Genomic DNA, 57,671 nt, shown 5'->3' with positions numbered 1-57,671 from the left:
GAAATGGCTTCTGGTTTCTATTGTGCTTAATGGCATTGAAACTATTTAATCTTAAGGTCGTCTTTATGATATACGACCCAATAAAAAAGCTTCCGGTTTAGAGCCTGGAAGCTTTTTTATTGGCAAGGTATCTATATGTTACTGCATTAATGTTTCTGGGTTCTATGAGCCATTAACCACACGGCGGCTTGCGTAATAACGCTTGCTCCAATAATCGTTAGTCATTTCAGAAACAATAACGCCATTGCTTGTAGAGGCGTGAACAAACTTATTGTCCCCAATATAAATCCCTACATGCTTCATCGTGCGACCTGTTTTAAACAGAACTAAGTCACCCGCTCTTAAATTATTGCGTTTTACACTTTTACCTGAAGACTCTTGTTCAGAGGTAGTACGTGGTAATTGCACGCCAAATTGTTCGAGGAAAGTACGTTGTACGAAGCTAGAACAGTCAACACCACTTTTCGTGGTTCCACCTAAACGGTAGCTTACGCCTTTCCAGCTTGCATATTGATCCATGATTTTGGATTTGGTATCAACACTTCTGACTAAATCTTCGAATTCATCTTGAGATGCCATTGCGAGTGAGTCATTCGATGTTGCATTTAACATACGAGCATCTGAAGATCTTGTGGTTGTCTGACCATTCTTCGACGTTTTCGGTGCCGTACATGCTGAAAGCGTTACGGCAATTGCGACTGCCGGAACAATGCGCCAGATATAGCGCTTAAATTTTTCAGAAGTTAACATTAATAGAATATCCCTTGCCATTTTATTTGTTGCCGTGTGGAAATTACACAACACACTTAAACTGATCCCTGTGAAAAACGCATTAAACGACTGAGTGTATTTTTCGCAGAAAGTGTTTATGTATCGAACAAATTATGCTCTAAATTAGCAGCTATCTTGTGCTCTAACACCTGTTGATTATAAAAAGATAATCAGAAGCTGCTAAAAATCGTACTTATTTTATATATTTGGCTGATGAATATTAGGTTCTTTAACCAAACATAAAGAATATACATAAACAAAGCTGAAATGGCGAGTTAATAGGGGCATAATTTACAAAACATTATATAAAACGAGAGATCCATCATTAACTTGCCTTCAGAATGCGAATAATCCAGTGTTTTTGCGCTCTTAGGAAGACCGTTTTCAAAGAAAACATGATCATAGTCACGTTTATTATCTAATATCTTTATAAAAACAGTGGTAATTTTTTAAATTTCAATCTGATTTGTAAAGAAGTTTAAATTTATATTGTTTGTCACTTAAATGTAAAAACAAATTGTCCGTATTAGATAGGTATATGTTGCGGATATTCTTACTACATTATCGTGTGTTTTTTATGCATTAAGCTTCCAATGAAGAGAGCTAAACAGTTATGTTCATTATTCGATGTTATGAAATTTTACTCTTTTAATAAGTGAAAGGAATTAAATAGATTAAAAATTTACTAAGAAAATGAATTTAATTAGAGAATTGTTGATAGCAGTTCTAATTAATAAACATCTAATGTGATTGATGGATAAGATGACTAATTTTAATAAAATAGAAAGTGATTTGTTGTATAAATGAAATCAATTCCAATGAAATTTATTGTATATAAGTTAAATTTTAAACACTAAAAATCTTACCTCCCTTTGCGGGTTTCTAAAAATAAAAAATGGCGACCATATGTGAAATAACTATTTCCCTACTCAAATTAAGCTTATATCCGAAATTTATTAAACAACGCATCAATTAGATGTAAATAAATTCTAGTAATTGACGATAACTTAATTTTAAGCGGAGAAATTCTTGTGGATCACTCAGTAAAAAAAATAACATTAGCAGTATTTTCTTTAATGGCATTAACATTCGGTATGCACGCTAAAGCCTCTACACATAGCGAAGCAAAACCCGTTGCATCAGGTACTATCCACTTTGTCGGCGCGATTGTCGCATCACCTTGCGTTATCACGAGTATTGAACAGAGTATTGATACAAAATGTTGGAATGATGATGGAGCCGTTAAAACGACGTCAGTAAAGTTTAATAAATTGACTGAAAAAGGAACTGTACTTCCAAATCATAAAGGAACTCAAACATTCAAATGGATTAATAAGGAAAATAAAATAGGGGTTTACACGGTTATTTATGACTAATAACTAAATTGTCATTTTATATTAATTTTTGAATGTTAAATGGAATGCGTTTCTAGGATGAGTGATGTTTATTTATAATGACGCCTATGGGCGGAATGCCCATAGGTAATGTAAGCTTATTTTCATACTGAGAAAATAGAGCAAAATAATTAATCACAACGCCCCATATAACGGCGTTCAGGAATGTGAATACGGATTTTTTCACCGGTAGTTAAATATTCAGGAACTTGAACTGTTAAGCCAGTCGGCATTGTTGCAGGTTTAGTACGAGCACTTGCAGAAGCGCCTTTAATACCTGGTGTTGTTTCAGCAATCACCATATCGACAGTTTGTGGCAATTCAAGTGCTAGCACTTGCCCATCCATTGTTAAAACCTGCATTCCTGGTAAACCTTCTTCAGGAATAAATAGCAGCTCTTCTTCAATATCAGATTTTTTAAAGATATATGGGGTATAGTCTTCATTGTCCATGAACACATACTCATCACCATCAATATACGAGAAGCTTACCGCACGGCGAGTGAGTGAAATTGTGTCTAAAATATCATCGCCTTTGAAGCGCTCTTCAACTTTTTGGCCGGTTTTGATATCGGTAAAGCGCATTTTATACAGTGTACTTGCGCCACGAGCGCTTGGGGATTGGATATCAATGTCTTTAACCAGCAGTAATTTCCCGTTGTAGTTTATTGCAAAACCACGTTTGATTTCGTTGGCCTTAGCCATAAATAACCTTCTTTGTTATTAGTCAAAAAGAGTTCGACAAAATTACTCGCAGATAAGGGATTAGGCAAGATGTTAACATCAAAAAAATCCCTAGTTTTCACGCTAGGGATCTCTTTTTAACCAATGATTGTCTTTGAATAACTTAATAAACAGGCAATAAACCTAACAGAGACAAAATATGGGCTGCTGCGTTAATCAAACCAAATAAAATGACGAACCCAATCACAAAGCTTCCGCCGGGTGTTCGATAGCTATTATTAGGAAAACGCTTACGGCTTGCTCTTGCCATCATGGCAGGGACAATGACCGCCCAAATAGTGGCTGCAAGTCCTGCAAAACCGATGGCATAAATAAAGCCGTCAGGGAACGCTAAACCTAAAACTGTTGGCGGTAAGAAAGTAATAATGACTGATTTAAATCGCCCTTGATGGCTATCGTTAAATTTAAAGAAGTCAGCGATAAAATCAAATAAGCCGAGGGATACGCCTAAAAACGAGCTAGCTAATGCCATGTAAGAGAACAGCGTTAAAAATTGTGAAATAAAGCTACTCTGTGCGGAAATATTCATTTGATTCAGTAACGCACCAATATTGTTACCATTTTCTCTGATCGCAATAAAGGATGAGCGCGGAATATTACCCTGAATAGCATACTGCCATAAGATGTAGATAGTGACAGTAATTCCTGCACCGTACACTAAGCTCAACATGACACTACGGCTATCTTTATTGTAGTACTTCACTAATCCCGGCACGTTTCCGTGATAACCAAAAGAGGTCAGTAAATAAGGCAACGCAGCTAATGCATAAGGTAAATATTCACTTTGACTATTTTCATATTGGTCGAAGAGAACTAAAGGTGAAGCAGTTGTCACCATACCACCAATAGACATGACGAACGTGATCACCATCCCGCCAATTAAAATCGTACTTAACCTATCAACTGCACGGGTAGATAACCAAACAAAAAACGCGATAACGACCGCAAAAATAAACCCTGAAAGTGCTTGTGGAACTTGAACATATTGTGAAATGTTCTCTGTAATGATTGAGCTACCTGCTGAAATATAGGCATAGGTCAAAATATACAATACAAACGTAATGGAGAGGGTATTAATGGTATTCCAGCCAGAACCTAATAAATCTTTTACCATGGTATGAAAACTAGCACCTGCAGGGTAATTCATATTGGCTTCTAAAATCATTAATCCTGATAATAACATACAGATAAATGTGTAGATCAGTAAGACAACTGAACCGGAAAACCAAACACCTGAAGTCACCATCGGAATAGAAAACATACCTGCACCGACTGCGGTACCGGCTATGATCATTGAACCGCCTAAAATAGAGGGGCGCTTTGGTGGTTTTGTTACATCGGCTTCCATGATGACTCCTGAATGATTGCTTCACTGTACTAGCTGAACGATACATTAGGACTGAAATAATGTAAACATCTAAAAGATAATAAAATAAAAAATAATTAATGGTGATTACTATATGCACAAATAGGATAAAATTTGTGCATATGGGGTTTAGTGGTGAGGCTGATAAAAGCGTTTGTTGAGCCATAGCTCAATGGTATTACGGCTAGCTTCAAAATGAGGCTCAGGTAATGGGTCAGTTGGGGAGATCCACAACAGGCTTTCGCATTTATCCGATTCCATGATCTGTGGGGCTTTTTCTCCGTTATATTCCACATGCATGCAGATGGAAACGGTATGTTTTCCTTCTTGTTGGAAGGTTTCGATATTATTGCTGATACCAAATACGGTTGGGGTCTCGATATCAATACCAATCTCTTCTTTTATTTCACGGATTGCACAGGCTTCGAAAGATTCTCCTGGGTCAACATGGCCTCCGAAAATAGACCAGTAAGGCGCATGCTGACTGCTACGTTTACCTAGGAGAATTTGCCCTTGGGCGTTAGTAATCAGTACGCCGACACCAACAACAACATATTGAGGATCCGACATTATTTTTCCTTCTTCTTATTTTTATAAAGGAAAGAATTTTGCCACGTTACTTTCAAATTACAATCAGGAAAAAATACAAATATCACTGAAACTAACAGTTATTAGTGTTATAACTATGCCCTGAAAATCTTGTGATAAGACCGTCTGCACGAAGACAATAATGATAAGGGAGATAAGTGGTTATGACTCGCCGGGTTGCTACAATTACATTAAATCCTGCTTATGACCTTGTGGGGCTATGCCCTTCCATCGAAGTCGGTGAAGTCAATTTAGTTAAGACCGCTAGTCTCAATGCTGGAGGCAAAGGGGTTAATGTAGGAAAAGTCCTGCGTGACCTCGGTATTGATATCACTGTTAGCGGCTTTATGGGTAAGGACAACCAAGAAGAATTCCAACATTTCTTTAGTGAAAATGGCATGGCAAACCGCTTTAGCATGGTGCCAGGTCGTACGCGCATTAATGTTAAGCTCACAGAAAATAACGGTGAGTCGACAGACTTTAATTTCTCTGGTTTTGATGTCAGTAAAGAAGATTGGAACCGTTTTTCCACAGAATCCCTTAATTGGCTTGGTCATTTTGACATGGTGGTGGTAAGCGGAAGTTTACCTAATGGGATTGAACCTGAAGAATTCACACGTTGGATGACTCGTCTGCGTCAATTATGCCCTTGTATTATCTTTGATAGTAGCCGCGAAGCATTAAAAGCGGGTCTGAAAGCATCCCCATGGTTAGTTAAACCTAATCGTCAAGAGTTAGAAACATGGGTAGGGCGCAAATTACCTGATTTAAAAGATGTTATTGCGGCGGCACATGAGCTGCGTGATAAAGGTATTTCTCACGTGGTCATTTCCCTAGGTGAAGAAGGCGCTCTTTGGGTAAATGCTTCAGGATCTTGGCTTGCAAAGCCGCCTCAATGTGAGGTTGTCAGTACGGTAGGTGCTGGGGATTCAATGGTTGCAGGGTTAGCTTACGGGTTATTAAATGGTGAGACTAGCGAGCATACACTCCGTATGGCGACCGCAATTTCTGCGTTATCGGTTTCTCAGCCAGATGTTGGCTTAAAAAATCGTAATAAGCTGGCAGATATGATGGCGAAAATTGAGATGAAATCATTGTAAATATTGTACGATTATTTCATTGAGAAGGCGGCTATAGAAGGCCGCCTTTTTGTTTGCGATGGTTTTTGTCTATTAGCTGTCTTAGCTATTTTGTTGCGATTTTAACCATGCAATCTCTTGTGGCCAAATATCGGGATTGATGGTCTCTAAAATCAGCGGGATACCATCAAAACGTGGGTCTTTCATAATATAGCTAAATGGTGCATAGCCAATATTGCCTTCACCTAAGCTATGATGGCGGTCAACACGGCTGGCAAATTCACTTTTCGCATCATTAAGATGCATACCTTTTAAGAATTCAAAGCCCACAATATCAGAAAATTGTTGGAATGTTTTCTCGCAATCTTCTGCTGTGCGCAAGTCATAACCTGCGGCAAAGGCATGGCAAGTATCAATACAAACACCGACACGGCTTTGATCTTTCACGCGTTCGATGATTTTAGCTAGATGCGTAAAATCAAACCCCAGATTTGTCCCTTGTCCTGCAGTATTTTCAATGACGGCGATAACGCCTTCAGTTTCTTCTAAGGCGATATTGATCGATTCTGCAATACGCGCGAGGCAATCATCAACTTCAATTTGCTTAAGGTGGCTGCCGGGATGGAAGTTCAGCAGGTCAATCCCCAATTGCATGCAACGCTGCATTTCATCAATAAAAGCGACGCGAGATTTCTCTAATGCTTCAAATTCAGGGTGCCCCAAATTAATGAGATAACTGTCGTGGGGTAAAATTTGGTGCTTCCCATAACCGTATTTAGCGCAGTTTTGTTTGAAGCTTTTAATTACTTCGTCGCTAAGGGGGGCTGCTTTCCATTGACGCTGATTCTTGGTAAATAAAGCAAATGCGGTGGCTCCAATTTCATGGGCGCGAATGACTGCTTGGTCTACGCCGCCAGAGGCGCTGACATGTGCTCCAACATATTTCATGATTGACTCCTTTTTTCAGGAGTATGCCATTAATAACTAAAGAAATGAAACCAATAAAAAAGAACCGCTTATAAAAGCGGCTCAAAAAAGGAGACAAACTTAGCGAATAGAAAATGAGGGTTAAAACACCGACTGAATAACAACGTTAATCACGATACCGCCGAAAATTAACCAAGCGAACAAGATAGCAGCCATCAATAAAGGTTTGATCCCCGCTTGTCGAATCGCACTGACATGCGTTGTCAACCCTAATGCCACCATCGCCATCGCTAATAGGATGGTATCTAACGTAATAATTTGTTTAACCAGTTGCTCAGGTAATAAGTTGAATGAGTTAAACGCGGCGACCAAGATAAAAATCACCGCAAACCAAGGGATCGTAATTTTACTTTTTTGGGTGCCTTCTTGCGTGCTGGCCGCATTTTTACGGCTAATAAATGCAGATAAGATAATTAAAAACGGCGCCAGCATCATCACGCGTAACATTTTCGCTATCACAGAAGCATTTTCTGCATCTGGACCAATAGTATGACCTGCGGCAACAACTTGGGCGACTTCATGTACGGTTGAACCGATATAAATCCCGAACGTTTCTTGAGTCGCAGGGATCCAGCCGAAATGCGCATTTAACTGATATAACCATGGGTAGACAAAAATACCAATGGTACCGAAGATCACCACGGTTGAAACGGCAACTGCGACCTTACTTGCGGATGCTTTAACGACCGGCTCGGTTGCCATTACGGCAGCGGCACCACAAATACTGCTACCCGCACCAATTAACATGGTGGTTTCATCATCAAGTTTGAATACTTTTTTACCAAGCCAATAAGCTAAGAAAAAAGTTGAGGTTAATGTGAGCGCATCAATAATCAGTCCTGTGGCTCCCACGTCGGTAATTTGCTGAAAAGTCAGGCGAAAGCCATACAAAATAATACCGGCACGTAAAAAATAGTGCTTAGCGAATTTAATTCCTGCATCGCTACTTGTACTAATCGCAGGGTAAACGGTATTTCCCACACAAATACCAAGAAGAATAGCCAGAGTGAGCGCGCCCAGCCCGATATCCATAAACCATGATTGTTCACCAAGGTATATGGCAATGGCTGTTAAAATTCCCGCTAAAATGATCCCCGGAACAAGTTTTAGAATAGGGAATGAATTATTTTGTGTGATTGCTTTGGTTCCAGTTTTATCCATGACTACACTCTTTATGACGACTTAGATTAAGTTGGAATAAGCATATAACAAAAAATGTAATAATCTAAATTGATTGTTTTTGTATTATTTATCTAAAAAACAGATTAAGAGTTTCTTCTGGTATATTGCTAATAAATGATTAATATTAACAATATTATTACAACTACATAATCATCTTGGAGCTTTCTGTATGCGTATTACACTGAGGCAGCTTGAAGTTTTCACGGAAGTATTAAAAAGTGGCTCCACGACGCAAGCATCGCAATTATTAGCGTTATCGCAGTCCGCAGTGAGCGCTTCACTGACTGACTTGGAAGGGCAATTAGGTGTGCAACTCTTTGACCGTGTAGGTAAACGACTTGTCACTAACGAACATGGGCGCCTACTTTACCCAAAGGCATTAGCGTTATTAGAACAAGCATTTGAAGTCGAGCAACTGTTCAAAAAAGAGATGGGCGCAGTTCGTTTGGCGGCAAGTACCACAATCGGTAACTATATGTTGCCTGAGATTTTAGCCGGGTACCGTCATGATAATCCTGAAATTCCACTGGAATTATTTATCGGAAATACTGAGGAAGTCATTAAAGGCGTGATGGAGTTTCGGGCTGATGTGGGGCTGATTGAAGGGGTTTGCCACAGTCCTGAGCTTATTTCAAAACCGTGGTTAAAAGATGAGTTAGTGGTGTTTTCCGCACCAAGTAACCCATTAGCACAAAAAAAAGTGACTTTAAAAGAGTTAAAAGATGCGCCATGGATCTTGCGTGAAAGAGGTTCTGGTACGCGCGATGTACTAGATCAACTACTCTTTGCTCACCTTCCAGGATTCCATATTTTAATGGAGTTAGGTAATTCTGAAGCGATTAAACATGCGGTACGTTTTGGGATGGGTATCAGCTGTTTATCTCGACGTGTGATTGCGGAGCAATTAGAGAATGGCACGCTGGTGGAGCTTGAAGTGGAAGAGTTACAACTTGAGCGTACGTTATACCTGATTTATCACCGTCAGAAGCATCTTTCTAACGCGATAACGAATCTGCTGGATTATTGTAATTGACGTTTTATTCACTATAACGTGTTTTGCTAATAATTATCGCTGGATTATGAAGGTATCTTATAACAGCAAAGAGTTGCTTAGTTCTGCCGTTTGAGTTTGTTAGAATCCCCCGCGTTATTGACTGAAAATAAAATACAGGGAACAGATGGCAGAACAACATACAACGACATCGATGAGCGGCGGACCAAGATTACGTCGAGAACTAAAAGCTCGCCACCTCGCGATGATCGCAATTGGCGGCTCCATCGGAACCGGTTTATTTGTGGCATCCGGTGCCACAGTAGCACAAGCTGGACCGGGTGGAGCGCTCCTCTCATACGCCATTATTGGTTTAATGGTGTACTTCTTAATGACCAGCTTAGGTGAATTAGCTGCGTACATGCCAGTCTCTGGCTCCTTTGCGACTTATGGCGCAAAATATGTTGATGAAGGCTTTGGCTTCGCATTAGGTTGGAACTACTGGTACAACTGGGCGGTGACTATCGCGGTTGACCTTGTGGCTGCGCAATTAGTGATGACCTACTGGTTCCCAGATACCCCAGGTTGGATCTGGAGTGCTATCTTCTTAGCAATCATTTTCTTACTAAACTACATTTCCGTAAAAGGCTTCGGTGAAGCAGAATATTGGTTCTCGCTAATCAAAGTGACCACGGTGGTTATTTTTATCGTCGTTGGCGTGCTGATGATTTTCGGCATTATGAACGGCGCAGAAAACGCAGGTTGGCATAACTGGGAAATTGGTGATGCACCATTTGCTGGTGGTTTCTCTGCCATGATTGGTGTGGCGATGATCGTAGGGTTTTCATTCCAAGGTACTGAATTAATCGGTATTGCGGCGGGTGAGTCAAAAGATCCTGCGAAAAATATCCCTCGTGCGGTGCGTAAAGTATTCTGGCGTATTTTGCTGTTCTATATCTTCGCAATTTTAATCATCAGCTTAATTATTCCTTACACTGATCCAAGCTTGCTGCGTAATGACGTAAAAGATATTAGCGTGAGTCCATTTACACTAGTATTTGAGAATGCAGGTTTATTATCAGCGGCAGCGGTGATGAACGCCGTTATCTTAACGGCGGTTCTCTCTGCGGGTAACTCCGGGATGTATGCCTCAACGCGTATGCTGTACACCTTAGCTCGTGAAGGTAAAGCACCAAAAATCTTTGCTCGCCTCTCTAAAGGTGGCGTACCACGTTATGCATTGCTGGCAACCACGGTTGTGGCGGGTCTGTGCTTCTTAAGCTCAATGTTTGGTAACCAAACGGTATATCTGTGGTTATTAAACACGTCAGGTATGACTGGGTTTATCGCGTGGTTAGGGATTGCCATCAGCCATTACCGCTTCAGAAGAGGCTATATTGCGCAAGGTAGAGATCTTAATGACTTGCCATACCGCTCTGGTTTCTTCCCAATCGGGCCAATTTTCGCCTTTATCCTGTGCTTAGTGATTACACTGGGTCAAAACTATCAAGCTTTCTTAGAAGATAAGATTGACTGGGTAGGTGTTACCGCAACCTATATCGGTATTCCTCTATTCTTAGCTATCTGGTTCGGATATAAAATCGTGAAGAAAACCTCGATTATCCGTTATAAAGAGATGAGCTTCCCGTCATATAAAGAGAATTTAGAGAAGTAATTTTCTCTTAAAATTAAGATGTTAATGGGTAATGTTGGTCAGTGAGTTTGCTGACAACATTACCCATTTTTGTTTTCTAAGGGGATGACGTTGATTGGGTGTTTTCTGGTATAACTAGCGTTGCACGCAGCACCATCTCTCCCGCATCAATTAGCGCGGACAACTCCTCTTCTGTTTCGCCCGCTCTCGCCCGTAGCGATACTGAATGCAGTAATGCGATAAGCGTTTTTACCAGTAATCGCGCATTTTTAGGTTCACGTAAGGCCGATTTTTCCTTTTCGATACAAGTGATAAGCATCGTCTCCTGTGCAAAGATAACGTCTTTTAGGAAGGCTTGTACCTGTGGGTCATCGGTTTCTGCTACGGCAGTGGAGAGCACCATACAGCCCGTTTTACCGTCTACGCCGTTATACAAGGAGACGGTGGCTCGAAGCCAACGGCTAAGTCGTGCGAACAACGGCTCATTTGGCGATTGCTCAGCCAGCGCAGCTGCGTAATGTGCCTGCGCGATTTCACCAAACCGTGCCATTGCTAATTCATACAGTCGCGCTTTGTTTCCAAAAGCGGCGTAGAGACTCGGCTTTTTCATCGCAGTGACGTCAACCAAATCTTCAAGTGAAGTCGCGGAATACCCCTTGCGCCAGAATAACGCCATGATGTTATTTAGCGCTTCATGGCTATCATAATTTCGTGGTCTACCTTTTTGTGCCATTTTATTACCATTCAGTACAAAAATAGTTTACTTCATTGTATATCATATATTATCTTACCGATCAGTATAATAATGATGATTAAACAACCAAAGGTAATAGAATGAATAAATATGATTATGCCATTAGCACAGCCGCTGGGTTGACGACACCGTCAATTCAGGCGCTGATTGCAGGGGGGAGGGCGCAGCAATCTTCTTTACTTAAAGTGGGTATTTTTGTCTGCCCAGGATTTATGCCAATGGACATTAATGGAGCACAATCCGTTTTTACTATTGTGGGTGCTGAAATTTATTTTATCTGGAAGCGTAAAGAGCTGCTTGAGGGTTACACAGGGTGGCCAACTATGCCAACAATGACATTTGATGAGTGTCCTGATGATTTAGATGTTTTAGTCACGGGTATGGTGCCTCCAGAGGTTATTGAAGATCCTGAAGTGATTCAGTTTTTTGCACGGGTTGGGCATACCGCAAAAACGGTGATTGGTACTTGCTATGGTTCGCTAATGTTAGGAACGGCAGGGTTATTGCGGGGTAAGCGGGCAACCAGTAATAGCAATGTTGTCCCGATGCTACCAGATGTAGGGGCAATTGCTGTAGGGGGCAGTGATGTCGTCATCGATGGGTCGATTTATACCTCTGGGCCGGCAACCGGTTCATTTGACGCCTCACTGTTGGTGCTCAAAGCCTTGCGTGGAGAAGAAGTTGCCTCCCTTGTCGAATTGGCAATTGAGTATGATCCTCGCCCGCCGTTTCGTACCGGTTCCCCTGAACTCGCAGGTCCTGAAATGACGGGAATAGCGCAACAGATGACTGCACCACTAAACCAACAGTATCACGCAGCGGCAAAACGCGGTTACGCACAGTTTAACCAGAATATTAATCAATAACCTTCCGTATCTACTGTCTTCTCGCGCTTGTATTTAGCTTTCTTTTGATAAGCGCTCACCTTTCTTCGTTTTTAATCGGATCTACGACTGATGAATAATCAGCCGCAGATCTTGATTCAAAAGATTTAACCTTTGACTTAAGTCACACAATTCATCACGGAAAGTCATGAATCATTCAATAATGGTATTGATAAGTATTACCATTTACATTATTGTAACCGCCTGCGAATGAGAGTTAATTACTTAATTGATTTAGCTTCGAAAGTGGTAAACCTCAGAAAGTATCATGTCAAAAGAATAATAAACCTTTGGGGCGTTAGACGACCCATGCTGAGCATAGAAAATTCATTGTTAAGATAAAGAAATCTCTTGGAGAATTGGGAATGGTTGTTTTTACTAAAAGAAAAATAGCAGTTAGCATTATTGCGGCTATCACTGCGGTACCTGCTTTTGCGGATGACAGCAGCGATAAAATTTTTGTAACAACTGCATCAGGTTATCAGCAAAAGATTGAAGATGCGCCAGCATCAATTTCCGTTGTGACACGTGAACAGCTAGAAACTAAAGCGTATCGCGATGTGACGGATGCCCTGAAGGATGTCCCTGGTGTTCTTGTTACTGGTGGCGGTAGCAGCTCCGATATTAGTATCCGAGGGATGGATGCAAAATACACTATGATCCTTATCGACGGGAAACGTGTGGATACACGTAGTACTCGCCCAAATAGCGATGGTTCTGGTATTGAGCAAGGCTGGTTACCACCATTACCTGCGATTGAGCGGATTGAAGTAGTACGTGGCCCTATGTCATCGCTATATGGTTCTGATGCTATGGGTGGGGTAATTAATATTATTACTCGCCGTGTACAACAAGAATGGACGACCAGTTTACGTGCAGATACTACCATTACAGAACGCAAAAATTCGGGTAATACAGGACAAGGAAGCTTCTATACATCTGGACCATTAATTGACGGTTTATTGGGAGTTAAAGCCCAAGGACAGTATTCACATCGTAGTGAAGACAAAATCATTGATGGATTTAATCGTCAAATTATGACTAGTGGCGGAGCGACTGTGTCATTAACTCCAGATGATAAAAACACGTTTGATGCGGAATTTAAACGTGATAACCAGCATCGAGATGACCGTGAAGGTTATACAAATAAAAGGGGTGATGGTAGCGGTTTTAGTAAATATGAATTGACCCACATGGCGTTAACTCATACGGGTATTTATGACGTTGCATCGACGGACACTTATGTTCAGTACGATGAAACAAAAAACCCGGGTCGTAAAATGACCGCAGAAGACCTTGTGTTACGAAATCAAAGTGTCTTTTTATTAGGTGACCACAGCGTAAGTATTGGTGGGCAATACCGTAAAGAGAAACTGAAAGATGAAGGAAATAAGTTTAAACAATATAATGAATTAGACAGATACAGCTGGGCATTATTTGCAGAAGATGAATGGTTAATGACAAATGACTTTGCATTAACAGGTGGTCTGCGAATGGATAATGATGAAAACTACGGTGCTCATTGGACTCCTCGTTTATACGGTGTTTGGCATGCAGATGAGCAATGGACGATTAAAGGTGGTGTATCTACAGGCTATAAAGCACCAAGTTTACGTGAGTCGTCGGCAAACTGGGGACAAGCAACTGGTGGCGGTAAAGGAAATGCCGTCATTTACGGTAACCCAGATCTGAAACCAGAAAAAAGTATCACTGAAGAGATTGGTGTTATTTGGAATAATCAAGATAACCTAACCGCTGGGGTTACTATTTATAATACTGATTTCAAAGATAAAATCACGGAAATCAGACGTTGTGACAATAGCATTGACACAATCAGAGATTGTACATTAGCGGATGGTGAAGGTGATACCCCAGGTAAACCGTACCGTTTTGTTAGCGATAAAGCCAACGTTGACAAAGCAAGAATGCAAGGTGTTGAAGTGACTTTCAACTGGGGAATTCTTGATAACCTCGAATTTGCAGCGAACTATACCTATACGCACACAGAGCAAAAAAGTGGTGTAAATAAAGGTAAGCCGTTGAGTAAGCAGCCTAAGCACATGGTAAATACCACCTTAACTTGGGATACAACGGAAGATTTACAAACTTGGGGTCGTATGAATTTCCGTAGTGAAACTTCAGATTATCAAGGTCGTGGTCAGCAAATGAGTAAAGGAACACCTTCTTATGCACTGTTTGACCTAGGTACGAGTTATAAACTCAGTAAAAATGCCAACATTGTTGGTGGTGTTTATAACGTGCTAGACCGCCGTGTAGATCAAGGAACCTATGGCGCTGAATTAGAAGGTCGTCGTTATAATATCGGCATCAACTACAACTTCTAATTAAACCATTAATTTTTATTTATCTAAGCCCTTTGGTTAATCGCCAAAGGGCTTTTTTGTACTATTATTTAAAAAGAAAATAGGTATCCAAAAAGAAAATCAGTAATTCGGAATAAAGATATGGTTATTTACCGCTAACTGCGTCAATCTTCCTCACCGCGATATGGAGCCGAGCAGGAATAGACTATGCCCAAATTTAACCGTTATTTTAGAGCTAGTTGTCTGAGTTTTTTACTATTTATAGGCGGTATTTCCCATGCCCTTGCAGGTGACCCGGGACCTTACCGATTAGTTTTTCTCGATATCTCGCAATCACCGTATCAAGATGGTCAAAAATTATTAATCGAATTGCGCAAAATGGAGAGGCTATCCTCAGTTCAAAGAGACGCTTGCTTTATGTGTAATGGCAGTGATGATGGTGATTCCGATGTGGAAGTGTTGTATGTCTACTCAGTTCCGGTAGGGCTATCCATTGAAGCACTCCGTAAAGCCGTCAATGGTGATGTTGAGGCGAGAAACAGTATGCAATCGGTACTGGGTAATTTTAAAGACCAATATGATTATGGCGTGGATGGGTTATTGATTTATAACCATCAAGAGGGAAAAGTGACGGTCTATACGATGGATAACAAAGTCGGTAGTCCATTGCAGTCAGAAACCAAAGCCATAAAAAGTAAATTACTGCACTCAAGTTTAGATATGTTATTGGAAAAAAGTGCCGCGAAATTAGACCGACCGGTTTAGCATTTTATTAAGGATAATCAATCGGATTTAGTGTCATTTATCGTCTTAAAAGCATGTCATATTAGCTATCAGAACGGAAAGTCCAAAATTATCAGAATTTCTCATCGAAAAGGGGGCGTTTTGTTAACAAATTGGCTTGCTATTTACAGGTATGACGTGCAAAATGCGCGGACTAAAAAATGACTGATGCCTGATAAAAACCGGCATCGGTTTTTTTGCTTTTTAGGGTTCTTTCATTTTAACGGGGCCGGATATCAGGCCGGATAGATAAATAAATATTTACGTGTAGCTAATATTTCATGCTACAGCTTTGAGGAATGCTTTTATGGCTTACTTTTTCGCACTGGCAGCAGGGCCAAGCGGCCGTCGTTGCCGCATTGATGACTACGGAGCAAACACCGGCTTCGCACAGACGCTTTTCCACTTCTCTTCTTTCTTCTCTGCTTATAGGCAGATGCAAAGTCTTCCCAGTAACTGTCGATTGAGTCGAAGTACGCAATCGAAAGTTATGGGAGGGCTTTATCATGCAAAATAATTCCGTACCTTTAGATATCGGCCACAACCAAACTGGTGCCAATAACCGTGTTCAACTTGCGAAGACATTAACGCTTGTACAAGTTGTTATGATTGGTATTGCGTATATCCAGCCAATGACTATCTTTGATACTTTCGGAATGGTATCAGATAAGACGGGTGGTCACGTCCCGACTTCATACATTATTGCACTTGCTGCGATACTGTTTACTGCACTGAGCTACGGTAAGCTGGTTAAACGCTTCCCATCCGCTGGTTCAGCCTATACTTATGCCCAGAAATCAATGAGTCCACATATTGGTTTCCTTGTGGGTTGGACATCTTTGCTGTCCTACATTTTCATGCCAATGATCAACATCTTATTGGCGAAAATTTATTTACAAGATATTTTCCCGAATGTTGAACCTGCGTATTTTGTTATTGGTTTGGTTATTTTAATGACCGCCGCCAACTTACGAGGCATCAACGTGATTGCAAACTTAAGTACCGTGATTGCGATTATCCAAATGGGGGTAATGGCGGTATTTACAGGTTTAGTGATCCACGGGGTTTCAAATGGTGAAGGGACAGGGGAGATCTGGACATTCAATCCATTTGCAAATGAAAAAACTGAGATGATCCCGTTGATAGCTGGAGCAACCATACTCTGTTTCTCATTCTTAGGTTTTGATGGGTTAAGTTCACTGTCAGAAGAGACACCAAATGCAGGTAAAGTTATTCCTCGTGCAATTTTCTTAACAGCACTGATTGGTGGCGTGATTTTTATTACCGTTTCGTTCTTCTTACAGCAATTTTTCCCAGACGTTTCACGCTTTGCGAATATTAACGAAACACAGCCTGACATTATGCGATTTGTGGCGGGGTCCTTCTTCCAAGCCATTATCCTTGTGTTCTCCTGTGTCACGGTATTAGCATCCGGTATGGCGGCTCATGCGGGTAGTGCGCGTTTAATGTATGTAATGGGTCGTGATGGTGTATTCCCAGAAAAAGTGTTCGGCTACGTTAGCCCAACATGGCGTACTCCAGCTTATAACGTCTTATTAGTTGGCTTCTTAGCCCTCGGCGCTATCTGGTTTGAGATGGATTTTGCAACAGCATTAATTAACTTTGGTGCGCTGATTGCATTTACATTCGTCAATATTTCAGTGATTAGCCAGTTCTTTATCCGTGAACGCCGTATTAAAGGCTTCAAAAACATCATGAATTATTTGATATTACCGATCATCGGTACGCTAACAGTCTGTGTGCTGTGGCTGAATATCGAAGAAGATTCAATGGTTTATGGTCTGATTTGGACGGCGGTTGGTCTGGTGTATATGGCGGTGTTGACACGTATGTTCCGTAGGCCTATGCCGCAGATGAGCGACGTATAGATATATTCTTCATACTTCGCGTCGTAGCGTTGTTGGCATCATAAAGTCACCCGAATCACATACTCATGTATGCTCATCGGGATGACTTTATTTGCCGCCTAGCTACAACACGAATTATTTTGAATGTATGCGAGCATCAAAATAATTAAACTGCGAACTGCGAACTGAAATTGAAGATGAATAAAAACAGCGCCTTTGGGTGCTGTTTTTGTTTCTAAAGGGTATTAATAATTTCTTAACATATTAATCTTATGTGATATTGTGGATGGGTTTAATGACAAGACCCTGACAGGAAGGCATGAGATGAATGATGTAAAAAATCCTGAGAACCAACGATTATTACTCACACTCAGGAACATTGTTGGCAAAAAAAATATCCTTACCGAACCCCATAAAACAGAACGTTATCGCAAAGGCTTCCGCTCAGGAGTAGGTGATGCCATTGCTGTTGTATTCCCAACCACATTACTCGAACAGTGGTATGTATTTAAAGCCTGTGTCGAAGCTGACAAAATTGTGATCATGCAAGCGGCAAACACGGGGCTCACCGAAGGCTCAACCCCAAGCGGCTATGATTATGATCGTGATATCGTCATTATCAGCACGTTACGCCTAAACCAAATTCAAGTGCTACCTGAATTCAACCAAGTGGTTGCGATGCCTGGCAGTACGCTCTATGACCTCGAAAAAATCCTCAAACCACTAGGGCGTGAACCGCACTCCTTAATTGGCTCTTCATGTATTGGTGCTTCTGTTGTGGGAGGAATTTGTAATAGTTCTGGTGGCTCCCTTGTGCGTCGTGGTCCGGCTTATACTGAGTTGGCCTTATATGGACGCGTCAATGAAGATGGCAAGGTTGAGCTGGTAAACCATTTAGGTATCGAATTGGGGAAAACTCCAGAAGAGATCTTAACCAACCTACAAAACCGTCGCTATAGCAGTGAAGATATTGAAAATAGCGAAAAGTTGGCATCCGACCATGACTATGCTGAACGCGTGCGAGATGTCGATGCAGACACGCCATCACGCTTTAATGCGGACGAACGTCGGTTATTTGAAGCCTCAGGTTGTGCGGGTAAGTTAGCTGTTTTCGCTGTGCGCTTAGACACTTTCCCTGCGGACAAAGCCACACAAGTTTTCTATATTGGTTCAAACAATCCAGATGTTCTAGAAGACATTCGTCGCCATATCTTGAGTGAGTTTGAAAACTTGCCTGTCGCGGGCGAATATATGCACCGTGGCTGCTTTGATATTGCCGAAATATACGGTAAAGATACGTTCTTAATGATAGATAAATTTGGTACCGACAAAATGCCAACTTTCTTTACCATTAAAGGGCGTATGGATGCGGTACTGAATAAAGTACCACTGCTACCATCAAATTTAATTGACCGTACCATGCAACTGCTAAGCAAACTGTGGCCATCTCATCTACCACCGCGTATGAAACAGTTCCGTGACCAGTACGAGCACCATTTAATGCTCAAAATGGCGGGAGACGGTATTGATGAAGCCAAAGTCTGGTTGAAATCCTTCTTCGCCACAGCCGATGGTGGCTATTTTGAATGCACACCAGAAGAAGGCGCAAAAGCATTCTTACATCGCTTTGCCGCTGCGGGATCTGCCGTTCGCTATCATGCCGTACATAATAATGATGTGGAAGATGTCCTGCCGCTAGATATTGCACTAAGACGTAATGACCGTGATTGGTTTGAAAAATTGCCACCAGAAATTGAAAATCTGATTGTGCATAAATTATATTGCGGACATTTTATGTGCCACGTAATGCATCAAGATTATGTCTTGAAAAAAGGCGTAGATCCGAAAGAGCTGAAGCAAAAAATGTTGGAATTATTGGATGCGCGAGGTGCTCAGTACCCAGCAGAGCACAACGTCGGGCATTTATATAAAGCACCGGAACAATTGAAATCGTTTTATAAAGTGTCTGACCCAACAAATACCATGAACCCAGGTCTTGGAAAGACCACCAAACGGAAACATTGGGAAGGGGATTGTGGTTGTGACCACTAGGGCACTAGAACAATAAAAGATAATAAAAATGGGCAGGTTTTCTGCCCATAGTTGTCTCTGGTGTTCACAATTAACTCGCGAGCTCAGCGGCATAGTTGACCAACGCTTTTAATTGCTGACAGCGTTTTTCATCTTCATGATGAACTTCCATGAGTAATTGAATTTGCTGTAAATAATCCGTTAAACGGCACTCAGTAAAATAATTGCGGCGATGCTGTAACCAACGCTGTTGCTCATCATAAGAGAGTGTCGCAGGGAAATTGCGTGCCTTATAACGGAAAAATAGCTCCTTCATACGCTTATCTTCAAAGCTAAGATCTAATGCAGGTAAATTTTGAGGTGGCGTTTCGCGAATAATGTCCATCGTAGAGCGATCAGACGGGCTGAAAAAGCCATTATAGATTTGGCTATCTACATCGTTATTTTCTTCAAATTGTTGGGCGACGCTAAACAACTCAATCAGTTTATTACGCACATCAGGATTCTTACGTAATAGTTCTAAATTACGCATGCATAGGTCACGGTCAATACCTGTACGCTCCGCATCTACCGTTCGCAAGGTCTTTTCAGGGGCAAGGATTGGGCATTTGTTAATATGTACCAGTTTAACTGGGACGGGTAGCTCGTCACCTAAATCGGCTTTTGGTGTGTATAAGCGCTCACGAAGTTCATCCGCATTTAACGTTAGTAGTGGCGACATATCGGCTGACAGGTCACACATAATCACCGCGTTTTTATTCTCAGGGTGCCAAGCGAGAGGGGCCACTAAGCTGACATAAGAGCGTACCGCGCCAAACATCCCCGATACATGAACTAACGGGGTCATATCCACGATGTCGATCAGCTGGTTAACTTTGTTTTTATTTCGCAGTTGATAGAAATAATCAAACATACGAGGTTGAGCTTGTTTCAGTAACTTAGCCATATTAATGGTGGCTAAAACGTCAGACATCGCATCATGGGCATTTTCATGGGCCACGCCGTTAGCTTTAGTTAAATATTCAAGGCGTAAGCTAGGTAACCCGTCATCATTTTCTGGCCAATTGATCCCTTCAGGGCGCAGCGCAAAGCAAGCACGTAACGCATCCAGTAAATCCCAGCGCGAATTGCCTTGCTGCCAGCTATAGGCGTAAGGGTCATAAAAGTTACGATAAAAAATATTTCGCGTCACTTCATCATCAAAGCGAATATTGTTGTAACCCATAATGCAGGTATTCGGTACGCTGAATGCGTCATGGATGCGCTTCGCAAATTCCGCTTCATTCACGCCGTTAGCCATGGCGATTTGCGGGGTAATGCCGGTTATCATGACCGCTTCTGGCTGAGGAAGATAATCATCCGTAGGTTTGCAGTAAAATACCTCAGGTTCATCGATGATGTTGAAATCTAAGTCTGTCCGCACACCCGCAAACTGAGCAGGGCGATCCAGAGCCGGATGCTTACCAAATGTTTCATAGTCATGGATAAAGAAGGTCGGCTGATTATGCTTATTTTTCAAAATGAGGTCCATCGTCGATTTAGGTGAGTAATGCAAACGCATAAAAGTTTGATGCTATGGTAAACCATCTGGCAAAAAATCTAAACTTATGTGGGGGATAGCGTCGCGAGTGAAGAAAATGGTATTCCAGTTGCATTAATGATGCTGCGTAGCGTTTTTAATGTTGGGTTTCCAGTCGGGGATAATGTTCGATAGAGTGTTTCTCGGGATAAGCCGGACTGTTCGGCTATATCCGCCATCCCTCCTCGAGCTTCAATAATATGGCGTAAAGCTAATAAAAATGCGGCTTGCCCGCCATCTTCATCAATCTGTACAAAGGCTTGCTGTAGGTAAATTGGGATGAGAGTTGGATCTTTACGTAGCATTTCAACTACTGCATCGTCATGTAATCGAGATTTAGCCATATTTGTTCCTACCTTAAATAATCGGTTAGATACTGAATTGCGATATCAATGTCTGCTTGTTGTGTTTTTTTCGTACCCATTAAAAGCAGTAAAATAATCTCGTCTTTAACTAAGCTGTAATAGACTCGATATCCAGATCCTTGGTCAATTTTTAACTCCCATACTCTATTTCGACAATATTTATGTTTCCCTAAATTCCCCTTAGCGAGTTGGTTAATACGCATGACCACTTTAATTCTAGCAATTGGGTCTTTGATTTTATCGATGAAATCTGAGCATGGATCTTTACCATCCGTGGTTAAATAATGCCGAATTATACGCATATGTCCTCATGGTATCTTATAGGCTACAATGTTCAAGTGTTTTGTTTCAATGAAGAAGGTTATTACTAACATTGATTAATAAAACAGGCGGGATTTAATGGAGGAAGTTTGTCTGTATGTAAATGGCTTACGAGCACGCTCGCAAATTAAAGGCTAAAGATGCATTGGCAATGCAAATCATTAAATTCAAATCAATAAAATAGTGAATGCATCTTGTAAGGTGACCCTAGAAGAAGGTATTGTGTTAATAGACAATACATTTTGATTATTGAATAGGGGATTTTAAACATGGACAACGCCAACAAACCAACTTTCCAGAATGTCCTGGAATTTGTGCGTATGTTTCGTCGTAAAAATAAAATTCGTCGCGAAATCACGGATAACGAAAAGAAAATTCGTGATAACCAAAAGCGTGTTCTGCTGTTAGATAACCTGAGTGAGTATATCAAACCAGGTATGTCCATTGATGATATCCATGGCATCATCGCAAATATGCGTAGCGACTATGATGACCGTATCGATGATTACATCATTAAGAATGCTGAGTTATCCAAAGAGCGTCGTGAGATCTCTAAAAAACTTAAAGAGATGGGTGAGCTGGCGCGACCTGAAACTAAGTAATTATCGCCTGACTTAATTTTAAGGAAGCTGAGCTATGTCTCAGCTTTTTTTTTAGTAATAAAATGAGATGGTTTACTTAATGATTAGTTGATTGGATTTAAAATACATATATATTAATAACTTAGTTTTACTATGAGTTTTCATTCGCATATGTGTTTTGTTATCATTAACTCTTTAGTTGGTAAGAAAACACGCAATGAATAAACGATATTATATTAAAAATATGTGCTGGGGATGGTTTATGGGTTCATTATTTTTATACTCTTGTTTAGATAATGAGCTTAAATATAAACCATTAATTATACTGATAAGCATTATTGGTATTGTAATTTTCCCGCTGGCTAAATGGGCTGTGGAAAGCTTTTTTTTAATTTTTACTACTAAAGAATTTTGGAGTAGAGGCTTGTTGATGGACACTCCAGGTAAGGCTGGAGGATTAGCTTTGTATCATGGTGTTGTTTTTTTCTTCGCAATTCCAATAACGTTAATATTTATATTAACTATATTTATAAAAAGATGGCAGTAACCAAATGAACTGCCTTCTGTGGCTTACTATAGACCAACTAGCTTATTTGCTTTTTCTACCAAGCTATCATCAATTAGAGACCCTATTCCGGCAAGTATGAGTCCATAGCCTAATATACCAACTGGCCCACCTAATAAAAAAACTAAAACCTAAGCCAGCAATACCCGTAGCACTAATTCCTATTAATATAGTTTCTACTTTCACAAAAAATGGTCTCCAATTATCAGTTTCTACGGCTTTAACCAATTCAATTCTTAGGTCGTTAGCATCAATTGAATAGCTTACAAAGCCCATGCCTTTACTGAATTTTTTCAAGTTTTTTGCAATCTCATCAACGTTGAGTGATTCTAATGCTGATGCAATAATTTTCCGGTTTTTAGTATCGATCTTTTTATTAATATTAGTTTTATATTTATCATAAGCTCTTAATGCATCTTCAACATTACGAATCCTTTCTCCTCTGACTCTATTTTATTTATTTCATTTAAATCCTGCTCTATTTTCGGTTTCATCATTGGGTACAACCCGCCAAAAGAACGCCAATAAATGGTATACATTAATTCAAGTTGTCCACTTTGATAGGCGCTTAACATTTTTTTATAAGGGGATGTCTTTTCGAAACGGCAATTACTGATCCCACAGACTCCACATAATCCTTTTGCCATCGCATTCAGAATGTGGTCAGGCAGAATTCTGTTGTAACTTACATGAAGGGTTGGGAGTAGTAATACACCATCGCTTGCATAGGCATGGCCATTTTTCCAATGGCGTATTTGTGTATAATCATAATCCATAGAAATATCCTCATTAAGTGTGCTTTCCCACGGTACATATGTCTTTTATGCAAATGTACAATGCAGTTATCTACGATATTTCGTCAAAGGCTTTAAGATGATAAATTTCGTTAGTATTTAATAAATTACAACAGGAACAATTTTTTTTGGGCAAAAAAAAGCCTTGATAGTTTCCCATCAAGGCTTTCGTCAATTACTTACTAATGTTAGAAGCTAGCAGGTTTTGCCATTTCTGATGTCGCAACGTTGGCTGCTACATGTCCACCTGCGCCTTTAGATTCAAAGGTTGATGGCTCACGTTGATACTCTTTAATTTCAAAGTCTGAAGCCACTACAGCAGGCGCTGGGGCTTTCGTCATTGGTGAGTATGCATGGCGTTTGTGTAAGATAACTGTATTTGCTGTTGAAGCCGGTTCAATCACGGTGGTTTCAATAACTGCTGTAGTAACCGCAGTTTCAATCACCACATCTGCAACGACAGGTTCAACAATAGTTTTGACCTCTTCAACGACAGCGGTTTCAACCTGCGTTTCAACGACTGCTGATTTTGTCTCTTCGATAACGTCTGCTGCGACATTCTCAACAACATTTTCAGCAACAACATTTTCAACAACATCGCTTTTCACTGCTGCGGTTTCAACAACAACGCTGGTTTCAGTTTCTACTTTTGGTGCTTCGATAACAGTTTCAGTAACAACTGGGGCTTCAGTGAGCTCGGCTTTTACTTCAGCATGTTCAATCGGAGCAGCTACCACAGGGGCTTGAACGGTATTTTGTTGTTCCAGCATCTCTTCATTGGTCATGATAGCCATGCTTTCTTGTTGAGGCTGAACGACTGGGTAACGAATAAATACTTTACCAGAGGCTAATTCAGGGGAGGCTACAGCCGCCGCTAAAGGCATTGGTGATTTATTCAGATGACGCTCATCACGGTAACGGCGACGACGCTGACCACTCACCCGCAGATGACGTGGTGAACGACGAGAACGGCGTGGAATGATGGTGTCTTGTTTTTCATCATCATCCAATTGTTCTGAGTTAGTCGCTAAGTTGTCATCTTCGTCCAGCGAAACATGAGATTGTTTTTTCTCAACATTCACTGCTGCTGGTAATGCCGCAATCGGCGCAGATTTTTCTGCAACAACGGCGGTATCAGCAACCATTGACGTTTCTACTGTTTGGTCATTGTCAGTCACACGAATTTTTTGTGTTAATTGACGACGTTGACGACGAGGAGCAACAGGGCGTTGTTCTTCTTCATCTTTTTCTACAGCTGCATTATCAACAGCGGTTTGCTGGTTATCTTGCTGTGTTTTTGCAGTTTGTTGTTGACGTTTTTCATCTTGACGACGGCGACGTTCTGCACGTTGATCACGACGTTGCTGCTGATTTTCGCGGTTTGCACTGTCAGTGATTTGCTCTTCAACTTGGTTCGCATTTTTGTTGTTACGTCCCTTGTTGCGGTTTGCAGCATCTTCAGATTGTGCATTGCGATTATTACGGTTATCGCGGTTGTCACGATTGTCGCGGTTATCACGATTTTCGTAATTATCATCGCGGTCGCGACGATTGTTATTACGGCGGTCGTTATTATTGCGACGGCGATCATTATTGCGGCGACGGTCATTGTTATTTTGACGTGGTTTCTGCGCTGGTTTTTCAACCGCTTTTTCTTCTTCAGCAAAGAGACCTTTAAAGAAAGCGGCAATTTTGCTAAATAAACCAACTTTAGGTTGCTCATCCACTTTGGCACGAACTGGTGCTTTAGCCGGAGCTTCTTTTGGTTTCAGTGCAGGAACTTCAACGGGCTCTTGCAGTGCAAATGCTGAAATAGCAGGTTGCTCTGGTGCTTTACGCTCAGTTGTCGCTTCTTCACCGTGGTTTAAAGTTTCAGTTTCATGATACTGGGCTAAGTTGTAGCTCAGGGTTTGAACTTCTTCACCTTTACGGATACGGATGACGTGGAAGTGAGGCGTTTGCATCTGGTCATTCGGTACAATCACAACGCGAACGTTACGCTGACGTTGTTCAATTTCTGTAACTGCTTGGCGTTTCTCGTTTAACAGGTATGACGCGATTTGCACTGGGACAATCGCATGCACTTCATGGGTATTTTCTTTCAGTGCTTCTTCTTCGATTAAACGCAGTACTGACAGTGACAGCGATTCATTATCACGGATAGTCCCCGTACCTGTACAGCGTGGGCAGACGTGATGGCTGGACTCACCCAGTGATGGGCTAAGGCGCTGACGAGACATTTCTAACAGACCAAAGCGTGAAATACGTGCGATTTGAATACGCGCACGGTCTTGGCGAACGGCTTCACGTAAGCGGTTTTCAACTTCACGCTGGTGGCGAACTGGGGTCATATCGATAAAGTCGATAACAATCAGCCCACCTAAGTCACGTAAACGTAATTGACGTGCAATTTCGTCAGCGGCTTCAAGGTTAGTATTGAATGCCGTTTCTTCGATATCACCGCCACGGGTTGAGCGTGAGGAGTTGATATCAATAGCCGTTAATGCTTCGGTTGTATCGATAACTAACGCACCGCCTGAAGGTAAACGCACTTCACGCTGGAACGCCGATTCGATTTGAGATTCGATTTGATAGTGACTAAACAGAGGTACATCGCCACTATAATGTTTAATTTTGCTAGCAAAATCACCACGACCAATCGCTTCGATATGGTTACGTGCCATCTCAACCACTTTCGGGTTATCGATCAGGATTTCGCCGATGTCAGGACGTAAATAATCACGGAAAGCACGGACGATCACATTACTTTCTTGGTGGATTAAGAACGGAGCTGGACGGTTTTCAGCGGCTTTTTGAATTGCTTCCCAGTGGCGTAAACGATACAGTAAATCTTGTTGCAGGGATTCTGCTGATTTACCCACACCCGCAGTACGGACGATGAGTCCCATACCATCTGGAATTTCTAAGCAAGATAACGCTTCTTTTAATTCTGTACGATCTTCACCTTCGATGCGGCGAGAAATACCACCGGCACGTGGGTTGTTTGGCATCAGAACTAAATAACTACCCGCTAAGCTGATGAATGTGGTTAAGGCTGCACCTTTATTACCACGTTCTTCTTTATCAACTTGAACAATAACCTCTTGGCCTTCTTTAAGCACATCTTTGATGTTAGGACGACCTTGGGAGTGGTAATTGCTAGGGAAGTATTCGCGAGCGATTTCTTTGATAGGCAGGAAACCGTGTCTTTCAGCGCCATAATCAACAAAAGCAGCTTCGAGGCTTGGTTCAATACGGGTGATTTTACCTTTATAAATGTTGGCTTTTTTTTGCTCATGACCTGGGCTTTCAATATCCAAATCGTAGAGTCGTTGCCCGTCAACAAGGGCAACACGCAACTCTTCCTGTTGAGTTGCGTTGATTAGCATTCTTTTCATGTTATTACTTACTCATTATTTTTTAAATAATAAAGAGCAGCGAAAGAAGGAGCTACTGTAAACCGATGGCCTCATGATTTTTACAAAGCCGTCTACCTCTCGGCAGTCGTTCGTATAGAGACGCGCAGTATTCGGTGAACCTGATTTTTAGATTAAAAATTCAGCGTTCTTAATCAGGATGCCGTAGATTTCTTAGAAAACGGAGACTCCCAACCCAATAAGCTAAAATTCGTTGCTCGCTAATTTATTTGATTTAGTTAGATGTCTTACGCCATTGCAGCATCGTTACGCCATCAAATAATAAATTCCTACAGTATTACGTCTAACTTGTATTCTACTAGCTAAAAATAATTATAGCCGAAAGTGCAAAAACACCTAAAGCTAACATAGCAAAGCCAATTTTCGTTTTTAAACATCTTGGCGCCGCTTATTATTCCATTGCCAAGTGCATTATAGCAAGTGCAACGTAAGTTATATGGAAATTTTATTAAGAAATTGAGCCAATCATGCAGAAATTGACCAATTTAAAAAAAAACATAAAAAAATTCGTGGAGTCGGTATGATATAACGATGTAAGTGAGACTATTTATTCATCAATCAGAGTTAACGCATTCCCGAATGAAAACAGAAAACCAAGTCCAATTTATTGATATTAGCGATGACGAAGCAGGGCAACGCATTGATAATTTCTTGCTGAGCAAGTTAAAAGGTGTTCCTAAGAGCATGATTTATCGCATCATCCGTAAAGGTGAAGTGCGCGTCAACAAAGGGCGAATTAAGCCTGAATACAAACTACTCGAAGGGGATCAAGTTCGCGTGCCGCCAGTGCGTGTGGCTGAACGTGAAACCGCACCTGTTTCAGCGAAATTGGATAAGGTGGCAGCATTAACAGATTGCATTCTATTTGAAGATGAATCCATTCTAGTCATTAATAAGCCATCAGGTACCGCGGTTCATGGTGGCAGTGGATTAAGCTTTGGCGTGATTGAAGGGCTGCGCGCATTACGTCCAGAAGCCCGCTTTTTAGAGCTGGTACATCGTTTAGACAGAGATACTTCCGGCATCTTATTGGTTGCTAAAAAACGTTCGGCGTTACGTGCGCTTCACGAACAATTACGCCTGAAACAGATGCAAAAAGATTATTTAGCGTTAGTGCGCGGTAATTGGCAGTCACATACTAAAGTTGTGCAAGCGCCGTTATTGAAAAATATTTTACAAAGCGGTGAGCGTATTGTTCGAGTGAGTAGTGAAGGCAAGCCTTCTGAAACACGCTTTAAAGTCGAAGAACGTTTTGAAAATGCAACGTTAGTTAAAGCGAGCCCAGTAACCGGGCGCACTCACCAGATCCGCGTGCATACTTTGCATGCAGGCCATCCAATTGCTTTTGATGATCGTTATGGTGATAGGCAATTTGATAGCCAGCTGGCAGATACAGGGCTGAAACGTTTGTTTTTGCACGCGTATTCACTGAAATTTACTCATCCTAAAACAGGTGAAGAGATGCGAGTCGTTGCACCGTTACATAACGATTTGAATCAGTGCCTGAAAGTCTTGAGAGCGAAAAAAGCGCAGTAATAATGATAATAAAGGTTAGCAACTCCCGCAGGTTAGCTAACCTTATTATTTAGTCTAAGAGTGGATTGACACCATGCTGGCGTAACATTTCCAGCAATAAAATAGTCGGCAAGCCAATCAGTGTGTTTGGATCTCGCCCTGAAAGTTTATCAAACAGGCTAATGCCTAGTCCTTCCGATTTAAAACTACCCGCACATTGATAAGGTTCGTCTTTATTTAGGTATTGGGTGATTTCTTCATCAGTGAGCTGTCTAAAATAGACATCGAAGGGTTCGCACTGGAGATTGAATTTACCTGTCGCACTATCTAATAAGCAAAGCCCAGTATAAAAAGTCACCCGATGACCTGACGCTGCCTTGAGTTGTTTAAAGGCATTATCAAAATTATGTGGCTTTCCGACGATTTTATCGTCAATGACACAAACTTGGTCAGAGCCAATAATTAAATGTTGTGGATACCGTTGAGCCAATGCATTGGCTTTTTCGTGAGATAAGCGCATCACTAAAGCTTGAGCCGATTCCTGTAAAACAGGGGTTTCATCAATGTTGGGCGCGGCGGCGAGAAATGGGATACCCAACTTCTTCAGTAAGGCTTGTCGGTATTCAGAGGTTGACGCCAAAATAATCGATTTCATGATTTTTCTCGAAACTCATAGCCAAAAGGGTTAACTCATTTTAAACTATATCCGCTTAACCGGCGATTTTTTGGTGAAAAGGCGAGTTTATCCCGCCTTTTTCTTTGACTATAGTTCATTACAAAGTTAATATGCGCGCCTTATGCAAAAGGTAAAATTACCCCTGACTATCGATGCGCAGCGTGCAGCTCAGAAAAACCTCGACTATGTCGGGAGTTACACACCTGAGCAAGTTACACGAATTGCCGAATCAGTAGTCAGTGTAGATAGTGATGTTGAAAGCAAATTATCATTTAAAATTGATAATCAGCGCTTGACGGTCATAGAGGGGCATTCTGAATTGGATGTCACCCTACAATGCCAACGTTGCAGAAAAGATTTCAAACATCATGTCTACGTATCGTATTGTTTTAGTCCTGTCGTCAGTGACGAAAAGGCCGAAGCATTACCGGAACAGTATGAACCAGTTTATGTAGATGAATTTGGTGAAATAAATTTGCTGGGAATGTTAGAAGATGAAATAATTCTATCCCTACCAGTGGTTCCGGTTCATGATTCTGAACACTGTGAAGTGTCCGAAGCGGACATGGTGTATGGTGAACTACCTCCTGAGGTAGAGAAACCAAATCCATTTGCCGTATTAGCCAGTTTAAAGAAAAGTACTTAAGGAGTAAGGTCAATGGCCGTACAACAGAATAAACCAACTCGTTCAAAACGCGGTATGCGTCGTTCACATGATGCACTGACTGCTACCCTAGTTTCTGTAGATAAAACTTCCGGTGAAACTCACCTGCGTCACCACGTGACTGCAGATGGTTACTACCGTGGCCGTAAGGTTATCAGCAAGTAATTGTTGATACTTTGGCTAATCTAACCATCGCGTTAGATGCCATGGGCGGGGATGTTGGTCCCCGCGTCACGGTGCCTGCTGCATTGCAGGCACTGGCATCTAATCCAGCATTAAAATTACTGCTTGTCGGTCAACCCGAAGCCATTCATCCTTTGCTTGCACAACAAAGTGCGGAGCAAATTTCGCGTATCGAAATTATCCCAGCTGAAAACGTCATTGCTAACGATGCTAAGCCATCCCACGCAATTCGCCAAAGCAAAGGGACATCAATGCGAGTGGCATTAGAGTTAGTGAAGACAGGTCAAGCGCAGGCTTGCGTGAGTGCGGGTAATACGGGTGCATTGATGGGCTTGGCAAAATTGATGTTAAAATCAATTGAGGGCATTGAGCGCCCAGCGTTAATGACCATATTGCCAAATCAGAAAAAAGGAAAAACCGTTGTCCTCGATTTAGGGGCTAACGTGAATTGCAGCAGTGAAATGCTCGTGCAATTTGCAGTGATGGGTTCAGTGATGGCGGAAGAAGTTGCCAACATCAATCAACCTAAAGTCGCTTTACTCAATATTGGTGAAGAAGAGAGTAAAGGGCTGGACAATATCCGCGAAGCCGCCGCTATGTTAAAAGAAACGGCGTCAATTAATTACATTGGTTATGTTGAAGGCAACGAGTTGCTGACAGGTAAAACAGATGTATTAGTGTGTGACGGCTTCGCAGGTAATGTCTCACTAAAAACAATGGAAGGGGTGATTCGTGTCATTCTTTCATTGTTAAAATCAGCCGGTGAAGAGAACAAAAAAAGCAGTTGGTTTATGCAACTCGCTAAGAAATGGTTGAAAAAACGGCTAATGAAGCGTTTTGGGGATATGAACCCCGACCAGTATAACGGCGCGACTCTGTTAGGATTAAAAGGGATTGTCATCAAAAGTCATGGCGCAGCGAATGGGAATGCGTTTAAAGCCGCAATTGAACGTGCGGTACAGGCTGTTGAACGACAAGTTCCCGAAAGAATAACAGCTCGACTTAATATTGTTTTACCCAGGAGTGATCAATAACCTATGTACAGTAAAATATTAGGAACAGGCAGCTATTTGCCATCGCAAGTTCGTACCAATGCTGATCTGGAAAAAATGGTTGATACTTCTGATGAATGGATTGTAACGCGTACGGGTATTAAAGAGAGACGAATTTCAGCTGACGATGAGAACGTGTCCATAATGGGTTTCCAAGCCGCAAAAAATGCGCTGGAAATGGCACAGGTCGACAGCAGTGAAATTGGTTTAATTATTGTAGCGACAACCTCCGCAACTCATGCATTCCCAAGCGCTGCATGTCAAATTCAGCAAATGCTGGAAATTAATGACTGTGCGGCATTTGATGTGGCAGCAGCTTGCGCTGGTTTTACTTATGCTATCAGTATCGCTGATCAGTTCGTTAAAACGGGCATGACTAAAAAAGCATTGGTGATTGGTGCGGATGCGTTATCTAAAACGTTAGACCCGAATGATCGCGGAACCATTATTCTATTTGGTGATGCTGCGGGCGCTGTGGTAATTGGCGCTTCTGAAGAACCGGGTATCATTTCTACACATCTGCACGCTGATGGGCGTTATGGAGATTTACTCTCCTTACCAAACCGTAGCCGCTGTTCAGATGACCAAGCTTACTTGTCCATGACAGGTAACGAAGTATTCAAAGTTGCTGTGCGTGAATTAGCCCATATCGTTGATGAAACACTGGCGCAAAATGACATTGCAAAAGAAGAACTTGATTGGTTAGTACCACATCAAGCAAATTTACGAATTATTTCCGCGACCGCAAAAAAATTGGATATGACCATGGATAAAGTGGTTGTTACGCTGGATCGTCATGGAAATACTTCTGCGGCATCAGTCCCAACAGCACTCGATGAAGCAGTGCGCGATGGTCGCATTCAGCGTGGCCAATTAGTGTTATTAGAAGCATTTGGTGGCGGCTTTACTTGGGGCTCCGCACTGGTTCGTTTTTAATTTACTGAGAAAACAAACATGACACAATTTGCTATGGTATTCCCGGGACAAGGTTCCCAGTCTTTAGGAATGTTAGCTGATTTAGCAGAGCAAAATCAGCTGGTTAAAGAAACATTCGCTGAAGCTTCTGAAGCATTGGGTTACGATCTCTGGGCACTAGTTCAAAATGGGCCAGAAGAAGAGTTAAACAAAACATGGCAGACCCAACCTGCATTATTAGCAGCGTCTGTAGCTATCTTCCGTGTTTGGCAAGCAAAAAATGGCAAAATGCCTGCATTGATGGCAGGTCATAGCCTTGGCGAATATTCAGCGTTAGTTTGTGCGGGTGTTATCGACTTCAAACAAGCCATTAAATTAGTGGAACTGCGCGGTAAACTGATGCAAGAAGCGGTTCCTGAAGGCACGGGCGCAATGTATGCAATCATCGGTTTAGATAACGAATCTATCGAGAAAGCATGCCAAGAAGCAGCACAAGGGCAGGTGGTTTCACCTGTGAACTTTAACTCACCGGGTCAAGTTGTTATTGCAGGTGAGAAAGCTGCGGTTGAGCGTGCAGGTGCTGCTTGTAAAGAAGCGGGTGCAAAACGTGCACTGCCACTGTCTGTTAGCGTGCCTTCCCACTGTGCATTAATGAAGCCAGCTGCAGATAAATTAGCTGAAGCATTAGATAAAATTGAATTTTGTGAGCCGACCTATCCAGTTATTAACAACGTTGATGTTAAAATGGAAACGTCTGCAAAAAATATCCGTGATGCATTAGTGCGCCAATTATATAATCCGGTGCGCTGGACTGAAACAGTCGAATTCATGGCAGAACAAGGCATTGAGCAATTGGTTGAGATGGGTCCAGGTAAAGTTCTGACTGGTCTAACCAAGCGAATTGTCTCTAATTTAACTGCCGTTGCAGTCAATGATCCTGTATCATTAGACTCGGCTTTAGAAACTATCTGAGGACGACAATGAGCTTTGAAGGAAAAATTGCACTGGTAACTGGTGCTAGCCGTGGGATCGGTAAAGCAATTGCTTTAACCTTGACTGCACGCGGTGCGACCGTTATCGGTACTGCAACAAGCGAAAAAGGCGCGGAAGCGATTACTGCCTATTTAGATGGCAAAGGTAAAGGCTTAGCGTTAAACGTGACAGATCCAGCATCAATTGAAGAAACATTGACCCAGATCCGTGCGGAATTTGGCGAAATTGATATTTTAGTTAATAATGCTGGTATTACGCGTGATAACTTATTGATGCGTATGAAGGATGATGAGTGGCAAGATATTATTGACACGAATCTTTCATCCGTTTACCGTTTGTCTAAATCCGTTTTGCGTGCCATGATGAAAAAACGTTGTGGGCGTATTATTTCCATCGCATCTGTTGTCGGTGTCATGGGAAATGCGGGACAAACAAACTACGCGGCAGCGAAAGCTGGGCTGATTGGTTTTAGTAAATCATTAGCTCGAGAAGTCGCTTCTCGTGGTATCACTGTTAACGTTGTAGCGCCTGGTTTTATCGAAACTGATATGACTAAGGCATTGACAGACGAACAACGTGCAGGCATTTTATCTCAGGTTCCTGCGGATAGACTGGGTGATGCACAAGAAATTGCCAGTGCTGTAGCATTTTTAGCTTCTGACGAGGCTGCTTACATCACAGGTGAAACATTGCATGTCAATGGTGGCATGTACATGATCTAAAGAAATGAGGGAACCATTTGCATATTTTTGTGTTATCTAATACAAAATTATGCAAAATAATGGTTTCCACAGCCGGGATTGGGTTGTATCTTTTCCTGTATTTCATAAACTACGAAAACCATCGCGAAAGCGAGTTTTGATAGGAATTTTAATAGTATGAGCACTATCGAAGAACGCGTTAAGAAAATCATCGTTGAACAACTGGGTGTTAAAGAGGAAGAAGTTGTGAATACAGCTTCATTTGTTGATGACTTGGGCGCTGATTCTCTTGACACAGTAGAACTGGTTATGGCTCTGGAAGAAGAGTTCGATTGCGAAATCCCTGACGAAGAAGCTGAAAAGATCACTACAGTACAGGCTGCAATTGACTACGTCAAAGCATCTGAGTAATAGCGGTAAAACTTATCTAGGCGATCATTCGATCGCCTATGTTTCTTTTGTAACTAATTCCCTCCTTGGAGGACATACGTGTCTAAGCGTCGTGTAGTCGTAACCGGACTGGGCATGTTATCTCCTGTCGGCAACGCAGTTGAGTCATCATGGAAAGCTGTTTGTGACGGACAGAGTGGTATCAGCCTAATCGATCATTTTGATACTACTAACCACGCAACTAAATTTGCTGGCTTAGTAAAAGATTTCAACTACGAAGATTTTGACATCTCTCGCAAAGATGCGAAGAAGATGGACCCATTTATTCAATACGGTATTGCTGCGGGCTATCAAGCTATCAAAGATGCTGAATTGGAAGTAACAGAAGCCAATGCTACTCGTATCGGTTTGGCGATTGGTTCTGGTATTGGCGGGTTAGGCCTCATTCAAGACAACTGTGAATCTATGTTACACGGTGGTCCTCGTAAAGTGAGCCCATTCTTTGTACCTTCAACAATCATCAATATGGTTGCTGGTCACTTAAGCATTATGTATGGCTTCCGTGGTCCTAGCATCTCAATCGCTACTGCATGTACCTCTGGTGTTCATAATATTGGGCACGCAGCACGTATGATTGCGTACGGTGATGCTGATGTGATGTTGGCAGGTGGTGCCGAAAAAGCAACAACACCATTAGGTGTCGCTGGCTTTGGTGCAGCGCGTGCATTATCAACCCGTAATGATGACCCACAAGCGGCTAGTCGCCCATGGGACAAAGACCGTGATGGTTTTGTTCTTGGTGATGGCGCAGGGATCATCGTACTTGAAGAATATGAACATGCTAAAGCGCGTGGTGCGAAAATTTACGCAGAAATCGCAGGCTTTGGTATGAGCAGTGATGCTTATCATATGACGTCACCACCAGAAAATGGTGAAGGCGCTGCATTAGCGATGAAAAATGCGCTAAACGATGCAGGCATTAAGCCAAGTGATGTTGGCTATATCAATGCTCACGGTACATCAACACCAGCAGGTGACTTAGCGGAAGCGCAAGCGGTTATCTCTGTATTTGGCGAAGACACAAAAGTATTAGTCAGTTCAACAAAATCCATGACAGGTCACTTATTAGGTGCTGCGGGTGCGATTGAATCTATCTTTACTATTCTGTCTCTGTGCGACCAAATCATTCCACCAACAATCAACTTAGATAATCCTGATGAAGGTTGTAAGCTTGATTTTGTTCCGGGTGAAGCCCGTAAAGTTGAAAACATGGAGTATGCTCTGTGTAACTCATTCGGCTTTGGTGGTACTAACGGTTCCTTAATTTTCCGTCGCTATCACGCGGAATAATCAATAATACCGTGCATTTCTAAGCTCCAGTGTCTTTGATACTGGGGCTTTATTTTTGCCTTCTTTTTGCAGTACTCTTTGCTTTAGTTTATGATATTACACACTATGTTACTGCCTGATTTATCAGCTTTTATTATAAGAAATGGTCATGACTTATTGGGTTAACGGGGTTTATTGTCAACAAATTGATATTACCGATCGCGCTATCGCCTTTGGTGATGGCTGCTTTACGACTATTCATGGCGTGAATCAACAAGCAAAGATGTTAGATAAGCACATTTTACGCCTACAGCAGGATTCCGCTCGTCTCAAATTACCAGTGATAGATTGGCCACAACTGGCGCGACATATTGAAGAGGTTTGTGAACAACAAACAGATGAAGAATTTGTAGTGAAGGTCATGTTAAGTCGTGGTCAGGGCGGTCGAGGTTATAGCTCCCAAGGGTTTGAACATCCGACAATTATCATGATGGTTTCTCCTTTCCCAAAACATTACGCAGCATTACAGTGCCAAGGGGCTTCATTGTTGCTCAGCCAAATTCCATTAAGCCGCAATCCACTCTTAGCAGGCATGAAGCACTTAAATCGATTAGAGCAAGTGTTGATCCGCCAAGAGATTGATGACGCTAAATTGGATGAGGCTGTGGTGTTAGATACGAATGGCGTCATCGTTGAATGCTGTAGCGCCAATATTTTTTGGCGTATAGGGCGTGATGTTTACACTCCGATTCTTAGTCACTCCGGCGTCAATGGATTAATGAGACAAAAGATCATAGCGCAGCTCAATAATAGCCAGTACCATCTGGCAGAAGTCGAGCGCTTTCCCGCCATTTTGACTCAATGTGATGAAGTGATTATTTGTAATGCTTTAATGCCTGTTTTACCGGTGAAAAGCATCCAGTTTTCAAAAGATAAAACAATTAGTTATCAATCAAGAGAACTGTTTGAGTATTTACTATTACAGCGACAAATTTGAATCCGATAACCATTTAACTTATATCATTCATCGACAAACAATTATTCATCGACAAAAAATACATTTAAGTGACCCATAATGAAATTAGCGAAAAAAATAACACTGATTGTCTTTGTCCTTGCGGTTATCGGCGTGATTGTGGTGTATCTGCAATATCGCCAAGTTCTTGATTATGCGAAAAAGCCCATCAACATTGTCCAAGAGACGATCTTTACTGTGCCTGCAGGGACAGGGCGAGTAGCCTTAGAAGGGTTGCTTATCAAGGAAAAATTTATTGAAGAAGGACATAATTTTCAACTTCTTTTAAAAGCACGGCCCGAATTAGCTCAGTTCAAAGCAGGAACCTATCGCTTACAGCCAAACATGACGGTGGAGCAATTATTAGCGTTGATCGCCAGTGGCAAAGAAGCGCAATTTAGTATTCGTTTTATTGAAGGTAACAAACTGGCAGATTGGAGCAATATCTTGCGTGATGCTCCTTATATGCAACATAAAACTCAAGATGCTACGCCAACTGAGCTTTATGCCATGCTGGATTTTAAAGAGGGCGATAACCTCGAAGGTTGGTTATACCCCGATACCTATTTATACACTGCGGGTACCAGCGATGTTGAGATACTCAAACGCGCTTATAAACGCATGCAAGCTGCGGTGGAAGAAGAGTGGAAAGGTCGCGATAAAGATCTACCCTATAAGAATGCCTATGAAATGTTGATCATGGCATCGATTGTTGAAAAAGAGACTGGCGTGGACAACGAACGTGCGCAGGTTGCCTCGGTGTTTGTGAATCGCTTAAAGAAAAATATGCGCTTACAAACAGACCCTACGGTTATCTATGGGTTAGGGGAAAACTATCGTGGTAAAATTTATCGCAGCGATTTAGATAACTATACCGCATATAACACGTATAAAATCGATGGTTTACCGCCAACGCCAATTGCTATGCCGGGTCTTGCTTCGATAAAAGCGGCGGCTCATCCAGCAAAAACAGATTATTTATACTTTGTCGCCGATGGTACAGGCGGACATACTTTTAGTCGCAATCTTAATGACCATAACCGCGCTGTTAAGGTTTACCGACAAATTGAGCAAAAGAATTGATAAACGAAATGAAAAACCAATTTATTGTTATTGAAGGATTAGAAGGTGCGGGTAAAACGACGGCAATCAACACCGTTGTTGACACATTAAAGCAAGCTGGCATCCATGATATGGTGTTTACCCGTGAGCCGGGAGGTACACCGCTTGCGGAAAAACTACGTGAATTGATAAAGCAAGGCATTGAAGGTGATAGAGTCACCGACAAAGCTGAGCTATTAATGTTGTACGCGGCGCGTGTTCAGTTAGTTGATACCGTCATCAAGCCCGCACTTGCAGCAGGAAAATGGGTTATCGGCGACAGACATGATTTATCCTCCCAAGCTTATCAAGGTGGTGGCCGTGAAATCGATCGCCACTTAATGGCTTCATTAAGAGATCTCGTCCTTGGTGAATTTAAACCTGCACTGACGCTCTATTTAGATTTACCGCCAGAATTGGGTTTACAACGCGCCCGCTCTCGCGGTGAATTAGACCGTATTGAGAAAGAATCACTGGCTTTCTTTGAACGTACCCGAGCGCGTTATTTAGAATTGGCAGCGGCAGACGACACGATTTTAACCATCGATGCGAGCCAAAATATTGAACAAGTGCAAGCCGATATTCGCAGTACTTTACTGACGTGGCTGGCAAAATAAGGCACTAATGATGAATTGGTATCCGTGGCTTAATGAGACTTATCGTCAATTAATTAGCGCCTATCAAGCAGGGCGTGGACACCACGCGTTGTTGATTCACTCAATAGCGGGCAATGGGGCTGAAGCATTAAGCTATGGCGTGAGCCGTTGGTTGATTTGCCAAGATAAAGACGGTTTAAAAAGCTGTGGAGAGTGCCATAGCTGCCGCTTAATGTTGGCAGGTACACATCCTGATTATCATGTTTTAGAACCTGAAAAAGGGAAAACAACCATCAGCGTTGATGCGGTTCGTAAGCTGACAGAAACGTTAAGTGGTCATGCGCAGCAAAGTGGCGCAAAAGTCGTTTCCATTCCCGATGCACAAGCACTGACGGATGCTGCGGCTAACGCGCTGCTCAAAACCTTAGAAGAACCCGCAGGGCAAACCTACTTTTTATTAGGTTGTGAAAAACTCGATAGTTTGCTGGCCACATTAAGAAGTCGCTGTTTAACTCACTTTTTACCTGTGCCTGATCAGCAAGTTGCATTATATTGGCTGCAAAAACAGCAGGCGAGTTTATCCGTAGAAGATGCTGTGACGGCATTAAAATTGTGCCAAGGCGCACCTGTTGCCGCATTACAGTTGCTTGAGCCAGAGTTGTGGCAACGACGTCAGCTATTATGCAACGAATTAGAGCAGAGCTTACGCCAGAAAGATTTTTTGAAGCTTTTGCCAGCGTTAAATACCGATAATGGGCCTGAATGCATTAATTGGCTACTTGGGTTAATTGCCGATGGCATAAAATTGCAGCAAAAAGCAGGGCAGTACGTTGTTAACCAAGATAAAATGGCGTGCGTCACTTTGTTGGCGACATCCATGAGCAGCTCGCAGCTATTGGATGTGTATAGCCAGTGGCAAGCGTGTCGTTACCAGCTATTAACCGTGCCTGCACTGAATCAGGAGTTGATCCTGACCAATCAATTATTACACTGGGAAGCGTTATTCGCTTAGCCTTCAAGATAAAAAGAGTAGACTATGTTTGTTGTTGATTCACACTGCCATCTCGACTGTTTAGATTATGAAAAATTACACACTAACGTCGATGATGTTATCGCAAAGGCATCCGCACGCGATGTCGGCTTTATGTTAGCCGTGGCAACCACTTTGCCCGGTTTTGAAAGCATGAAACAGTTAATTGGAAAGCGCGACAATGTCACATTTTCTTGCGGTATTCATCCATTGAACTTGGATGAAGGTTATGATTTTGAAAAATTGGCGCAATTAGCGGCGGGCAGTGAAGTGGTCGCGCTCGGTGAAACGGGCTTAGATTACTATTATCAGCAAGAGAATGCGGCACTACAGCAAGAGTCATTTCGTCAGCATATTCGCATTGGTCGTCAAGTGAATAAGCCCGTGATTGTGCATACTCGTTCCGCTCGAGAAGATACACTGACTATTTTACGTGAAGAGAAAGTTGACGAGTGTGGCGGTGTGTTGCATTGCTTTACGGAAGACCAACAAACGGCCATCGATTTACTGGATTTAGGGATGTATATCTCTTTTTCTGGTATTGTCACGTTCCGTAATGCTGAACAGATCCGAGAAGCAGCGCGAGTTGTGCCATTAGATAGAATTTTAGTAGAAACAGATTCACCTTATTTAGCCCCAGTACCGCATCGTGGTAAAGAGAACCAACCTGCGTATGTGCGTGATGTAGTGGAGTATATGGCTGTATTGAAAGGGGTGAGTGTTGAAGAAATGGCACAAATTACCACAGAAAACTTCAACCGTTTATTCCATTTACGCGCTGGGCAATAAACAGATAACGATTAAATTATTAAGGAATTTGTCATGGCAGAAGAGACTATTTTCAGTAAAATCATTCGACGTGAAATCCCGTCTGAGATCGTCTATCAAGACGAACTGGTCACAGCATTTCGTGATATCGCGGCACAAGCGCCGACGCATATTTTGATCATTCCGAACAAATTAATTCCAACCGTGAATGATGTGACGGTTGATGATGAGCTGGCATTAGGGCGCTTATTTACCGTGGCGGCGAAAATTGCGAAAGAAGAAGGGATTGCAGAAGATGGCTATCGCCTGATTATGAACTGCAACAAACATTCAGGACAAGAAGTTTTCCACATTCATATGCACTTAGTGGGTGGACGTCCATTAGGCCCATTATTGGCTAAGTAATTCATCATGAAACGCGCTGCATCAACCTTAAAATACGTCGCCACACTGGGCTTACTTATGCTGTTTCTCAGTGGTTGTGCTTGGAACAAAAAAACAGGGTTATCATTTAATGTTCAGCAGCGCATCGTGATGGAGCCTTCCGTGCTAGCCGCGGGCGTGATTGTAGAAAAACCGGTGATTAAGGTCGGTAGCGTAACGGCGACCGCAACGATCAATATGAGCAATATTGAAAAGAAACCGGTCACTGTGATGTATCGCATCTTTTGGTATGACGAGCAAGGACTGAGAGTGGATTCAACAAAGAGTCAACCCCAAGTTATCCCTGCTAATTCGTCAGTGATGCTAAAAGAGGTCACGACATCCCCGCTTGCTCGTAATGCGCGTATCTATGTTTTCTTACCTTCAACGGCTGGAGAGTCACAATGAAACGGATCTTATTGGTCGCAGCAGCAGCATTTATTTTGGCAGGTTGTCCGTCAGTCCCTCAAGGGCCTAAACCCCCAATTGTTCCTGTTGAACCGGGTGTAACACCGAAACAACCTGAAAAGCAGCCGGAATTAACGCCTCCACCACCAACAGACACCGTACCGATGCCACCAAAGCAGCAATCCATTGATTGGGCTGGTGCATTACAGCCATTAGTCAATAAAATGGTGGCGGACGATGGCGTTGAAAGTGGCAAAGTTTTACTGGTCGATTCTGTCAAAAATAATACCAGCGGAAGCTTACCTTCACAGGCAGTCACGGCTGCATTAACCAATGAAGTCATGAAAACCAATAAGTTTAAAGTGGTTCCTCAAGGCGTCGTCAGTGCTGCCCGTAAAACCTTGGGGTTGTCGCAGGATGATAGTTTGGTGACTCGCAGTAAAGCGATTGGTTTAGGTCGTTATGTCCAAGCGCAATATGTGATTTACAGTGTCATGTCAGGCTCTTCTAAAGAACGCAGCATTGAAATGCAGTTAATGGACGTGCAAACCGGTGAAATTGTGTGGTCTGGAAAGCAGAGTATTGAGTAATCAATCATCACTGTTTGCATTACTTTCTGAATGCTTCCCAGCAGTTTTAGCATCATGCTGGGAAGTCTCGCCATTAACGGGGTTATCAGGTGGCAGCTATTTAGTTGAATATCGATACTCGACTCAAACCCAAGATACGGTTCCCTCCATCAAATTAATCGCCCGTTCAGATGGGCAAGCGCAAAATGCGTTGTATGTTAATCGCCGTAAAGAAGCGCATATTCTTAAGCAATTGAAAGATTTTCCTTATTCCCCCCAAGTCATCGGGCGTAATAGCCATTGGTTATTACTGGAATGGGTTGATGGAGACCATCCTAGCTGCGAACAATTTCTTTCCTTTGAATTTCAAAAAAACTTGGCAGAGATCGTTGCCAAGCTCCATAATCATGGCGTATTAAATTACCGATTACCGTTACGTAATGAGATTGCTCATTATGGCTATTTAATTGATAATAAAAGAGTCTCTGCACGCTGGAAGCGGGTACATCGTCGCTTCCTACGCACGCCAATGCCAAAGGTATTAAAGCTCGCACCCGCTCATATGGATATTCATCCGGGCAATGTGCTGTGTGAGCAAGGAGTGCCAAAAATGCTGGTGGATTGGGAATATGCGGCAAATACCGATATTGGTTTGTCCCTAGAAACCTATTTTCAATTCAATAGCCTGACGGTAGAACAACGAGATTATTTCTTGACGCAATATTGCCACACCTATGGCGCCTATAAAGATAAATCCCGTTTGGCAGAGCATTGCTTGCAATGGGAGCCGTGGGTCAAGTACATGACGTTAATGTGGTATGAAGTTCAGTGGTGCCAGCGTCAAGAAGCGCAGTTTTTAAACGATTCTTCCCCATTACGAGACTATTTTGGTCTTTGATTGGGCAATATAAAATCTCCGTGAATACACGAGAATTTGTGAAAATTAATCAAGTGAGGCATGTTATGGGTCCGATAATGCTGGATGTTCAGGGTTATGAACTGGACAACGAAGAGCGTGAAATTTTGGCTCATCCACTGGTAGGCGGGTTGATTTTATTTACCCGTAACTTCCATGATGCGGCACAGTTGCGTGAGTTAGTGCGACAAATCCGTGATGCATCAAGACACCGTTTATTGATTGCAGTGGATCAAGAGGGTGGCCGTGTACAGCGTTTTCGTGATGGATTTACCGCATTACCTTCTGCGCAAGCTTTTGCTGCACTGAACAACCAGATGGATGGTGCTAAATTAGCGCAAGAAGCAGGCTGGTTAATGGCCGCAGAAATGATTGCTATGGATATCGACATTAGCTTCGCCCCTGTGCTGGATTTAGGGCATGAAAGTATCGCAATTGGTGAGCGTTCATTCCATGCAGATCCTGAAATTGCAATGGTGATGGCAGAGCGTTTTATTCGCGGTATGCACAGCGCAGGAATGAAAACCACAGGTAAACACTTCCCAGGACACGGCGCCGTCAAAGCCGATTCCCATAAAGAAACGCCACGCGATGATCGCCCACTCGAGCAAATTCGTGGCAAGGATATGTCTATTTTTAAAGACTTTATTCAGCGTGAATTGCTTGATGCTATTATGCCTGCCCACGTGGTTTATACCCAAGCGGATGACCGTCCTGCGAGTGGTTCACCATTCTGGCTAAAATCGGTATTACGTGAGCAGCTTGGTTTCGATGGCGTTATCTTCTCTGATGACTTATCGATGGAAGGTGCTGCCATTATGGGGAGTTATCCAGAGAGAGCAAAAGCCTCATTGAATGCGGGCTGCGACATGATCCTTGTTTGTAATAATCGTGAAGGTGCGGTAAGCGTCCTGGATAATTTACCGAAACAAAGTGACAGCCGCGCTTCTAAGCTGTACCACAGTGGCCGCCAGTATTCACTGAATGAGCTACAATCTGTGGATCGTTGGAAGCAAAGCCACCGTCAATTAGTCGAATTACATGAAAAATGGCAAGAACACCGTAATCGCTAATTAAAATGTGTTGAAAATGAACCGATGGAATAATAATCCATCGGTTTTTTTTATCTTAAATTCCTGAATAAGTTACGGGTAACCTTATTGGTATAAATTGAATAGGAACAAGGGGTGAGATTGTCTAATTTGATTAGTAATACTGTATCTATATTCAATATATGTGTAAAAATCACGCGTTAATACTAATTGTAACATGGAATTAACTAGGAATAATTCCTAGGTGGGATAATGAGTTGACGTTAAATAATCTCTCTATATGCGATAACTATTCCTCATTATAACTGATCGAACCAGTATATCGCTTAAAAACAGAATGATTGACTTAGTCATTTATCAAAATAGAAAGTCTGAGCTATGGATTAATGTTATTGATTTAAATAAAAATGTTATTTCACTTTAGTAAATAACATTTCATTAAAATATAGATGATTAAAATAGCAAAATTATTGTTTAAATATGGAATTCAATTAATAAATGCAATAGCCAATAAAGTGATTAATATCACATCGAATGATGTGCGATTTGCAATACATCTGGTTTGTTGTGACGCTGATCGTGTTAATTGACATAAAATTACGTTAGCATACTTTTCATTATGAATATCAACGCAAAGTGCTCCTTATTAGAGTGCGGTTGAATATTGCCCAAATAAGTCTGAAATCATGGTGTGAACTTAAATTAAATTCGTACGTTTGGATTAATTATTTCGACTTATAAAATAATTAAATTTTATTCTTAACGCCAAGAAAATAAATTGCGCTTAAAGAATAGAGGATGCAACTTAAATTAAATAATCATTAAAGACTATTGCAGTAATTAAAGCTAAATAAAATTGTTACTTATTGAAAGATAGCAAGATGTCATAACGCCCAATAAAAATTGGGTGCGGGTAGTTATATTCTAATAATCACGACTAGGTTTAATTTAAATGAAAGTCAAAAAAATAGCGTTAATATTGTTTCCATCTTGTTTCGTTGCGTTTGGGGCTAATGCTGGCGATTGGGAAAATGCCATCAAGGAAAACTCATTTGTTGCAGATTCTGAATTAGAACTTTCTACACGAAATATGTGGAAATACCTGAAGTCAGAAAACCGTTACGATGCCAACGAGCAACGTTACAGAAAACAAGTTGCACAAGCTTGGGGTCAGAATATTCAGTTAGACTACCAATCAGGGTATTTTGCTGATTTTATCGGGTTTGATGCTTCTTATTACGGCGCAATCAAACTGGCAGCAAGTAAAGACTTCGCCTCTCGAGCGATTTTATATAACGATGATGGCGAAGCGAAAGGCTATAACAAAATTGGTCAGCGTTACGCTAAATTCAAATTAGATTTTGAACCGGTTAATTTCAAAGGTAAAGCGGGTTGGTTCACGTTGAAAAATACGGGTATTTTTACCAACTCTCAGCGTTTATCTTTAAACACCTATAATGGTTATTATACCAACACCGCCATTAGCGATTGGAACTTAGATTTACTCTATCTTGATGGCAAAGTGATGCGTCGTGATAGCCCGAATATTGACAGAATGTATTTCCGTGACGGAAATGGTGTTAATCATGATATCAACCATGTGGTTACAGGGGGCATTAACTACAACACCAAACCATTGAAAGCTTCTTATTTTATTGGCCAGGCTGATGATGTTTTCCGTCAACAAGGCTTAGAGATCAAGTATAAGCTTAACTCAGATATCACCTTATCTTCTCAAATTTATGGTCATGAATACGGTAGCGATGGCAAGCGTACATCGACAGATACCAAACGTGGCAAACAAAACTTTGATAAGCGTGCTTGGCACTATGCGGGTGAAATTGAGTGGCGCGTCCCAGAAACTCCGTGGACTTTAATGACGGGTATCACGCATACCACTGCACATAAAACCAATGGTGTAGGGCAATTTGCGCGCAACCCAATTGGTAACACTCGTGGACGTTTTAATTCACCAGCCTATGCCGATATCGACTATGTTCGTGATGGCGAAACCATGCTGGCGTTAAAAGCCGAATATCAAGTTAATCCAACTTGGTCTGTCGGGGCTAACAGTAACTACAGTGAATTCTCTTACTCAGGTGAGCGTTTAAAACAAGGTCAGGTTGGCTTATTTACTTACTGGAAACCAACTGAGAACCTGTCCGTTTCATTAAGTGGCGGTATGGGCTGGCACCATCAGCAAGAGTCTGATAACTCCACACCAAAACTGTATGATGGTGAGTCGCGTCGTGCACACTCGTTATCCGGTTCGATGACAACCACTTATCGCTTTAAAATGTAATTGGGGGCAATGAATAGATGAATCATAAAATCAGTTTAGTGACATTGCTGGTATCAGGTGCTTTATTAGCAGGCTGCGCCACGAAACAGAGCGATACCGTCAAAGTTCAAGTCATTGGTATTAACGATTTCCACGGTGCATTACAAGCACCGGGGGATGGTAAACTCGGTGGAATCGAATCCATTGCGACACTGGTCAAGCAATTAAAAGCGGAAAACGACAACACTATTATTGTGGGCGCAGGGGATTTAGTGGGCGCGAGTCCATTACTGTCATCGATGTTCTACGATGAGCCTACTATTGAAGCGCTTAGCGCAATTGGTCTTGAGACCAGTGCTGTCGGTAACCATGAGTTCGATAAAGGTAAAATTGAGTTACTGAGAAAGCAAAATGGTGGATGCCATCCAACCGCAGGCTGTGTGGGTAAAGAGTCTTTTGCTGGTGCTGACTTTAACTATTTAGCCGCGAACGTGATTGTCAAAGAGACCGGTGAAACGCTATTTCCATCTTATTACGTTAAGAAATTTGATGGCGTACCAATGGCATTTATTGGCTTAACGCTGGAAGGAACGCCTGCCATCGTTACACCAAGTGGTACTGCGGGCTTAGAGTTTAAAAATGAAGCGGAAACCATTAACCAGCAAGTGAAATTGCTTAAGGCGCAGGGTATTCGTAGCATTGGTGTGTTGATCCACGAAGGGGCAACTCAGCAAGTGGATACCAAGGTTAAAGATATTAACCGTTGCGATAACATCAAAGGACCTATTGTCGAGATCGTTAAGCAGCTCGATGCGGATGTGGACTTTGTGGTGAGCGGCCATACGCATCAAGCGTATAACTGTGATATTAATGGAAAAAAAGTCATTTCAGCACAATCTAACGGGACATTACTGTCTCAATTGAATATTGAAATCGATAGAAAAACCAAGGATATCGTTAGCATTAATGCGAAAAATATTCCGGTAGAAACCAGCCGTTATGAGAAAGATCCACAATTAAGCCGTTTTATCCAAAACTATGAACGCATCTCCAAACCGATTGCTGAACAAGTGATGGGTACGTTGAGTGCGCCGGCGGATAAAAAACTAGCGGCGGGTGGGGATTCAACATTAGGTAAAATTATCGCCGATGCTCAGTTATATGTTGCTGCGACTCCAGATGCGGGCGGCGCTCAAATTGCCTTTATGAACAGCGGCGGTATTCGTGCTGATCTCAAAGCAGGGGAGCTAACCTACGGCGATATTTTTACGGTGCAGCCATTCTCGAATGTGGTCGTCACGCAATCCTTAACGGGAGCGCAAATCAAACAAGCGTTAGAGCAACAGTGGGATCGTGAACGCCCGCAAGTCATGCCAGTTTCCCACGGTTTTTATTACGAATGGGATGACAGTCGTGCGGTAGGCGATAAAGTGATTGCAAGTTCCATGAAATTAAATGGTAAGCCAATCGATATGAAGAAAAGCTATCGTGTCGCTGCCAATGAATTTTTGGCAACCGGTGGTAGCCGTTTCTCTGCCTTTAAGCAAGGTAAAGACCGTATCTATAGCCTGCCGGATAACGAAGCGCTGATGAAATACTTCAAAGATAACTCGCCAATTCAGTTACCGACGGATGAGCGTATTAAGAAAGTGAAGTAAAATACCCCCACAAAATGCTAGGTTTCCAAGCCCGAGAATAACGCCATTCTCGGGCTTTTTTGTCTCTAAGTTAAATAAAGCTGACTCGTTTCTTTTTTTTCAAAAAATGATTTGACGAGCGTGATCGTTGTCATAATAATCAACTAAATTGATTTGCATCAACATTTGGTATGACCAAATAACCAAGCATGATATTCTTCAAACCCAAACAAAATAAAAGACGGTGAATTAGTGTTATTTAAGTTTTTTGTTATTAGAAATCTTAAATAACATTAATATATTTTATATGAGGGGCGTATGACCTTAACTCAACCTAAAATCGTTGTTGTAGGCGGTGGTGCTGGTGGTTTAGAACTGGCAACACGTTTAGGACGTAAATTAGGGCGTAAAAAACGTGCGGATATCACGCTGATTGACCGTAACCCAAGTCATTTATGGAAGCCATTACTTCATGAAGTGGCGACAGGTTCACTGGATGATGGTGTTGATGCTATTAGCTATTTAGCCCATGCTCGTCACAATGCATTTCACTTCCAATTAGGCTCCCTCACGAATATCGACCGAGAAAATAAAAGAGTGGTTCTCGGTGAACTGCGTGACAAAGATGGAGAACTGTTAGTGCCATTGCGTGAAATTGATTACGATATTTTAGTCATGGCATTGGGAAGTGCCTCGAATGATTTTGGTACCCCAGGCGTAAAAGAAAACTGCATTTTCCTTGATAGTCCTGCACAAGCTCACCGCTTTCACGATGAAATGCTGAATTTATTCTTGCGTTATTCAGTACGTGATAATGCGGAAGAAAAAGTGAATATCGCCATTGTCGGCGGTGGGGCAACGGGTGTTGAGCTTTCTGCAGAACTGTATAATGCAGTGGAGCAGTTAACGAGCTATGGCTTTAAAGGGTTAGATACTGATGCGCTAAATGTGACCTTAGTGGAAGCGGGGGAGCGTATTTTACCTGCGCTACCTCCACGCATTTCAAGCGCAGCACACCAAGAACTGAATAAATTGGGCGTGAAAGTATTAACCAAGACCATGGTGACCAGCGCGGATGCCGATGGCTTAAATACCAAAGAAGACGGCAAAATTTATGCTGACTTAATGGTGTGGGCGGCTGGGATCAAAGCACCTGACTTTATGAAAGATATTGCAGGTTTAGAAACAAACCGTATCAATCAGTTGGTGGTTAAGCCGACATTACAAACCACGTTGGATGATGGAATTTTCGCTATTGGTGACTGTGCGTCTTGTGCAAAACCAGAAGGTGGTTTTGTCCCACCAAGAGCACAATCCGCTCATCAAATGGCGAGCTTATGCTATGACAATATCGTGGCATTAATGAAAGATAAGCCACTGAAAAACTACATTTACAAAGATCATGGTTCATTAGTTTCGTTATCTCGTTTTAGTACGGTAGGTAGCTTGATGGGGAACTTAATGCGTGGAGATATGATGGTAGAAGGGCGTATAGCTCGTTTTGTCTACATTTCCCTATATCGCATGCACCAAATTGCATTACATGGCTATATAAAAACGGGCTTAATGATGCTGGTTGGCAGCATTAACCGTATTATTCGACCTAAACTGAAATTACATTAATCTGTAGTTATCGTTTTTTCAGTTCTGCAATCGCAAGGATATACACGGTTATCAGTGAATAATCGTGTGTATCCTCCAATCAGAATAAAGATGTATTTAAAATAATAGACCCAGTTAAAATGGTACATATATTTTAAATATTTATTCATTAAATAAACGCCATAAAGTCAGCTAATTACCCTAATGAGTTTGGGTTAAGTGTGATTTAATACAAAAAGGCAGCATATTGTTAATTTAAATCACTCATGATATCCATTCATTGGGATTTTTATTTTTTTGTTATAAAACAAAGTAGTAGGTGGGCTTTTTATTTGGTGTAATATATTGAAATGGATTTAGTTAATTATTTACGACTATTCACGGTAAACTTATTACGCGTAAGTAAATAAGATGTATGTCTCATACTCAGACTAATCTAAAAAACCATATTTATTGTATGTAATTAATGTAGTTGATACTAGATAAGCTACAATAGCTAACACACTCACTATTTAAAAAAGGGCAAGCGATGAAGCTAAAAATTAAGTTGTTGTTAGCCGCATTCGTTGTTGTTTGCCTAATTGCTGTCGTTTATTTCTCTTTTGTGCGCAGTGATGAAGTGAAAATTGCCACTGTTTTATCTACCGAACCCATTAGAGCAACGCGTATGGTGGAACATGAAAACTGTTCGGTCACGGGCATTCTAGGCACATTCACGCAAGAGTCGTTATCTCGTTGGCATCCTGCGCAACGCGAATGCAGAACCATTTTGATGATCCAATCCTTACAAGGCAGGTCGCTACCTCCATTCTCCAGCAATGAACCAAGAACGTGTGTGATCACCAAAAGTTTAGAGCAGATTATTGTGGGTTATGATGTGATTTACCGTATTGGCGATACGATTGGTAAAGTGAGAATGCCGTATGAGCCAACGGTGTTTATTCCTCTAAATGAAAATGGGCAGTTAGATTTAACCATGTCCAGTAAAGCGGCATGTGAAACCCTACGTGAAGGGGCAAAAGGCATTTTGCCATTCTACTGTATGAAGCCAGATGACCTACCAAAAGCTTACCAACCGTCTACCGTACTGGAAGTTAAAACGGGTAAAAATACCTTTGGAATGTTTGAGTAGAAAGAGAAAGCATGCTGAAAAAATTACTGGAATTTTTAGGTTTCAGGTCACGCAATATCCCCTCATTTAATGAACTCATGTTGAAAGCCAAAAGTGGTGACCTCGATGCGCAGTACGAGATTGGTACTCTATATGATGTGGGGGAAGGGGTTGAAGAGAATGAGGAAAAAGCCATTGAGTGGTATCTGAAAGCCGCTAGCCAAGGGCATGCTCAAGCGCAATATATGATGGGAATGATGTATGAAACCAGTGAGCGTTTATCTGATGACTCTCACCAATCCTTAGAATGGTTCCAAAAATCTGCGGCGCAGGGCAATAGCGATGCTCTGGGGCACTTAGAAGTGATAGGTCATTCGATAGAGAATAAAAAGTAGTCATTTATTGGTTAAAACCACATAAAAAAAGCCATCGAAACATAATGAATCGATGGCTTTTTTGTTGTCAATTTCTGGCTTATGACGCTAGCTGATGCTCATCAAAATCAGCGACTAGCTGCTTGATAAAGTCTAAACGCGTCGCTCTGTCGGCTAAATCGTGGAAGAATTTCAAACGGACAGGACCTTCCATACGGAACGTTTTCGGCTGATTTTGCAGTAAGCTGATTAAGAACATCGGGTCGACTTTGTTGCGTTCATTGAATTCAATAAATCCGCCTTTTTCATGAGCTTCAATCCGCTTCATGCCCAGTTTCTGCGCTTGTAAACGAATGCCAGCTGTTGACAGCAAGAATTTACCTGCATCAGGTAAAGTACCAAAGCGGTCAATGAGTTCGATACGCAGCTCATCCAGTTCGGTCTGATCTTTAGCACTGGCAATACGTTTATAGAAAGACAGGCGGATATTCACATCATGGATATATTCATCAGGCAGAAGTACTGGCATACGCAGTTCCACTTCAGTTTGCTGACTGGTGAGATCCTCTAGGGATGGCTCGCGTCCTTCTTTCAGTGCATCGACCGCACTTTCGAGTAGCTCCATATATAAGGTGAAACCGATGGTGGTCATCTGCCCACTTTGGTCTTCCCCCAATAGCTCGCCAGCTCCACGAATTTCAAGGTCATGGGTCGCCAGTGCAAAACCAGCCCCTAAGTCTTCAAGAGACGAAATCGCTTCGAGGCGTTTTTGCGCATCGGTGGTCATGGCTTTTGGATGCGGCGTCAGCAGGTAAGCATAAGCTTGGTGATGGGAACGACCCACACGACCGCGTAGCTGATGCAACTGCGCTAAACCAAAGTGGTCTGCACGTTCAATAATAATGGTATTTGCGGTTGGGATGTCGATACCCGTTTCAATAATCGTGGTGCAGATCAGGACATTAAACCGTTGATGGTGGAAATCTGTCATGACTCGCTCAAGTTCGCGCTCACGCATCTGCCCATGACCCACAACAAATCGCGCTTCTGGCACTAAAGCTTCAAGACGGGCTTTGGCTTTTTCGATATTTTCCACATCATTATAAAGATAATAAACCTGACCGCCGCGTAACGTTTCCCGCAGAATCGCTTCGCGCACCACTAAATCATCATATTGGCGAACAAAGGTTTTTACAGCTAAGCGACGAGCGGGAGGGGTTGCGATAATTGATAAATCTCGCATGCCACTCATTGCCATATTGAGGGTGCGTGGAATTGGCGTCGCCGTTAAGGTCAGAATATCCACGTCAGCGCGCATCGCTTTAATGCGCTCTTTATGACGAACCCCGAAGCGGTGCTCTTCATCCACTACCAGCAAACCCAGATCTTTCCATTGAATATCGCTTTGTAGCAATTTATGGGTACCAATCAAAATATCCACTTTACCTTCGGCGGCATCGCTAATAATTTGTTGTTGCTCTTTGGCCGTTTTAAAGCGCGATAGCATTTCGATACGTACTGGCCAATTGGCAAAGCGGTCGCGGAAATTATCATAATGTTGCTGGGCTAATAGCGTGGTAGGAACCAGTACAGCCACTTGCTTATTATTGTTGACCGCTAAAAATGCGGCGCGCATGGCGACTTCTGTTTTACCAAAGCCCACATCGCCACAGACTAAGCGATCCATTGCCAGCGGCTGGCACATATCACTCAGTACTGCATTAATTGCCATCTCTTGGTCGGTGGTGGTTTCGAATGGGAAACCTTGGCAAAACTCTTGGTACTGCTCTTTATCATGTTTGAAGGCGAATCCGGCTTTTGCAGCTCGCTGAGCATAAATATCCAGAAGCTCGGCTGCCACATCCCGTACTTTTTCCGCCGCTTTTTGGCGAGCGCGTCCCCAACTGTCACTACCCAACTTATGCAGCGGTGCATTTTCATCGGCTCCACCTGCATAACGGCTAATTAAATGTAATGAAGAAACAGGGACATACAGTTTATCTTCGCCTGCGTAGGTGAGAATCAAATACTCGGCGGGAACACCTCCCGCTTCTAAGGTGATTAAGCCTTGATAGCGTCCGACACCATGCTCAATATGAACCACGGGTTGCCCCGGGCGTAACTCAGCAAGGTTACGAATGAGCGTATCGGTATTGATGGTGCGGCGTTGGTCACTGCGGCGGCGAACAACTCGCTCACCCAGTAAATCGCTTTCGCAAATTAATGCGCGGTGGCTCTCTGGCTGAATAAAACCGTGCTCAGCTGCACCAATCGTAATGGCAAAGCGGTCTTGGGTTTGACCAAAATAATTGCTGATAATTTCAGGGCGGATTTTCAGGCGAGCGAGTAATTCACTCACCGTTTCTCGACGTCCTTCACTTTCTACGGAGAATACAATCGTGCCATCAAACTGTTCGGTGAACTGCCGCAGTTTTTCCAGTGGGTTTTTACTTTGCCCTTGGGTGCTAATATCTGGAAGTGGCTGATAGTCTAAATTGGTATTGGCAGCTTTCTTCGGTAATTTTTCCGTAGACAGCTGTACCCGAGGCCAATTTTTTAAGTTCTGATTCAGTTGTTCGACGGTTAACCATAACTCTGCAGGGGGAAGCAATGGGCGCATTGGGTCAACACCACGGCTTTCATAACGCTGCTGAGTATCTTGCTGGAACCGCTCTGCGGGTTCTTGCAGATTTTGTGAAACAAACAGGGTGTTAGCGGGTAAGTATTCAAATAAAGAAGGTAGCGGTTCAGCGAAAAACAGCGGCTGCCAATACTCAATTCCACTTGGCAGGGTGTTTTTACTCACTTGCTGATAGATATGTTCCGGATCACGACGAACTTCAAAGCGTTCGCGCCATTGGCTACGAAAACGCTCGATAGCGTCTTTATCGGTCGGAAATTCGTGAGCAGGCAATAAGTTGATTGCGCTGACTTCTTCTAAAGTGCGTTGGGTATCGACGTCAAAGGTGCGTAGGCTATCAATTTCATCATCAAAAAAGTCGATACGAAATGGCAGGTCGCTACCCATTGGGAATAAGTCGAGTAATGCACCGCGAATCGCATATTCCCCATGCTCAAGGACTTGCTCAACATGGCGGTATCCGGCTTTATCCAGTTCGTCTCGTAGGTTATCGCGCGAGAGCTTATCGCCTTTAGCCATCACTAAGGCATGCCCCGTTAGAAAATCAGCAGGGCATACTTTCTGCATTAAGGTATTAACGGGGAGGATCAGCGCCCCTTTTTGCAGGGTTGGTAAGCGGTATAGAGTGGATAAACGGTGAGAGATGATTTCTTGATGCGGCGAAAAATTATCGTAAGGTAACGTTTCCCAATCCGATAGTGTCTCTATAGGGTGTTGGGTAAACTGTTGAAGTTCATCACGAACACGTAATGCGTTTTGCATATCACGCGTGACAATCACCACAGGACCTTGATGGCGTTCAATCATTTCTGCGCATTCTAAGGGACCCGCAGCACCAATTAAGCAGCCTAAATGGCGGACATCTCCAGCACGACTGGGCAGTTCATAACGATAATTTGACGACATAGAAATATTCAGCTTCTCATAGCTAACTAGTTAATTAATGATTAGTTAGGCAATTAAAAATTAATTAAACGACCCACAGAACTCATTGAGTAGTCTGAAAGTGATCTAAACAAATAGTATTTATAATAAAAAAAACCACAAAAGCGCGGTTGGGTGGTTCCATTCATCAATCGTACCCTTTATTATCCCTGAACACTTCGCTTTGGCAACAGGGACATTACGTTTTCATGCATCAATCTGTCTCACTCTTTATAGGTCTGCGCTATATGCGTGGGCGCGCGGTCGATAAATTTGGACGTTTTGTGTCCAGCTTGTCGGCGATAGGCATAACCCTTGGTGTTGCGGCATTGATCACCGTGACGTCTGTGATGAATGGTTTTGAACGTTCGTTACAAGATAGCATACTTGCTTATATGCCACAGGCCATATTGACCTCAAATACCGGAAATATCGATCCCAATCAACATCCCATCACGGACTTAAAAAACCTCAAAGGCGTTAAGAAAATTGAGCCGATTGTTCAGTCGGAAGTGGTTTTACAAAGCCGAACTAACGTGGGGGTGGGCATGATGGGGGGAATTCGTTCCGATGAATCTTCCTTATTACTCGATAAGCTGATAAGCGGGGATCGCCGTGATTTAATCGATGGGGAATACAACGTTTTTCTCGGTAATCGACTGGCGGAGACTCTTGGCGTAAAACGCGGTGACCAAGTGCGCTTGATTATTCCCGGTGTGAGCCAATTAACCCCTATGGGGCGTATACCCAGCCAGCGTTTATTTACGGTCACGGGTATTTTTCAAACCAATGGCGAAGCGGATACGAGCGAATTGATTGTTGCTCAGCCTGATGCAGCGAGAATGCTACGTTACCCAACCGGAAATATTACTGGCTGGCGTTTATATCTGGACGAACCTCTGCAAGTGGATGTGGCGAGCAAACAGACACTACCGGAAGGGTTAGTTTGGACAGATTGGCGTGAGCGTAAAGGCGAATTTTTCCAAGCAGTAAGAATGGAAAAGAACATGATGGGTCTGCTGCTGAGCCTGATTATCGCGGTGGCGGCCTTTAACATCATTACGTCGTTATCCTTATTAGTCATGGAAAAACAAGGCGAAGTGGCGATTTTGAAAACCTTGGGGCTCAAACGTAGCAAAATTCTGACTATCTTTATGATCCAAGGTGCCGGCGCGGGCATTATAGGTACATTGATTGGTACCGTGTTGGGTACGTTGCTATCGAGCCAATTGAACGTAATTATGCCGTTAATTGGCTTATTACCGCGGGGAGTGTCACTCCCGATTGTACTCGACTATCCGGGTATTTTAATTATTGCGCTGTGCGCGATGCTGATTTCTTTGCTGGCGACGCTTTATCCTTCTTGGCGTGCGGCAGCGGTACAACCTGCTGAGGCTTTACGATATGAATAATCAACCACTTCTGGTCTGTGAACATTTAAGTAAGATTTATCAAGAAGGCGCACTCTCCACAGAAGTGTTAAAGAATGTCAGCTTCACGATGAATGAAGGCGAAACTATGGCTATCGTAGGTAGCTCTGGTTCCGGTAAAAGTACCTTATTGCACCTACTTGGCGGGTTAGATACGCCATCCCAAGGGAATGTCATTTTCCGTGGGCAGCAGATTAACCAGCTTTCTTCCGACGCCCGTGCGGCAATTCGTAATAAAGACCTCGGTTTTATTTATCAATTCCACCATTTATTGCCTGATTTTACGGCATTGGAAAATGTGGCGATGCCACTGTTAATTGGCGGTGTGGCGAAAGTAACGGCGTTTGCTAAAGCCACTGAAATGTTAAAAGCGGTAGGGTTAGAGCACCGAGCTAATCACCGTCCATCTGAATTATCCGGTGGTGAGCGCCAACGTGTTGCGATTGCCCGCGCATTGGTGAATGACCCAGCGTTAGTGCTGGCGGATGAACCAACAGGTAACCTCGATTTGCGTAATGCGGATGCCATTTTTGAATTACTGGGTGAGTTAAACCGTAAGCAAAAAACGGCATTTTTAGTGGTCACTCATGATATGAAACTGGCGAGCCGTTTATCCCGCCGTTTAGAAATGCGGGATGGTCATCTGCAACAGGAAATTACGTTGGGGGCAATGTAATGATTAAAATGCCTCTGACGCTATTAGCGGCATTGCGATTTAGCCGAGGACGCCGTAGGACAGGCATGGTGTCTTTGGTGTCGATTGTCTCGACCCTCGGGATTGTTTTAGGTGTTGCGGTATTAATTATCGGTTTAAGTGCCATGAATGGCTTTGAGCGAGAACTGAATAACCGCGTGCTTTCGGTGGTGCCTCACGGGCAAATCTACGCCGTTGAAGCCCCTTATCAAGATTGGGAATTCGCCCAAAATGTGATCCGCAAAACGCCGGGTGTGCAAGGGGTCAGCCCCTATGTGAATTTCACGGGGCTACTTGAACGTGGTGCGAACCTGAAAGCCATCCAGATTATGGGCGTTTCTCACGAGACGGAATCCCAAGTCAGTGCATTGCCTGAGTTTATCCTAAATGATGCGTGGCAACATTTTGAGGCGGGTAAACAGTCAATCATTTTAGGGCAAGGGGTGGCAAATTCGCTGAATGTAAAAGTCGGGGATTGGATAACAATTATGATTCCGAATACCGATGACAGCATGAAAATTCAGCAGCCTAAGCGTATTCGTGTCCAAGTAACGGGGATTTTCCGTTTAAGTGGATTACTCGACCATCAGCTTGCTTTAGTTCCGCTGGCGGATGCACAGGAATATCTCGGTTATGGAAACGGCATTAGCGGTTTTGAGATTAAAGCTAAAGATCCTTTCGAAGCTGATAAAGTGGTGTATAACGCTGGGCTGAAAACCATGCATCATGTGGTGGTGAAAAGCTGGATAGGTGATTACGGCTATATGTACAACGACATTCAAGTGGTTCGCAGTGTTATGTACTTGGCGATGATTTTAGTCATCGGGGTCGCTTGTTTTAATATCGTTTCCACGCTAGTGATGGCAGTTAAAGATAAAAGCAGCGATATTGCGGTACTGAGGACATTAGGGGCAAAAGATAGGCAAATTCGTGCTATCTTCCTGTGGTACGGGTTAATCGGAGGGCTGGTTGGCTCACTTATCGGCGTGGTGCTGGGGGTATTAATCTCCCTGAATTTAACCACGATGATTAAGGGACTTGAAGTGATTATCGGTCATCCTATCTTATCAGGGGATGTCTATTTTATTGACTTTCTGCCTTCAGAATTGCATGTGATGGATGTGATTTACGTGCTGTTCACCACGGTTGTTCTGAGCTTATTAGCCAGCTGGTATCCAGCAAGACGCGCAAGTAAGTTAGATCCAGCGCGTATTCTAAGCGGTCAGTAATCAATAAGGCGCGAGTGGAAACAGTCGCGCCTTATTTCATCATGTTATCTAAGGCTATTTCATCAAATTCTCAAGGTACATCTGCTTATAGCTGCGAGTTTCAATTAATGCTTCTGTAAAACCATAGTGTTGCGCGGTAGACAGTAATTTGGTGTACAAGTTGTCTAACTCGCTCTCATCGTCCGTCATAATCGCAAATTCAGCAAACCAACCAATACCTTCTAAGTAATCAATGGTGATATGAATGTCATCCAGAAAATAGATGCTGCGCTGTTTTGCAATCGTTAGGTAACATTGATATCCCAAGGTACTCAGCATACTTTTGACATGTTGGCAGTCTGCAATATCAATCGCTTTACACTCGGAGCTGCTTGGTCCTTTGACTATCCAGAGTTTGATCCCAGACGGCGT

The 57,671-nt window shown here is 42.4% G+C and carries 56 protein-coding genes (2 of these 56 only partly in view); 39 read left to right on the top strand and 17 right to left on the bottom strand.

The genetic code is table 11. The features are described from left to right. Positions 1-30 carry the 3' end of a YejG family protein gene (locus ACY3ZI_RS12370; protein WP_036953005.1) on the top strand. It extends 312 nt beyond the left edge of the window, so only the last 30 of its 342 coding nucleotides appear in the window; the start codon falls outside the window, past its left edge; it ends in the stop codon at positions 28-30. A gap of 132 nt (positions 31-162) precedes the next feature. On the opposite strand, the gene mepS is transcribed toward ACY3ZI_RS12370, so the two are convergent. Beyond that, a complete protein-coding gene (mepS, locus tag ACY3ZI_RS12365; protein WP_036953007.1) occupies positions 163-750 on the bottom strand; it encodes a bifunctional murein DD-endopeptidase/murein LD-carboxypeptidase in 588 nt (195 codons plus the stop codon). Between the two features lie 1,052 nt (positions 751-1,802). Between mepS and ACY3ZI_RS12360 the strand changes: the two genes are divergently transcribed. Further along, the gene (locus ACY3ZI_RS12360) at positions 1,803-2,147 is read left to right on the top strand and encodes a hypothetical protein (protein WP_108477942.1); all 345 of its coding nucleotides are present in this window, start codon (positions 1,803-1,805) and stop codon (positions 2,145-2,147) included. 149 nt (positions 2,148-2,296) lie between these two features. Here ACY3ZI_RS12360 and yeiP read toward each other — a convergent pair whose 3' ends face one another. The 3 genes from yeiP to ACY3ZI_RS12345 form a co-directional block, all read right to left on the bottom strand. Continuing rightward, complete coding sequence (gene yeiP, locus ACY3ZI_RS12355; RefSeq protein WP_036953010.1) at positions 2,297-2,869, bottom strand: elongation factor P-like protein YeiP; 573 nt, start codon at positions 2,867-2,869, stop codon at positions 2,297-2,299. A 142-nt stretch (positions 2,870-3,011) separates the two neighbouring features. After that, a complete protein-coding gene (mtr, locus tag ACY3ZI_RS12350; RefSeq protein WP_487375269.1) occupies positions 3,012-4,256 on the bottom strand; it encodes a tryptophan permease in 1,245 nt (414 codons plus the stop codon). A 147-nt stretch (positions 4,257-4,403) separates the two neighbouring features. Beyond that, entirely contained in the window at positions 4,404-4,844 is a 441-nt protein-coding gene (locus ACY3ZI_RS12345; protein ID WP_211885969.1) for a nucleotide triphosphate diphosphatase NUDT15, read from the bottom strand. Positions 4,845-5,026: 182 nt separating this feature from the next. Between ACY3ZI_RS12345 and fruK the strand changes: the two genes are divergently transcribed. Further along, positions 5,027-5,962, top strand: coding sequence for a 1-phosphofructokinase (fruK, locus tag ACY3ZI_RS12340; RefSeq protein WP_036953017.1), 936 nt, complete (start codon positions 5,027-5,029; stop codon positions 5,960-5,962). A gap of 81 nt (positions 5,963-6,043) precedes the next feature. On the opposite strand, the gene nfo is transcribed toward fruK, so the two are convergent. Beyond that, positions 6,044-6,889, bottom strand: a complete 846-nt coding sequence (gene nfo / locus ACY3ZI_RS12335; RefSeq protein ID WP_132495314.1) for a deoxyribonuclease IV — start codon at positions 6,887-6,889, stop codon at positions 6,044-6,046. Between the two features lie 120 nt (positions 6,890-7,009). Continuing rightward, positions 7,010-8,089 carry a YeiH family protein gene (locus ACY3ZI_RS12330; RefSeq protein WP_211885965.1) on the bottom strand — a complete coding sequence of 360 codons (1,080 nt, stop codon included), beginning with the start codon at positions 8,087-8,089 and terminating at the stop codon, positions 7,010-7,012. A 190-nt stretch (positions 8,090-8,279) separates the two neighbouring features. On the opposite strand from ACY3ZI_RS12330, the gene yieE reads away from it, so the two are divergent. Together yieE and ACY3ZI_RS12320 are read left to right on the top strand one after the other, a co-directional pair. Beyond that, positions 8,280-9,143 (top strand): DNA-binding transcriptional regulator YeiE, encoded by an 864-nt coding sequence (gene yieE, locus ACY3ZI_RS12325; RefSeq protein WP_036953026.1) that lies wholly within the window; start codon positions 8,280-8,282, stop codon positions 9,141-9,143. Positions 9,144-9,288: 145 nt separating this feature from the next. Further along, entirely contained in the window at positions 9,289-10,776 is a 1,488-nt protein-coding gene (locus tag ACY3ZI_RS12320; RefSeq protein WP_036953029.1) for an amino acid permease, read from the top strand. 76 nt (positions 10,777-10,852) lie between these two features. Here the strand turns inward: ACY3ZI_RS12320 and ACY3ZI_RS12315 are convergent, their stop codons facing one another. Next, positions 10,853-11,488 carry a TetR/AcrR family transcriptional regulator gene (locus ACY3ZI_RS12315; RefSeq protein WP_487375268.1) on the bottom strand — a complete coding sequence of 212 codons (636 nt, stop codon included), beginning with the start codon at positions 11,486-11,488 and terminating at the stop codon, positions 10,853-10,855. A 101-nt stretch (positions 11,489-11,589) separates the two neighbouring features. On the opposite strand from ACY3ZI_RS12315, the gene ACY3ZI_RS12310 reads away from it, so the two are divergent. The 5 genes from ACY3ZI_RS12310 to dld all read left to right on the top strand — a co-directional run bounded on the left by ACY3ZI_RS12310 (position 11,590) and on the right by dld (position 19,420). Further along, complete coding sequence (locus ACY3ZI_RS12310) at positions 11,590-12,375, top strand: DJ-1/PfpI family protein (protein WP_211885962.1); 786 nt, start codon at positions 11,590-11,592, stop codon at positions 12,373-12,375. A gap of 383 nt (positions 12,376-12,758) precedes the next feature. After that, positions 12,759-14,738 carry a ligand-gated channel protein gene (locus ACY3ZI_RS12305; RefSeq protein ID WP_487375267.1) on the top strand — a complete coding sequence of 660 codons (1,980 nt, stop codon included), beginning with the start codon at positions 12,759-12,761 and terminating at the stop codon, positions 14,736-14,738. Positions 14,739-14,924: 186 nt separating this feature from the next. Next, the gene (locus tag ACY3ZI_RS12300) at positions 14,925-15,482 is read left to right on the top strand and encodes a hypothetical protein (protein WP_211885959.1); all 558 of its coding nucleotides are present in this window, start codon (positions 14,925-14,927) and stop codon (positions 15,480-15,482) included. 524 nt (positions 15,483-16,006) lie between these two features. Then, positions 16,007-17,389, top strand: a complete 1,383-nt coding sequence (locus ACY3ZI_RS12295) for an APC family permease (RefSeq protein ID WP_132495302.1) — start codon at positions 16,007-16,009, stop codon at positions 17,387-17,389. Positions 17,390-17,692: 303 nt separating this feature from the next. Next, a complete protein-coding gene (dld, locus tag ACY3ZI_RS12290) occupies positions 17,693-19,420 on the top strand; it encodes a D-lactate dehydrogenase (protein ID WP_211885957.1) in 1,728 nt (575 codons plus the stop codon). A 70-nt stretch (positions 19,421-19,490) separates the two neighbouring features. On the opposite strand, the gene sbcB is transcribed toward dld, so the two are convergent. The 3 genes from sbcB to ACY3ZI_RS12275 form a co-directional block, all read right to left on the bottom strand. Continuing rightward, positions 19,491-20,930, bottom strand: coding sequence for an exodeoxyribonuclease I (gene sbcB / locus ACY3ZI_RS12285; RefSeq protein ID WP_211885956.1), 1,440 nt, complete (start codon positions 20,928-20,930; stop codon positions 19,491-19,493). Between the two features lie 74 nt (positions 20,931-21,004). Next, complete coding sequence (locus ACY3ZI_RS12280) at positions 21,005-21,322, bottom strand: addiction module antidote protein (RefSeq protein WP_154639312.1); 318 nt, start codon at positions 21,320-21,322, stop codon at positions 21,005-21,007. A gap of 8 nt (positions 21,323-21,330) precedes the next feature. Next, entirely contained in the window at positions 21,331-21,645 is a 315-nt protein-coding gene (locus tag ACY3ZI_RS12275; protein WP_211885955.1) for a type II toxin-antitoxin system RelE/ParE family toxin, read from the bottom strand. Positions 21,646-21,933: 288 nt separating this feature from the next. Here ACY3ZI_RS12275 and tmaR point away from each other — a divergent pair, with 288 nt between their 5' ends. Both tmaR and ACY3ZI_RS12265 read left to right on the top strand, forming a co-directional pair. Beyond that, complete coding sequence (tmaR, locus tag ACY3ZI_RS12270; RefSeq protein ID WP_036953053.1) at positions 21,934-22,266, top strand: PTS system regulator TmaR; 333 nt, start codon at positions 21,934-21,936, stop codon at positions 22,264-22,266. A 241-nt stretch (positions 22,267-22,507) separates the two neighbouring features. Next, positions 22,508-22,792, top strand: a complete 285-nt coding sequence (locus ACY3ZI_RS12265; RefSeq protein ID WP_487375266.1) for a colicin E1 family microcin immunity protein — start codon at positions 22,508-22,510, stop codon at positions 22,790-22,792. Between the two features lie 26 nt (positions 22,793-22,818). Here the strand turns inward: ACY3ZI_RS12265 and ACY3ZI_RS12260 are convergent, their stop codons facing one another. The 4 genes from ACY3ZI_RS12260 to rne all read right to left on the bottom strand — a co-directional run bounded on the left by ACY3ZI_RS12260 (position 22,819) and on the right by rne (position 27,002). Beyond that, positions 22,819-22,878, bottom strand: a complete 60-nt coding sequence (locus tag ACY3ZI_RS12260; RefSeq protein WP_442959116.1) for a hypothetical protein — start codon at positions 22,876-22,878, stop codon at positions 22,819-22,821. Beyond that, positions 22,862-23,242 (bottom strand): colicin-like pore-forming protein, encoded by a 381-nt coding sequence (locus ACY3ZI_RS12255; RefSeq protein ID WP_487377535.1) that lies wholly within the window; start codon positions 23,240-23,242, stop codon positions 22,862-22,864. Before ACY3ZI_RS12255 ends, ACY3ZI_RS12260 begins: the two co-directional genes overlap by 17 nt. Further along, on the bottom strand, positions 23,218-23,586 hold the full coding sequence (locus ACY3ZI_RS12250; protein WP_487375265.1) for a hypothetical protein: 369 nt from the start codon (positions 23,584-23,586) through the stop codon (positions 23,218-23,220). Before ACY3ZI_RS12250 ends, ACY3ZI_RS12255 begins: the two co-directional genes overlap by 25 nt. Before the next feature lie 206 nt (positions 23,587-23,792). Then, positions 23,793-27,002: a ribonuclease E gene (gene rne / locus ACY3ZI_RS12245; protein ID WP_487375264.1), complete on the bottom strand. Its 3,210-nt coding sequence runs from the start codon at positions 27,000-27,002 to the stop codon at positions 23,793-23,795. 618 nt (positions 27,003-27,620) lie between these two features. On the opposite strand from rne, the gene rluC reads away from it, so the two are divergent. Then, positions 27,621-28,577 carry a 23S rRNA pseudouridine(955/2504/2580) synthase RluC gene (gene rluC / locus ACY3ZI_RS12240; RefSeq protein WP_036953062.1) on the top strand — a complete coding sequence of 319 codons (957 nt, stop codon included), beginning with the start codon at positions 27,621-27,623 and terminating at the stop codon, positions 28,575-28,577. A gap of 49 nt (positions 28,578-28,626) precedes the next feature. On the opposite strand, the gene ACY3ZI_RS12235 is transcribed toward rluC, so the two are convergent. Continuing rightward, positions 28,627-29,211, bottom strand: a complete 585-nt coding sequence (locus ACY3ZI_RS12235; protein WP_108477952.1) for a Maf family protein — start codon at positions 29,209-29,211, stop codon at positions 28,627-28,629. 142 nt (positions 29,212-29,353) lie between these two features. Here ACY3ZI_RS12235 and yceD point away from each other — a divergent pair, with 142 nt between their 5' ends. From yceD to ACY3ZI_RS12120, 23 genes are all read left to right on the top strand, one after another. After that, positions 29,354-29,878, top strand: a complete 525-nt coding sequence (gene yceD, locus ACY3ZI_RS12230; protein ID WP_036953067.1) for a 23S rRNA accumulation protein YceD — start codon at positions 29,354-29,356, stop codon at positions 29,876-29,878. 12 nt (positions 29,879-29,890) lie between these two features. Beyond that, entirely contained in the window at positions 29,891-30,061 is a 171-nt protein-coding gene (rpmF, locus tag ACY3ZI_RS12225) for a 50S ribosomal protein L32 (protein ID WP_006660802.1), read from the top strand. Positions 30,062-30,072: 11 nt separating this feature from the next. Continuing rightward, entirely contained in the window at positions 30,073-31,113 is a 1,041-nt protein-coding gene (gene plsX / locus ACY3ZI_RS12220) for a phosphate acyltransferase PlsX (protein WP_487375263.1), read from the top strand. Between the two features lie 3 nt (positions 31,114-31,116). Continuing rightward, a complete protein-coding gene (locus tag ACY3ZI_RS12215) occupies positions 31,117-32,067 on the top strand; it encodes a beta-ketoacyl-ACP synthase III (RefSeq protein WP_211885951.1) in 951 nt (316 codons plus the stop codon). A gap of 18 nt (positions 32,068-32,085) precedes the next feature. Continuing rightward, positions 32,086-33,018 (top strand): ACP S-malonyltransferase, encoded by a 933-nt coding sequence (gene fabD, locus ACY3ZI_RS12210; protein ID WP_487375262.1) that lies wholly within the window; start codon positions 32,086-32,088, stop codon positions 33,016-33,018. An 8-nt stretch (positions 33,019-33,026) separates the two neighbouring features. Then, a complete protein-coding gene (gene fabG, locus ACY3ZI_RS12205) occupies positions 33,027-33,761 on the top strand; it encodes a 3-oxoacyl-ACP reductase FabG (protein ID WP_154627155.1) in 735 nt (244 codons plus the stop codon). A 156-nt stretch (positions 33,762-33,917) separates the two neighbouring features. After that, a complete protein-coding gene (acpP, locus tag ACY3ZI_RS12200) occupies positions 33,918-34,151 on the top strand; it encodes an acyl carrier protein (protein WP_006660807.1) in 234 nt (77 codons plus the stop codon). A gap of 78 nt (positions 34,152-34,229) precedes the next feature. After that, a complete protein-coding gene (gene fabF, locus ACY3ZI_RS12195; RefSeq protein ID WP_211885949.1) occupies positions 34,230-35,480 on the top strand; it encodes a beta-ketoacyl-ACP synthase II in 1,251 nt (416 codons plus the stop codon). 148 nt (positions 35,481-35,628) lie between these two features. Next, positions 35,629-36,456: an aminodeoxychorismate lyase gene (gene pabC, locus ACY3ZI_RS12190; RefSeq protein ID WP_211885948.1), complete on the top strand. Its 828-nt coding sequence runs from the start codon at positions 35,629-35,631 to the stop codon at positions 36,454-36,456. A 78-nt stretch (positions 36,457-36,534) separates the two neighbouring features. Next, on the top strand, positions 36,535-37,557 hold the full coding sequence (gene mltG / locus ACY3ZI_RS12185; protein ID WP_211885947.1) for an endolytic transglycosylase MltG: 1,023 nt from the start codon (positions 36,535-36,537) through the stop codon (positions 37,555-37,557). 8 nt (positions 37,558-37,565) lie between these two features. Continuing rightward, positions 37,566-38,192 carry a dTMP kinase gene (gene tmk / locus ACY3ZI_RS12180; RefSeq protein ID WP_154603580.1) on the top strand — a complete coding sequence of 209 codons (627 nt, stop codon included), beginning with the start codon at positions 37,566-37,568 and terminating at the stop codon, positions 38,190-38,192. Between the two features lie 10 nt (positions 38,193-38,202). Further along, positions 38,203-39,183, top strand: coding sequence for a DNA polymerase III subunit delta' (gene holB / locus ACY3ZI_RS12175; RefSeq protein WP_211886434.1), 981 nt, complete (start codon positions 38,203-38,205; stop codon positions 39,181-39,183). 24 nt (positions 39,184-39,207) lie between these two features. Beyond that, entirely contained in the window at positions 39,208-39,990 is a 783-nt protein-coding gene (locus ACY3ZI_RS12170; protein ID WP_487375261.1) for a metal-dependent hydrolase, read from the top strand. Positions 39,991-40,023: 33 nt separating this feature from the next. After that, positions 40,024-40,374, top strand: coding sequence for a purine nucleoside phosphoramidase (hinT, locus tag ACY3ZI_RS12165; RefSeq protein WP_006660814.1), 351 nt, complete (start codon positions 40,024-40,026; stop codon positions 40,372-40,374). Positions 40,375-40,380: 6 nt separating this feature from the next. Beyond that, a complete protein-coding gene (locus ACY3ZI_RS12160; RefSeq protein ID WP_487375260.1) occupies positions 40,381-40,800 on the top strand; it encodes a YcfL family putative periplasmic lipoprotein in 420 nt (139 codons plus the stop codon). Continuing rightward, the gene (gene lpoB / locus ACY3ZI_RS12155) at positions 40,797-41,390 is read left to right on the top strand and encodes a penicillin-binding protein activator LpoB (protein ID WP_487375259.1); all 594 of its coding nucleotides are present in this window, start codon (positions 40,797-40,799) and stop codon (positions 41,388-41,390) included. The genes ACY3ZI_RS12160 and lpoB overlap by 4 nt, the downstream gene beginning before the upstream one ends. Further along, positions 41,383-42,267, top strand: a complete 885-nt coding sequence (locus tag ACY3ZI_RS12150) for a phosphotransferase (protein ID WP_211885934.1) — start codon at positions 41,383-41,385, stop codon at positions 42,265-42,267. The genes lpoB and ACY3ZI_RS12150 overlap by 8 nt, the downstream gene beginning before the upstream one ends. A gap of 65 nt (positions 42,268-42,332) precedes the next feature. Continuing rightward, positions 42,333-43,358: a beta-N-acetylhexosaminidase gene (gene nagZ, locus ACY3ZI_RS12145; RefSeq protein WP_132495266.1), complete on the top strand. Its 1,026-nt coding sequence runs from the start codon at positions 42,333-42,335 to the stop codon at positions 43,356-43,358. A gap of 931 nt (positions 43,359-44,289) precedes the next feature. Next, positions 44,290-45,639: an OprD family outer membrane porin gene (locus tag ACY3ZI_RS12140; RefSeq protein ID WP_036953100.1), complete on the top strand. Its 1,350-nt coding sequence runs from the start codon at positions 44,290-44,292 to the stop codon at positions 45,637-45,639. 17 nt (positions 45,640-45,656) lie between these two features. Continuing rightward, positions 45,657-47,276, top strand: coding sequence for a bifunctional metallophosphatase/5'-nucleotidase (locus ACY3ZI_RS12135; RefSeq protein ID WP_132495264.1), 1,620 nt, complete (start codon positions 45,657-45,659; stop codon positions 47,274-47,276). 297 nt (positions 47,277-47,573) lie between these two features. Beyond that, positions 47,574-48,878: an NAD(P)/FAD-dependent oxidoreductase gene (locus tag ACY3ZI_RS12130; RefSeq protein WP_108477959.1), complete on the top strand. Its 1,305-nt coding sequence runs from the start codon at positions 47,574-47,576 to the stop codon at positions 48,876-48,878. A gap of 508 nt (positions 48,879-49,386) precedes the next feature. Further along, the gene (gene umoD, locus ACY3ZI_RS12125; protein ID WP_036953106.1) at positions 49,387-49,989 is read left to right on the top strand and encodes a UmoD family flagellar biogenesis regulator; all 603 of its coding nucleotides are present in this window, start codon (positions 49,387-49,389) and stop codon (positions 49,987-49,989) included. Between the two features lie 11 nt (positions 49,990-50,000). Continuing rightward, the gene (locus ACY3ZI_RS12120; protein ID WP_211885928.1) at positions 50,001-50,363 is read left to right on the top strand and encodes a tetratricopeptide repeat protein; all 363 of its coding nucleotides are present in this window, start codon (positions 50,001-50,003) and stop codon (positions 50,361-50,363) included. 79 nt (positions 50,364-50,442) lie between these two features. Here the strand turns inward: ACY3ZI_RS12120 and mfd are convergent, their stop codons facing one another. Further along, complete coding sequence (gene mfd, locus ACY3ZI_RS12115; protein WP_487375258.1) at positions 50,443-53,889, bottom strand: transcription-repair coupling factor; 3,447 nt, start codon at positions 53,887-53,889, stop codon at positions 50,443-50,445. A gap of 227 nt (positions 53,890-54,116) precedes the next feature. On the opposite strand from mfd, the gene lolC reads away from it, so the two are divergent. Genes lolC through lolE form a run of 3 tightly spaced genes read left to right on the top strand, consistent with a single transcriptional unit; the run spans position 54,117 to position 57,260 of the window. Beyond that, on the top strand, positions 54,117-55,319 hold the full coding sequence (gene lolC / locus ACY3ZI_RS12110) for a lipoprotein-releasing ABC transporter permease subunit LolC (RefSeq protein ID WP_487375257.1): 1,203 nt from the start codon (positions 54,117-54,119) through the stop codon (positions 55,317-55,319). After that, the gene (lolD, locus tag ACY3ZI_RS12105) at positions 55,312-56,013 is read left to right on the top strand and encodes a lipoprotein-releasing ABC transporter ATP-binding protein LolD (RefSeq protein WP_211885921.1); all 702 of its coding nucleotides are present in this window, start codon (positions 55,312-55,314) and stop codon (positions 56,011-56,013) included. Before lolC ends, lolD begins: the two co-directional genes overlap by 8 nt. After that, complete coding sequence (lolE, locus tag ACY3ZI_RS12100) at positions 56,013-57,260, top strand: lipoprotein-releasing ABC transporter permease subunit LolE (protein ID WP_487375256.1); 1,248 nt, start codon at positions 56,013-56,015, stop codon at positions 57,258-57,260. The genes lolD and lolE overlap by 1 nt, the downstream gene beginning before the upstream one ends. Positions 57,261-57,314: 54 nt before the next feature. On the opposite strand, the gene ACY3ZI_RS12095 is transcribed toward lolE, so the two are convergent. After that, positions 57,315-57,671, bottom strand: the 3' portion of a protein-coding gene (locus tag ACY3ZI_RS12095; protein ID WP_487375255.1) for a class IV adenylate cyclase. Its footprint extends 195 nt past the window's final position; the window shows 357 of its 552 coding nt (coding positions 196-552); the start codon falls outside the window, past its right edge; its stop codon occupies positions 57,315-57,317.

The organism is Providencia sp. LY12 (genome assembly GCF_057621555.1).
This window is presented reverse-complemented; position numbering and strand designations above follow the sequence as displayed.

What these genes read in the sequence shown, in the direction of transcription:
- ACY3ZI_RS12140 (WP_036953100.1), top strand. Translation starts at nt 44,290, where the DNA reads ATGAAAGTCAAAAAAATAGCGTTAATATTGTTTCCATCTTGTTTCGTT.
- lolE (WP_487375256.1), top strand. Translation starts at nt 56,013, where the DNA reads ATGATTAAAATGCCTCTGACGCTATTAGCGGCATTGCGATTTAGCCGA.
- rne (WP_487375264.1), bottom strand. Translation starts at nt 27,002, where the DNA reads ATGAAAAGAATGCTAATCAACGCAACTCAACAGGAAGAGTTGCGTGTT.
- fabD (WP_487375262.1), top strand. Translation starts at nt 32,086, where the DNA reads ATGACACAATTTGCTATGGTATTCCCGGGACAAGGTTCCCAGTCTTTA.
- mepS (WP_036953007.1), bottom strand. Translation starts at nt 750, where the DNA reads ATGTTAACTTCTGAAAAATTTAAGCGCTATATCTGGCGCATTGTTCCG.
- ACY3ZI_RS12280 (WP_154639312.1), bottom strand. Translation starts at nt 21,322, where the DNA reads ATGGCTAAATCTCGATTACATGACGATGCAGTAGTTGAAATGCTACGT.
- ACY3ZI_RS12330 (WP_211885965.1), bottom strand. Translation starts at nt 8,089, where the DNA reads ATGGATAAAACTGGAACCAAAGCAATCACACAAAATAATTCATTCCCT.
- ACY3ZI_RS12315 (WP_487375268.1), bottom strand. Translation starts at nt 11,488, where the DNA reads ATGGCACAAAAAGGTAGACCACGAAATTATGATAGCCATGAAGCGCTA.
- ACY3ZI_RS12170 (WP_487375261.1), top strand. Translation starts at nt 39,208, where the DNA reads ATGTTTGTTGTTGATTCACACTGCCATCTCGACTGTTTAGATTATGAA.
- hinT (WP_006660814.1), top strand. Translation starts at nt 40,024, where the DNA reads ATGGCAGAAGAGACTATTTTCAGTAAAATCATTCGACGTGAAATCCCG.
- dld (WP_211885957.1), top strand. Translation starts at nt 17,693, where the DNA reads ATGAATGATGTAAAAAATCCTGAGAACCAACGATTATTACTCACACTC.
- yeiP (WP_036953010.1), bottom strand. Translation starts at nt 2,869, where the DNA reads ATGGCTAAGGCCAACGAAATCAAACGTGGTTTTGCAATAAACTACAAC.
- lpoB (WP_487375259.1), top strand. Translation starts at nt 40,797, where the DNA reads ATGAAACGGATCTTATTGGTCGCAGCAGCAGCATTTATTTTGGCAGGT.
- sbcB (WP_211885956.1), bottom strand. Translation starts at nt 20,930, where the DNA reads ATGGACCTCATTTTGAAAAATAAGCATAATCAGCCGACCTTCTTTATC.
- nfo (WP_132495314.1), bottom strand. Translation starts at nt 6,889, where the DNA reads ATGAAATATGTTGGAGCACATGTCAGCGCCTCTGGCGGCGTAGACCAA.
- ACY3ZI_RS12345 (WP_211885969.1), bottom strand. Translation starts at nt 4,844, where the DNA reads ATGTCGGATCCTCAATATGTTGTTGTTGGTGTCGGCGTACTGATTACT.
- ACY3ZI_RS12320 (WP_036953029.1), top strand. Translation starts at nt 9,289, where the DNA reads ATGGCAGAACAACATACAACGACATCGATGAGCGGCGGACCAAGATTA.
- ACY3ZI_RS12250 (WP_487375265.1), bottom strand. Translation starts at nt 23,586, where the DNA reads ATGGATTATGATTATACACAAATACGCCATTGGAAAAATGGCCATGCC.
- ACY3ZI_RS12235 (WP_108477952.1), bottom strand. Translation starts at nt 29,211, where the DNA reads ATGAAATCGATTATTTTGGCGTCAACCTCTGAATACCGACAAGCCTTA.
- rluC (WP_036953062.1), top strand. Translation starts at nt 27,621, where the DNA reads ATGAAAACAGAAAACCAAGTCCAATTTATTGATATTAGCGATGACGAA.
- holB (WP_211886434.1), top strand. Translation starts at nt 38,203, where the DNA reads ATGAATTGGTATCCGTGGCTTAATGAGACTTATCGTCAATTAATTAGC.
- ACY3ZI_RS12310 (WP_211885962.1), top strand. Translation starts at nt 11,590, where the DNA reads ATGAATAAATATGATTATGCCATTAGCACAGCCGCTGGGTTGACGACA.
- mfd (WP_487375258.1), bottom strand. Translation starts at nt 53,889, where the DNA reads ATGTCGTCAAATTATCGTTATGAACTGCCCAGTCGTGCTGGAGATGTC.
- ACY3ZI_RS12275 (WP_211885955.1), bottom strand. Translation starts at nt 21,645, where the DNA reads ATGCGTATAATTCGGCATTATTTAACCACGGATGGTAAAGATCCATGC.
- nagZ (WP_132495266.1), top strand. Translation starts at nt 42,333, where the DNA reads ATGGGTCCGATAATGCTGGATGTTCAGGGTTATGAACTGGACAACGAA.
- lolD (WP_211885921.1), top strand. Translation starts at nt 55,312, where the DNA reads ATGAATAATCAACCACTTCTGGTCTGTGAACATTTAAGTAAGATTTAT.
- umoD (WP_036953106.1), top strand. Translation starts at nt 49,387, where the DNA reads ATGAAGCTAAAAATTAAGTTGTTGTTAGCCGCATTCGTTGTTGTTTGC.
- ACY3ZI_RS12215 (WP_211885951.1), top strand. Translation starts at nt 31,117, where the DNA reads ATGTACAGTAAAATATTAGGAACAGGCAGCTATTTGCCATCGCAAGTT.
- fabG (WP_154627155.1), top strand. Translation starts at nt 33,027, where the DNA reads ATGAGCTTTGAAGGAAAAATTGCACTGGTAACTGGTGCTAGCCGTGGG.
- ACY3ZI_RS12135 (WP_132495264.1), top strand. Translation starts at nt 45,657, where the DNA reads ATGAATCATAAAATCAGTTTAGTGACATTGCTGGTATCAGGTGCTTTA.
- fruK (WP_036953017.1), top strand. Translation starts at nt 5,027, where the DNA reads ATGACTCGCCGGGTTGCTACAATTACATTAAATCCTGCTTATGACCTT.
- rpmF (WP_006660802.1), top strand. Translation starts at nt 29,891, where the DNA reads ATGGCCGTACAACAGAATAAACCAACTCGTTCAAAACGCGGTATGCGT.
- yieE (WP_036953026.1), top strand. Translation starts at nt 8,280, where the DNA reads ATGCGTATTACACTGAGGCAGCTTGAAGTTTTCACGGAAGTATTAAAA.
- ACY3ZI_RS12120 (WP_211885928.1), top strand. Translation starts at nt 50,001, where the DNA reads ATGCTGAAAAAATTACTGGAATTTTTAGGTTTCAGGTCACGCAATATC.
- ACY3ZI_RS12130 (WP_108477959.1), top strand. Translation starts at nt 47,574, where the DNA reads ATGACCTTAACTCAACCTAAAATCGTTGTTGTAGGCGGTGGTGCTGGT.
- ACY3ZI_RS12305 (WP_487375267.1), top strand. Translation starts at nt 12,759, where the DNA reads ATGGTTGTTTTTACTAAAAGAAAAATAGCAGTTAGCATTATTGCGGCT.
- pabC (WP_211885948.1), top strand. Translation starts at nt 35,629, where the DNA reads ATGACTTATTGGGTTAACGGGGTTTATTGTCAACAAATTGATATTACC.
- tmk (WP_154603580.1), top strand. Translation starts at nt 37,566, where the DNA reads ATGAAAAACCAATTTATTGTTATTGAAGGATTAGAAGGTGCGGGTAAA.
- lolC (WP_487375257.1), top strand. Translation starts at nt 54,117, where the DNA reads ATGCATCAATCTGTCTCACTCTTTATAGGTCTGCGCTATATGCGTGGG.
- ACY3ZI_RS12300 (WP_211885959.1), top strand. Translation starts at nt 14,925, where the DNA reads ATGCCCAAATTTAACCGTTATTTTAGAGCTAGTTGTCTGAGTTTTTTA.
- acpP (WP_006660807.1), top strand. Translation starts at nt 33,918, where the DNA reads ATGAGCACTATCGAAGAACGCGTTAAGAAAATCATCGTTGAACAACTG.
- yceD (WP_036953067.1), top strand. Translation starts at nt 29,354, where the DNA reads ATGCAAAAGGTAAAATTACCCCTGACTATCGATGCGCAGCGTGCAGCT.
- mltG (WP_211885947.1), top strand. Translation starts at nt 36,535, where the DNA reads ATGAAATTAGCGAAAAAAATAACACTGATTGTCTTTGTCCTTGCGGTT.
- mtr (WP_487375269.1), bottom strand. Translation starts at nt 4,256, where the DNA reads ATGGAAGCCGATGTAACAAAACCACCAAAGCGCCCCTCTATTTTAGGC.
- ACY3ZI_RS12295 (WP_132495302.1), top strand. Translation starts at nt 16,007, where the DNA reads ATGCAAAATAATTCCGTACCTTTAGATATCGGCCACAACCAAACTGGT.
- ACY3ZI_RS12265 (WP_487375266.1), top strand. Translation starts at nt 22,508, where the DNA reads ATGGGTTCATTATTTTTATACTCTTGTTTAGATAATGAGCTTAAATAT.
- tmaR (WP_036953053.1), top strand. Translation starts at nt 21,934, where the DNA reads ATGGACAACGCCAACAAACCAACTTTCCAGAATGTCCTGGAATTTGTG.
- ACY3ZI_RS12160 (WP_487375260.1), top strand. Translation starts at nt 40,381, where the DNA reads ATGAAACGCGCTGCATCAACCTTAAAATACGTCGCCACACTGGGCTTA.